This window comes from Natronorubrum halobium (assembly GCF_051351675.1).
Lineage (GTDB): Archaea > Halobacteriota > Halobacteria > Halobacteriales > Natrialbaceae > Natronorubrum.
In genome coordinates this window covers 109,295-163,518 of sequence record NZ_CP195597.1, presented here as the reverse complement: position 1 = coordinate 163,518, position 54,224 = coordinate 109,295, and the positions used below count along the sequence as shown (strand labels likewise).

The 54,224-nt window shown below is 57.0% G+C and carries 65 protein-coding genes and 7 pseudogenes (2 of these 72 running past the window's edge); 40 read left to right on the top strand and 32 right to left on the bottom strand.

Annotated elements, in window-relative coordinates; translation table 11 throughout:
• The 9 genes in view from ACSFC7_RS27855 to ACSFC7_RS27815 are tightly spaced (at most 23 nt apart) and all read left to right on the top strand, a layout consistent with a single transcriptional unit that may run on beyond the window.
• A protein-coding gene (locus ACSFC7_RS27855; RefSeq protein WP_436348816.1) for a hypothetical protein crosses the window boundary here: on the top strand, positions 1-335 show its end. Its footprint begins 550 nt before the window's first position; the window shows 335 of its 885 coding nt (coding positions 551-885); the start codon falls outside the window, past its left edge; it ends in the stop codon at positions 333-335.
• Positions 332-880 carry a DUF1643 domain-containing protein gene (locus ACSFC7_RS27850; protein ID WP_436348815.1) on the top strand — a complete coding sequence of 183 codons (549 nt, stop codon included), beginning with the start codon at positions 332-334 and terminating at the stop codon, positions 878-880. Before ACSFC7_RS27855 ends, ACSFC7_RS27850 begins: the two co-directional genes overlap by 4 nt.
• Positions 880-1,383, top strand: coding sequence for a hypothetical protein (locus tag ACSFC7_RS27845; protein WP_436348813.1), 504 nt, complete (start codon positions 880-882; stop codon positions 1,381-1,383). The genes ACSFC7_RS27850 and ACSFC7_RS27845 overlap by 1 nt, the downstream gene beginning before the upstream one ends.
• On the top strand, positions 1,384-2,037 hold the full coding sequence (locus ACSFC7_RS27840) for a hypothetical protein (protein WP_436348812.1): 654 nt from the start codon (positions 1,384-1,386) through the stop codon (positions 2,035-2,037).
• Positions 2,034-2,390: a hypothetical protein gene (locus ACSFC7_RS27835; protein ID WP_436348811.1), complete on the top strand. Its 357-nt coding sequence runs from the start codon at positions 2,034-2,036 to the stop codon at positions 2,388-2,390. The genes ACSFC7_RS27840 and ACSFC7_RS27835 overlap by 4 nt, the downstream gene beginning before the upstream one ends.
• Positions 2,387-2,683, top strand: coding sequence for a hypothetical protein (locus ACSFC7_RS27830; RefSeq protein WP_436348810.1), 297 nt, complete (start codon positions 2,387-2,389; stop codon positions 2,681-2,683). The genes ACSFC7_RS27835 and ACSFC7_RS27830 overlap by 4 nt, the downstream gene beginning before the upstream one ends.
• Positions 2,683-2,970 carry a hypothetical protein gene (locus ACSFC7_RS27825; protein ID WP_436348809.1) on the top strand — a complete coding sequence of 96 codons (288 nt, stop codon included), beginning with the start codon at positions 2,683-2,685 and terminating at the stop codon, positions 2,968-2,970. Before ACSFC7_RS27830 ends, ACSFC7_RS27825 begins: the two co-directional genes overlap by 1 nt.
• Entirely contained in the window at positions 2,967-3,704 is a 738-nt protein-coding gene (locus ACSFC7_RS27820; protein WP_436348808.1) for a hypothetical protein, read from the top strand. Before ACSFC7_RS27825 ends, ACSFC7_RS27820 begins: the two co-directional genes overlap by 4 nt.
• Before the next feature lie 23 nt (positions 3,705-3,727).
• Positions 3,728-4,057, top strand: a complete 330-nt coding sequence (locus tag ACSFC7_RS27815) for a hypothetical protein (protein ID WP_436348807.1) — start codon at positions 3,728-3,730, stop codon at positions 4,055-4,057.
• A gap of 98 nt (positions 4,058-4,155) precedes the next feature.
• On the opposite strand, the gene ACSFC7_RS27810 is transcribed toward ACSFC7_RS27815, so the two are convergent.
• Positions 4,156-4,506, bottom strand: coding sequence for a hypothetical protein (locus ACSFC7_RS27810; protein ID WP_436348805.1), 351 nt, complete (start codon positions 4,504-4,506; stop codon positions 4,156-4,158).
• Between the two features lie 113 nt (positions 4,507-4,619).
• Between ACSFC7_RS27810 and ACSFC7_RS27805 the strand changes: the two genes are divergently transcribed.
• The 5 genes from ACSFC7_RS27805 (at position 4,620) to ACSFC7_RS27785 (ending at position 7,879) form a co-directional block, all read left to right on the top strand.
• Positions 4,620-4,805 (top strand): hypothetical protein, encoded by a 186-nt coding sequence (locus ACSFC7_RS27805; protein ID WP_436348804.1) that lies wholly within the window; start codon positions 4,620-4,622, stop codon positions 4,803-4,805.
• Positions 4,806-5,089: 284 nt separating this feature from the next.
• Positions 5,090-5,359 carry a hypothetical protein gene (locus ACSFC7_RS27800; protein WP_436348803.1) on the top strand — a complete coding sequence of 90 codons (270 nt, stop codon included), beginning with the start codon at positions 5,090-5,092 and terminating at the stop codon, positions 5,357-5,359.
• Between the two features lie 539 nt (positions 5,360-5,898).
• A complete protein-coding gene (locus ACSFC7_RS27795) occupies positions 5,899-6,111 on the top strand; it encodes a hypothetical protein (protein ID WP_436348802.1) in 213 nt (70 codons plus the stop codon).
• Positions 6,112-6,305: 194 nt separating this feature from the next.
• Entirely contained in the window at positions 6,306-6,794 is a 489-nt protein-coding gene (locus ACSFC7_RS27790) for a hypothetical protein (protein WP_436348801.1), read from the top strand.
• Positions 6,795-6,832: 38 nt separating this feature from the next.
• A complete protein-coding gene (locus ACSFC7_RS27785; RefSeq protein ID WP_436348980.1) occupies positions 6,833-7,879 on the top strand; it encodes a tyrosine-type recombinase/integrase in 1,047 nt (348 codons plus the stop codon).
• Between the two features lie 147 nt (positions 7,880-8,026).
• Here the strand turns inward: ACSFC7_RS27785 and ACSFC7_RS27780 are convergent, their stop codons facing one another.
• Positions 8,027-8,347 (bottom strand): HalOD1 output domain-containing protein, encoded by a 321-nt coding sequence (locus tag ACSFC7_RS27780; protein WP_436348800.1) that lies wholly within the window; start codon positions 8,345-8,347, stop codon positions 8,027-8,029.
• 348 nt (positions 8,348-8,695) lie between these two features.
• Here ACSFC7_RS27780 and ACSFC7_RS27775 point away from each other — a divergent pair.
• A pseudogene (locus ACSFC7_RS27775) lies at positions 8,696-8,911 on the top strand (hypothetical protein); the annotation flags it as partial.
• Positions 8,912-8,995: 84 nt separating this feature from the next.
• On the opposite strand, the gene ACSFC7_RS27770 reads toward ACSFC7_RS27775, so the two are convergent.
• The gene (locus ACSFC7_RS27770; protein WP_436348798.1) at positions 8,996-9,940 is read right to left on the bottom strand and encodes an NAD-dependent epimerase/dehydratase family protein; all 945 of its coding nucleotides are present in this window, start codon (positions 9,938-9,940) and stop codon (positions 8,996-8,998) included.
• A gap of 285 nt (positions 9,941-10,225) precedes the next feature.
• Between ACSFC7_RS27770 and ACSFC7_RS27765 the strand changes: the two genes are divergently transcribed.
• Complete coding sequence (locus ACSFC7_RS27765; RefSeq protein WP_436348796.1) at positions 10,226-11,638, top strand: aryl-sulfate sulfotransferase; 1,413 nt, start codon at positions 10,226-10,228, stop codon at positions 11,636-11,638.
• Positions 11,639-11,654: 16 nt separating this feature from the next.
• Here the strand turns inward: ACSFC7_RS27765 and ACSFC7_RS27760 are convergent, their stop codons facing one another.
• Complete coding sequence (locus tag ACSFC7_RS27760; protein ID WP_436348795.1) at positions 11,655-12,182, bottom strand: DedA family protein; 528 nt, start codon at positions 12,180-12,182, stop codon at positions 11,655-11,657.
• A 164-nt stretch (positions 12,183-12,346) separates the two neighbouring features.
• Between ACSFC7_RS27760 and ACSFC7_RS27755 the strand changes: the two genes are divergently transcribed.
• On the top strand, positions 12,347-12,820 hold the full coding sequence (locus ACSFC7_RS27755; protein ID WP_436348794.1) for a metal-dependent hydrolase: 474 nt from the start codon (positions 12,347-12,349) through the stop codon (positions 12,818-12,820).
• A 115-nt stretch (positions 12,821-12,935) separates the two neighbouring features.
• Here the strand turns inward: ACSFC7_RS27755 and ACSFC7_RS27750 are convergent, their stop codons facing one another.
• The gene (locus ACSFC7_RS27750; RefSeq protein WP_436348793.1) at positions 12,936-13,955 is read right to left on the bottom strand and encodes a lysylphosphatidylglycerol synthase transmembrane domain-containing protein; all 1,020 of its coding nucleotides are present in this window, start codon (positions 13,953-13,955) and stop codon (positions 12,936-12,938) included.
• Between the two features lie 129 nt (positions 13,956-14,084).
• On the opposite strand from ACSFC7_RS27750, the gene ACSFC7_RS27745 reads away from it, so the two are divergent.
• Positions 14,085-15,656: a sulfatase-like hydrolase/transferase gene (locus tag ACSFC7_RS27745; RefSeq protein WP_436348792.1), complete on the top strand. Its 1,572-nt coding sequence runs from the start codon at positions 14,085-14,087 to the stop codon at positions 15,654-15,656.
• A 15-nt stretch (positions 15,657-15,671) separates the two neighbouring features.
• Here ACSFC7_RS27745 and ACSFC7_RS27740 read toward each other — a convergent pair whose 3' ends face one another.
• On the bottom strand, positions 15,672-16,274 hold the full coding sequence (locus ACSFC7_RS27740; RefSeq protein ID WP_436348791.1) for a hypothetical protein: 603 nt from the start codon (positions 16,272-16,274) through the stop codon (positions 15,672-15,674).
• 195 nt (positions 16,275-16,469) lie between these two features.
• Between ACSFC7_RS27740 and ACSFC7_RS27735 the strand changes: the two genes are divergently transcribed.
• Positions 16,470-17,330 (top strand): universal stress protein, encoded by an 861-nt coding sequence (locus ACSFC7_RS27735; RefSeq protein WP_436348790.1) that lies wholly within the window; start codon positions 16,470-16,472, stop codon positions 17,328-17,330.
• 29 nt (positions 17,331-17,359) lie between these two features.
• Here the strand turns inward: ACSFC7_RS27735 and ACSFC7_RS27730 are convergent, their stop codons facing one another.
• From ACSFC7_RS27730 to ACSFC7_RS27710, 5 genes and pseudogenes are all read right to left on the bottom strand, one after another.
• The gene (locus ACSFC7_RS27730) at positions 17,360-18,463 is read right to left on the bottom strand and encodes a glycosyltransferase (protein WP_436348788.1); all 1,104 of its coding nucleotides are present in this window, start codon (positions 18,461-18,463) and stop codon (positions 17,360-17,362) included.
• Positions 18,464-19,462 carry a glycosyltransferase family 4 protein gene (locus ACSFC7_RS27725; protein ID WP_436348787.1) on the bottom strand — a complete coding sequence of 333 codons (999 nt, stop codon included), beginning with the start codon at positions 19,460-19,462 and terminating at the stop codon, positions 18,464-18,466.
• Positions 19,463-19,532: 70 nt separating this feature from the next.
• On the bottom strand, positions 19,533-20,393 hold the full coding sequence (locus ACSFC7_RS27720) for a hypothetical protein (RefSeq protein ID WP_436348786.1): 861 nt from the start codon (positions 20,391-20,393) through the stop codon (positions 19,533-19,535).
• Between the two features lie 1,283 nt (positions 20,394-21,676).
• Positions 21,677-22,960, bottom strand: coding sequence for a cation:proton antiporter domain-containing protein (locus tag ACSFC7_RS27715; RefSeq protein ID WP_436348785.1), 1,284 nt, complete (start codon positions 22,958-22,960; stop codon positions 21,677-21,679).
• 182 nt (positions 22,961-23,142) lie between these two features.
• A pseudogene (locus tag ACSFC7_RS27710) lies at positions 23,143-23,268 on the bottom strand (IS5/IS1182 family transposase); the annotation flags it as partial.
• Between the two features lie 55 nt (positions 23,269-23,323).
• On the opposite strand from ACSFC7_RS27710, the gene ACSFC7_RS27705 reads away from it, so the two are divergent.
• A complete protein-coding gene (locus ACSFC7_RS27705; protein WP_436348784.1) occupies positions 23,324-24,394 on the top strand; it encodes a CNNM domain-containing protein in 1,071 nt (356 codons plus the stop codon).
• Between the two features lie 73 nt (positions 24,395-24,467).
• A complete protein-coding gene (locus tag ACSFC7_RS27700) occupies positions 24,468-24,893 on the top strand; it encodes a universal stress protein (RefSeq protein WP_436348783.1) in 426 nt (141 codons plus the stop codon).
• 165 nt (positions 24,894-25,058) lie between these two features.
• On the opposite strand, the pseudogene ACSFC7_RS27695 reads toward ACSFC7_RS27700, so the two are convergent.
• From ACSFC7_RS27695 to ACSFC7_RS27675, 5 genes and pseudogenes are all read right to left on the bottom strand, one after another.
• Positions 25,059-25,154 (bottom strand): annotated as a pseudogene (locus ACSFC7_RS27695) (IS5/IS1182 family transposase); the annotation flags it as partial.
• A gap of 164 nt (positions 25,155-25,318) precedes the next feature.
• Positions 25,319-25,600 (bottom strand): hypothetical protein, encoded by a 282-nt coding sequence (locus ACSFC7_RS27690; RefSeq protein ID WP_436348782.1) that lies wholly within the window; start codon positions 25,598-25,600, stop codon positions 25,319-25,321.
• Entirely contained in the window at positions 25,597-25,929 is a 333-nt protein-coding gene (locus ACSFC7_RS27685; RefSeq protein WP_436348781.1) for a hypothetical protein, read from the bottom strand. Before ACSFC7_RS27685 ends, ACSFC7_RS27690 begins: the two co-directional genes overlap by 4 nt.
• 15 nt (positions 25,930-25,944) lie before the next feature.
• Positions 25,945-27,459 (bottom strand): hypothetical protein, encoded by a 1,515-nt coding sequence (locus ACSFC7_RS27680; protein WP_436348780.1) that lies wholly within the window; start codon positions 27,457-27,459, stop codon positions 25,945-25,947.
• Positions 27,460-27,465: 6 nt separating this feature from the next.
• Positions 27,466-27,933, bottom strand: a complete 468-nt coding sequence (locus tag ACSFC7_RS27675) for a hypothetical protein (RefSeq protein WP_436348779.1) — start codon at positions 27,931-27,933, stop codon at positions 27,466-27,468.
• Positions 27,934-28,139: 206 nt separating this feature from the next.
• Between ACSFC7_RS27675 and ACSFC7_RS27670 the strand changes: the two genes are divergently transcribed.
• The 4 genes from ACSFC7_RS27670 (at position 28,140) to ACSFC7_RS27655 (ending at position 29,541) form a co-directional block, all read left to right on the top strand.
• Positions 28,140-28,373, top strand: a complete 234-nt coding sequence (locus tag ACSFC7_RS27670; RefSeq protein ID WP_436348778.1) for a hypothetical protein — start codon at positions 28,140-28,142, stop codon at positions 28,371-28,373.
• A gap of 52 nt (positions 28,374-28,425) precedes the next feature.
• On the top strand, positions 28,426-28,599 hold the full coding sequence (locus ACSFC7_RS27665; protein WP_436348777.1) for a hypothetical protein: 174 nt from the start codon (positions 28,426-28,428) through the stop codon (positions 28,597-28,599).
• Between the two features lie 57 nt (positions 28,600-28,656).
• Positions 28,657-29,241, top strand: a complete 585-nt coding sequence (locus ACSFC7_RS27660; RefSeq protein WP_436348776.1) for a hypothetical protein — start codon at positions 28,657-28,659, stop codon at positions 29,239-29,241.
• Between the two features lie 96 nt (positions 29,242-29,337).
• Positions 29,338-29,541: a hypothetical protein gene (locus tag ACSFC7_RS27655; protein WP_436348774.1), complete on the top strand. Its 204-nt coding sequence runs from the start codon at positions 29,338-29,340 to the stop codon at positions 29,539-29,541.
• Positions 29,542-29,626: 85 nt separating this feature from the next.
• On the opposite strand, the gene ACSFC7_RS27650 is transcribed toward ACSFC7_RS27655, so the two are convergent.
• Genes ACSFC7_RS27650 through ACSFC7_RS27635 form a run of 4 tightly spaced genes read right to left on the bottom strand, consistent with a single transcriptional unit; the run spans position 29,627 to position 31,202 of the window.
• Positions 29,627-29,950: a hypothetical protein gene (locus tag ACSFC7_RS27650; RefSeq protein ID WP_436348773.1), complete on the bottom strand. Its 324-nt coding sequence runs from the start codon at positions 29,948-29,950 to the stop codon at positions 29,627-29,629.
• A 4-nt stretch (positions 29,951-29,954) separates the two neighbouring features.
• A complete protein-coding gene (locus ACSFC7_RS27645; protein WP_436348772.1) occupies positions 29,955-30,284 on the bottom strand; it encodes a hypothetical protein in 330 nt (109 codons plus the stop codon).
• The gene (locus tag ACSFC7_RS27640; protein ID WP_436348771.1) at positions 30,277-30,942 is read right to left on the bottom strand and encodes a hypothetical protein; all 666 of its coding nucleotides are present in this window, start codon (positions 30,940-30,942) and stop codon (positions 30,277-30,279) included. The genes ACSFC7_RS27645 and ACSFC7_RS27640 overlap by 8 nt, the downstream gene beginning before the upstream one ends.
• Entirely contained in the window at positions 30,939-31,202 is a 264-nt protein-coding gene (locus ACSFC7_RS27635) for a hypothetical protein (protein ID WP_436348770.1), read from the bottom strand. The genes ACSFC7_RS27640 and ACSFC7_RS27635 overlap by 4 nt, the downstream gene beginning before the upstream one ends.
• A 158-nt stretch (positions 31,203-31,360) precedes the next feature.
• On the opposite strand from ACSFC7_RS27635, the gene ACSFC7_RS27630 reads away from it, so the two are divergent.
• The 7 genes from ACSFC7_RS27630 (at position 31,361) to ACSFC7_RS27600 (ending at position 35,333) form a co-directional block, all read left to right on the top strand.
• On the top strand, positions 31,361-31,888 hold the full coding sequence (locus tag ACSFC7_RS27630) for a hypothetical protein (protein WP_436348769.1): 528 nt from the start codon (positions 31,361-31,363) through the stop codon (positions 31,886-31,888).
• Positions 31,889-31,894: 6 nt separating this feature from the next.
• Complete coding sequence (locus tag ACSFC7_RS27625; protein ID WP_436348768.1) at positions 31,895-32,284, top strand: hypothetical protein; 390 nt, start codon at positions 31,895-31,897, stop codon at positions 32,282-32,284.
• 72 nt (positions 32,285-32,356) lie between these two features.
• Complete coding sequence (locus ACSFC7_RS27620; RefSeq protein WP_436348767.1) at positions 32,357-32,659, top strand: hypothetical protein; 303 nt, start codon at positions 32,357-32,359, stop codon at positions 32,657-32,659.
• On the top strand, positions 32,656-33,945 hold the full coding sequence (locus ACSFC7_RS27615) for a phosphoadenosine phosphosulfate reductase domain-containing protein (protein WP_436348766.1): 1,290 nt from the start codon (positions 32,656-32,658) through the stop codon (positions 33,943-33,945). Before ACSFC7_RS27620 ends, ACSFC7_RS27615 begins: the two co-directional genes overlap by 4 nt.
• Positions 33,942-34,460, top strand: a complete 519-nt coding sequence (locus ACSFC7_RS27610) for a DUF6884 domain-containing protein (protein ID WP_436348765.1) — start codon at positions 33,942-33,944, stop codon at positions 34,458-34,460. Before ACSFC7_RS27615 ends, ACSFC7_RS27610 begins: the two co-directional genes overlap by 4 nt.
• A 4-nt stretch (positions 34,461-34,464) precedes the next feature.
• The gene (locus ACSFC7_RS27605; protein ID WP_436348764.1) at positions 34,465-35,184 is read left to right on the top strand and encodes a hypothetical protein; all 720 of its coding nucleotides are present in this window, start codon (positions 34,465-34,467) and stop codon (positions 35,182-35,184) included.
• Positions 35,181-35,333 carry a hypothetical protein gene (locus ACSFC7_RS27600; RefSeq protein WP_436348763.1) on the top strand — a complete coding sequence of 51 codons (153 nt, stop codon included), beginning with the start codon at positions 35,181-35,183 and terminating at the stop codon, positions 35,331-35,333. The genes ACSFC7_RS27605 and ACSFC7_RS27600 overlap by 4 nt, the downstream gene beginning before the upstream one ends.
• Before the next feature lie 217 nt (positions 35,334-35,550).
• On the opposite strand, the gene ACSFC7_RS27595 is transcribed toward ACSFC7_RS27600, so the two are convergent.
• Positions 35,551-36,150, bottom strand: a complete 600-nt coding sequence (locus tag ACSFC7_RS27595; protein WP_436348761.1) for a hypothetical protein — start codon at positions 36,148-36,150, stop codon at positions 35,551-35,553.
• A 229-nt stretch (positions 36,151-36,379) separates the two neighbouring features.
• Entirely contained in the window at positions 36,380-36,790 is a 411-nt protein-coding gene (locus ACSFC7_RS27590) for a hypothetical protein (protein ID WP_436348760.1), read from the bottom strand.
• Positions 36,791-37,112: 322 nt separating this feature from the next.
• Here ACSFC7_RS27590 and ACSFC7_RS27585 point away from each other — a divergent pair, with 322 nt between their 5' ends.
• Genes ACSFC7_RS27585 through ACSFC7_RS27575 form a run of 3 tightly spaced genes read left to right on the top strand, consistent with a single transcriptional unit; the run spans position 37,113 to position 38,876 of the window.
• Positions 37,113-37,595, top strand: a complete 483-nt coding sequence (locus ACSFC7_RS27585) for a hypothetical protein (RefSeq protein WP_436348759.1) — start codon at positions 37,113-37,115, stop codon at positions 37,593-37,595.
• The gene (locus ACSFC7_RS27580; protein WP_436348758.1) at positions 37,588-38,709 is read left to right on the top strand and encodes a tyrosine-type recombinase/integrase; all 1,122 of its coding nucleotides are present in this window, start codon (positions 37,588-37,590) and stop codon (positions 38,707-38,709) included. The genes ACSFC7_RS27585 and ACSFC7_RS27580 overlap by 8 nt, the downstream gene beginning before the upstream one ends.
• 8 nt (positions 38,710-38,717) lie before the next feature.
• Positions 38,718-38,876, top strand: a complete 159-nt coding sequence (locus ACSFC7_RS27575; protein ID WP_436348756.1) for a hypothetical protein — start codon at positions 38,718-38,720, stop codon at positions 38,874-38,876.
• Positions 38,877-38,936: 60 nt separating this feature from the next.
• Here the strand turns inward: ACSFC7_RS27575 and ACSFC7_RS27570 are convergent, their stop codons facing one another.
• The 3 genes and pseudogenes from ACSFC7_RS27570 to ACSFC7_RS27560 form a co-directional block, all read right to left on the bottom strand.
• Positions 38,937-39,569, bottom strand: a complete 633-nt coding sequence (locus tag ACSFC7_RS27570; RefSeq protein ID WP_436348754.1) for a M48 family metalloprotease — start codon at positions 39,567-39,569, stop codon at positions 38,937-38,939.
• A 160-nt stretch (positions 39,570-39,729) separates the two neighbouring features.
• A complete protein-coding gene (locus ACSFC7_RS27565) occupies positions 39,730-40,266 on the bottom strand; it encodes an IS6 family transposase (RefSeq protein ID WP_436348979.1) in 537 nt (178 codons plus the stop codon).
• A 110-nt stretch (positions 40,267-40,376) separates the two neighbouring features.
• Positions 40,377-41,008 (bottom strand): annotated as a pseudogene (locus ACSFC7_RS27560) (IS6 family transposase).
• Between the two features lie 470 nt (positions 41,009-41,478).
• Here ACSFC7_RS27560 and ACSFC7_RS27555 point away from each other — a divergent pair.
• Positions 41,479-41,663, top strand: a pseudogene (locus ACSFC7_RS27555) (transposase); the annotation flags it as partial.
• Positions 41,664-42,127: 464 nt separating this feature from the next.
• On the opposite strand, the pseudogene ACSFC7_RS27550 reads toward ACSFC7_RS27555, so the two are convergent.
• From ACSFC7_RS27550 to ACSFC7_RS27540, 3 genes and pseudogenes are all read right to left on the bottom strand, one after another.
• Positions 42,128-42,271: pseudogene (locus tag ACSFC7_RS27550) on the bottom strand (IS5/IS1182 family transposase); the annotation flags it as partial.
• Positions 42,272-42,895: 624 nt separating this feature from the next.
• Positions 42,896-44,932, bottom strand: a complete 2,037-nt coding sequence (locus tag ACSFC7_RS27545; RefSeq protein WP_436348753.1) for a hydantoinase/oxoprolinase family protein — start codon at positions 44,930-44,932, stop codon at positions 42,896-42,898.
• A complete protein-coding gene (locus tag ACSFC7_RS27540; protein ID WP_436348752.1) occupies positions 44,932-46,659 on the bottom strand; it encodes a hydantoinase B/oxoprolinase family protein in 1,728 nt (575 codons plus the stop codon). The genes ACSFC7_RS27545 and ACSFC7_RS27540 overlap by 1 nt, the downstream gene beginning before the upstream one ends.
• A gap of 271 nt (positions 46,660-46,930) precedes the next feature.
• Here ACSFC7_RS27540 and ACSFC7_RS27535 point away from each other — a divergent pair, with 271 nt between their 5' ends.
• The 4 genes from ACSFC7_RS27535 to ACSFC7_RS27520 all read left to right on the top strand — a co-directional run bounded on the left by ACSFC7_RS27535 (position 46,931) and on the right by ACSFC7_RS27520 (position 51,270).
• Complete coding sequence (locus tag ACSFC7_RS27535) at positions 46,931-47,278, top strand: cupin domain-containing protein (RefSeq protein WP_436348751.1); 348 nt, start codon at positions 46,931-46,933, stop codon at positions 47,276-47,278.
• 165 nt (positions 47,279-47,443) lie between these two features.
• Positions 47,444-48,598, top strand: a complete 1,155-nt coding sequence (locus tag ACSFC7_RS27530; RefSeq protein WP_436348750.1) for a pyridoxal phosphate-dependent aminotransferase — start codon at positions 47,444-47,446, stop codon at positions 48,596-48,598.
• 252 nt (positions 48,599-48,850) lie between these two features.
• Positions 48,851-49,870, top strand: coding sequence for a D-2-hydroxyacid dehydrogenase (locus tag ACSFC7_RS27525; protein ID WP_436348749.1), 1,020 nt, complete (start codon positions 48,851-48,853; stop codon positions 49,868-49,870).
• A gap of 317 nt (positions 49,871-50,187) precedes the next feature.
• Complete coding sequence (locus tag ACSFC7_RS27520) at positions 50,188-51,270, top strand: M20/M25/M40 family metallo-hydrolase (protein ID WP_436348748.1); 1,083 nt, start codon at positions 50,188-50,190, stop codon at positions 51,268-51,270.
• Between the two features lie 105 nt (positions 51,271-51,375).
• On the opposite strand, the gene ACSFC7_RS27515 is transcribed toward ACSFC7_RS27520, so the two are convergent.
• From ACSFC7_RS27515 to ACSFC7_RS27500, 4 genes and pseudogenes are all read right to left on the bottom strand, one after another.
• Positions 51,376-52,149 carry a maleate cis-trans isomerase family protein gene (locus ACSFC7_RS27515; RefSeq protein WP_436348746.1) on the bottom strand — a complete coding sequence of 258 codons (774 nt, stop codon included), beginning with the start codon at positions 52,147-52,149 and terminating at the stop codon, positions 51,376-51,378.
• Positions 52,150-52,287: 138 nt separating this feature from the next.
• The gene (locus tag ACSFC7_RS27510) at positions 52,288-53,082 is read right to left on the bottom strand and encodes an SDR family oxidoreductase (protein WP_436348744.1); all 795 of its coding nucleotides are present in this window, start codon (positions 53,080-53,082) and stop codon (positions 52,288-52,290) included.
• Between the two features lie 89 nt (positions 53,083-53,171).
• A pseudogene (locus ACSFC7_RS27505) lies at positions 53,172-53,663 on the bottom strand (transposase); the annotation flags it as partial.
• 343 nt (positions 53,664-54,006) lie between these two features.
• Positions 54,007-54,224 carry the 3' portion of an IclR family transcriptional regulator gene (locus tag ACSFC7_RS27500; RefSeq protein WP_436348743.1) on the bottom strand. Its footprint extends 547 nt past the window's final position, so only the last 218 of its 765 coding nucleotides appear in the window; the start codon falls outside the window, past its right edge — the gene reads right to left on this strand; its stop codon occupies positions 54,007-54,009.

Genomic DNA, 54,224 nt, shown 5'->3' with positions numbered 1-54,224 from the left:
CGATCGACGACCAGCTCGCCACGGACGGCGGCGTGGACTCGAGCGGGACTGTGCACGCGGTGGTAGACGTTCCGGCAGGCGGTCGAGACGTTGCGAAAGAGGTGATTGAGTATCGAGTCGGACCGCCGGTCAACTACGCATTCTTCCGAACACTGCGAGGAGAGAAACTGGTCCTCTGGGGCGACCATATGCAAGAGCGTTGGTTGAAGGAACTCTCGACGGCGTGTCACGGACTCGAGCAAGAGTACTCGGAGATGGCGATGTACGACGCCGCTCGTGAAGCCGATCGGATGGAGGGGGAGTTCCTCCGCGGTGACGGGGTGATCGAGGCATGAACGGGACTGGTCGCTCGCCTCCGCTCCAAGACAATCGGAACGACGCCGTACTCAGCGACTGCGGCGAGTACCGCTACCGACTCTCGAGAACGTGGAACGTCGAGAAGCCGACCGTGGCGTTCCTCATGCTCAACCCGAGCACCGCTGACGCATCCGAGGACGACCCGACGATCCGGCGCTGTCTCGGTTTCGCGAAGGACTGGGGCTATGGCTCACTCGTCGTCGCAAATCTGTTCGCGCTCCGCACACCCAATCCGTCGAATCTTCGCGACCATCCGGACCCGATCGGACCGGAGAACGACGAGCATCTTCGAGACGTCTGCGAACAGGCCGAAAAGGTCGTCGCGGCGTGGGGCGCGAACGGATCATTCGACGATCGCGCTCGAGAGATTGCACAGACACTCGAGTCGGATCTGTTCGCTCTTGACACGACGAAGGCGGGTCACCCGAACCATCCACTGTACCAGCCGTCCGACGCCGAACCAGAACCGTGGAGTGACCGGCAATTACCGGCAGAACTGGTGCAACTAGGAGGCGATTCGTGATGTCCTCGCAGGAAACGATATTCGAGCGTGCTGAGCAGAAACGACGGGAAACGCTCGAGACCATCCGAACGCTGACCGAGCGTGGCGAGACGGATGCCATGAACGGCGGCGTTCCGGTCTCGCGGCTTCTCAAGGAGATGACCGTCACTCGCGGAGCGCTCAAGGGCTACCTCACGACGCTCCGCGAAGAGGGCAAGATCCGGAAAGTCAAGGGGCTAGGGCCGGACGCTGTCCGTCCGTCCTACCTTCTTGTCGAGACCGTTGACGACGACGGCGACGATAGGGAGATCCGGGCCGACGGCGGCACCGTCTCTGGCGATACCTACCGCTGCATCCACGAGGACTGTAGGGAAACGTTCTCGCACAAAGTTAGGGCGAGAGATCACGCTCGAAAGCATATGCCGTCTGTCGGAAACTATGGAATGTACGATTTCATCGAGATTATTCCAGAACGGGAACGCTACGACAAGACGGCTACCGAATCTACCGGAGGTGACGAGTAGATGTCGCGCACGTGCATCGATCACCGCGACGAGATCCAGGTCGGCAGCCCGCTCCCTCGAGAACTCGTCCGGAACACCGAGATGGGCTATCTCACGAGTTGTCACGACTGCCAGTGGATGGGCCTGTTTCCCGACGGCACGCTCGCCGACGGAGCCGTCCAGACCCACTACGACCGCTGTCACTACGGGCCGACGTCCTACACGGTCACCTTCCTCGTCGACGGCACTCGAGCGCAGTGTCTCGAGTCTAACCGGGAGCGACTGACGCCGATCCAGTCCGAGCGGCCGACGTTCCCGCGGACGACCGGCGATGTGTCCGAACTCGTCGAGCGCGGCGACCGGATCCGGCTGCCGGGTGATCGCGAACAGATGGTCCATAGCGTGGATGCAACGCGGATGTTCGGACTCGCTACGTGGACGGTCAGCTTCTGTGATCCAGACGTCGACCTCGTCGACGACGATCCCGATTGGCGTGGGATGAACGAACTGATCGCTCACGACGGCGACGTCTACTGTCGGTACGGAGAGGACTATCTCGGAGTGCCGGCCTTCGAAATTGACGGCCGGGCGGCACACCAGACCGATCTCTCGAGTTTCGATCACGACCGGGCGGTCACGGACGGTGGGACCGGCCAGCGGAGGGCCGACCGATGACCCAGGAACTCCTCTCTGCGTTCGGCGGTGGCGACACCGACTGCCTGCGGCTCTCGCTCGAGAGCCTGGGCGAGCGCAAGCGCGTCGAGGACTACATCGAGTCGCTCGACTGTGGCGGCTGGGATCTCGCCCTCGTCAGCGAAGGCATGATCTGGTGGCACGACGCCTCCGGTTCGTCCGCGAAAACGTTCAAGATCGAACCCAGCGAGCACGGGTGGAACGGCTCTCGGCGGAACCGCTCGGTTCCACCGCACAATACTCGAGACCTGCAGACGGCGCTTGACCGGGCTGCCGAGTGGCTTCGCGAGCATCCACTCGAGTCGGCCAACGGTACTGGAGGTGACGATCGGTGAGCTCTCGTGCCAACGATACGGACCGACCGCTCGTCGAGTGTCGCGACTGCGAGGGCACCGGGACGGTCCAACGACTCGTCGGCGATCCCGACATCGACGAACCGACTGGCACCTACGACGACCTGAAAGCCGTCGACGTCGACTGTGACCGCTGCGACGGGCGTGGCGAAACGTACGACGCGCCGGGTTGTCCGTGCTGTGGGGCCAGCGAGTCGCTCACGTCGATGCTGTTGCCCTCTGGAAGCTACAAGCAATCCTGCTCGAAGTGTCCGTGGTCGGAGGTGGTCGGGTGATGGACGATCGTCGTGACCAGCCACACCAACACCAGCAGTTCGCGACCGACCGCGTCGGACTCACGAAACCGATGACAGCCGACGGGATCGTCGACCAGGACGACCGATTCTGCGAGCTGTGTCACTTCGCACAGAGCGCTTCCTACTATGTCCCGGCGTATCAGGACGGTACGGTGGTCTGTCGGACGCACGCGAACGCACTCGAGGACGGCCGCTGGGACGGCCCGAAGGACGGCGACGGGTATGCTGTCGAACCGCTTTCGGAATCCGAGGAGGCGGGTCGATGATCAGCCCACGAACGGCGGGTGAGACGACACGACCGGAGCCTCGAGTCTGGAACATTCGGCAGGCCGATGGACGCAAAGACGCGTTCTACCTCGTTCGATTGTGGCACCACTATTTCGGCGTCGAGTACGAAGCGAATTGGCTGCCCTACGGTCCCTATCAGGTGGCCGGGTGGGACAACGAAAACGAAGATGAAGACGGGGACGAAGAGGTCCGGAAGGTCTGTGGAGTGATCGCCACCCACGAACTCGAGGACGGCCAGACGGTCGACGTTGGCGGCGGACTCGCCGAACTATTCGATCACGACGCAATGGTCGAGCAACTCCCCGACGGTCGCTTCGATCGGGACACACTCGCTGGACAGTGCAACGCCATGCTCTGGTTCGGCATCGTCGATCAGGCGTGGCGGGGCTACGGGATTGGTCACCGACTCTTCCGAACGCGTCTCGAGTGGGCGCAGGCCCACGGCGCGGATATGGTGTTCGCGATAGGATGGGAGCGGCTCGCAGGACGGACCAGCCGGCCGCTGTTCGAACAATACGATTTCGTCCCGATCCAGTGGTTCGACGATCACTACGGGGAGTCTCGAGACGCCTGTCCTGATTGCGGTGTGTGGCCGAACAATGATCGAGAGTGTACGTGTGCGGCGACGCTGTGGGCTCGAGATCTGCCGATCGATCAGCTGTCTCCATCTACGTTCGCGGACGGCGACGATCCGTCGGCAGAAACACCTTAGCACCGTCCCCTCGAGACTGTTCTATGACCGAATCAGAGTCCCCGTCCCGGACAATTCGATTCAAAGGTGAGCGACCGCCGTGGAAGGTCGACGATAGTAACGAGCACACCAGTGAGAGTTCTCAATGGGAAATCCGAACTGTGACCCGTCGGACGACGAACGCCGACGAGACAGCGGCCTGTGTTGTTACAGGCGAGACGGTCCCGTTGAACGAGGCTCACTATTTCGTGACGTCGACGCGGTCGACTCCTGGTCGGTTCCAATCCGAGGAGTACGATCACGCGATCGTCGCCTTCGAAGGTGGGCTCGAGGAACTCGAGCGGCACCTCGAAGATGATGAAGAGTCAGCCTGATCTCTCAGGCAGGTCACCGTCAAGGGGTTTCATATCACCAATTAGAACTCGACCATTATCGACTTCTACAAGAGGTTTGAGCTGGAACAGGTCCGGGGCTATCCACCGAAAATTGCGGCTCCGACTACCAGAGCGGCAAGTGTGTAGCTAGGTGCGTCTTGGACCGCATGTGCAACCATCTTCCCGGTTTCAGGATTGTGTTGATCCATCTCGATTGTCCAGTGATCGTCGTACTCTCGGATCTGAAAGCTATCTGTAGGATTTTGGTCTCGATAGACCTCGTTTGCGGATCCGGGGATCGATAGTGACGATGGTTCAAACTCAGAGGGAAGGAATGGTGCGTTCTGCTTCGACAATTTGATTTTGGTCTTGTACTTCTGCTCGCGGGCGAGACGTTTCGCATCACCCCACGAATGGGCTGTCTGACTTCTTCCGGTGAAATTCACCATATTCATACAATCGTTTAAGACAATATAAGACTAGGGTGACCAGAGTGAAAGTAACGTCATACACACGTTTTTATTCCGACTGTTTATATCGGAAGCCGCAGCCAACATCGTCGATGCACGATCGAACTCCACAGGAGGACCTGCTCGCCATCGAAGCACTCGTAGAGTTTAGCTACAGGGAACGCGATGTCCGACCGAAGCGGTCAGCGTGGGTCATAGCGGAAGAACTCGCAACGATCCACGGACTCGAGATCGAAGACGCGATCCGGCAGTGTGATCGGTGTGGTTCCGGGGTATGAAAAGGTGCCGAGTGGCTGGCTCGGCCGTCTCGAAGTGGGGCAGTTGGTGATGAGATCCCAACCACGGGATCGGTTACCGCGACGACCGATCAGGCCGTCACTGGTCGCGACCAGTATTTGGTGTGTCAGCGGCTATCGCAATATATCTTGTGCGGATTTTAGACTTCGGATATAAACGCCTTTCTGAAGTACTGGTGACTGTCTATCATCCATATGCTTTCCGTGGGTGTTTCACTTTCGCTGCGGCCCCGAAACCCAAAATACAGTCGGGGCTGAAGTCATCGGTGATGGAGACAATCACTGAGAACGAGATTCGTGGAAAGCTGTCGGACCACTATGGCGGTGACAACTCGACTCGAGACTTCCTCAAAAACGAACGGGACGACGCGTACGGATCGCCCGGAAGTATCGTCTATTCCCTCTCAGGCTCGCCACCAAAGGGATATGCGATCGTAATACCAGCACTTCGAATGGTAAATTTCTACGATAACCACGGCAAGCGGTTTCGGATCCTCCGCGACACGGTTGTGGCCGAACTCGAGGATGGCGAGTAGGTAACTCGGGATCGAGGTTGTGCAGATGACATAATCGATGTGCAAATGGGCGCTATCTATACAGTACAGGTCGGTGAATCCTCACGAAATGCGCTGTGAGTACCAGAACCGGACCTGTACCAAATCTCCGACTCACCAACTGAACATTGCTCACCGAGATCACGGCGGCCAGCACGTTCACTACTACTGCGAACCGCACGCCTTGATGAAGATATCCGAGGCGGAAGACGACGATTCAATCGAAATCCTCTCGGCCGACGAGTGGTCGAACGCGAAGACTCGAGGCGACGACTGAACCCCCTTGTTTCGTGTAGCCGATCGTGAACGCGTAAGACGCTTGTTTCCGATAGAATAGTGAATAGCGATAGACCTAACCCTTTGGTATAGCTATATATAGTTTATCAAATACGATAAGCAACTTTCAAACACTCGAGCGTACCGAAAACAGGGAAATTAGGGCCTATTTGAATTACTTGTCTAAATACCAGTTTGACCAAGTAACTTTACTAGGGTGGAAGCTATACCTCACAGTGAGGATCATGCAAAACGGAAACTCCGGGGGTTGGACCGGCTGCGAGGAGGTAGAACGCACACCTGAGGAAATTCAACAACGGATTGAATTGCTACGCGCTGAGCGCGACCAGCAGCGTGAACTCGGCAACGATGATATTGCTGACCAACGGGAAGTGGCGATCATATCTCTGAAATGGGTGTTGGGGAAAGATATCTCGCTTGAGGAACGGGGACAGTAATGACTCGAGACCGCAACCCCAAGGCTTCGACCGACGATAACAGCCACTCACGAATCGCCAGTGCCGTATTGCTTATCGGTTCGGCTGCCGTCCTCTTTGGACTGCTGTACTGGTCCGCAGAGAGTTCGCACCTAACCTTCTCACTCTGGGATCCGGCGTCGGATACGGCAGCGCCATTCGGAACTGGGGTATCAGTGTCACCACTTGCATACGCCGTTTTCGGGACGTTCCTGATTGTCGTCGTCGGACTCGTCATTTGGCGATCGTCGCCCGATAATGAGGAGACGAACATTCGAACGAACGTGTACGCCGACACACTCGGTGAGAAGATCGTACACTCGTTCGATTCGATCATTAGAGAGCAGTACGCCGAGCCGGCGACGGTCCACATTCAGTGGGCCGACTCGAGTACGAGACACGAGAAACACACGGAGACAGACGTTGATGGTATAATTCTCGATGTCGAAAATTGGCTCCGGCTCGACATAGCCGACGGGGAGGGAAGTGAGAGTACGTTCCAGGAGGTCGATCTCGACGACGTCTGGCTGGTCTGGATCGACGACTACGACGGAAAGCGAGCCCTCCACTTTGCGTCGGACGAGGCCCACGACGAATGGCGACGTGAGCACCCAGAGTCGGCGTATCAAGACCTATTCGACACAAATAGGGGTCAAAACGTATGACTCGAGACTCTAACCCTGAGAGTAAGACCGTCCAAAGCATGGTCGAACGCTACCTCGAGAAGAAACTCGAGTCGGGCGGCAGTCGAACGACGATGGAGCCCGTACTCGAGGACTTCGCGACGTTCTGCAACCAGGAGGGCGTCGATCACGTTGCCGACCTGGAGTCCGGCGACCTTCGCGAGTACGGACTTCGGCTCAAAACGAAACACACGAACGATGAGATCGCCGGCTCAACGGCGGACACCTATTTCGCGTACGTCCGCGCGTTCCTCTCCTTTTGTGTTCGCGACGAAGAGCTCGACACGAATCCAGCGGCGACCGAGCGGGCCGAAGAGTTCCTGCCCGAAGACACGCCGACGCGAGAGACACAGTTTTGGGAGCCTGAGCAACGCGAACAGCTACTCGCGTACGTCGACGAGCGCGTAGGCATGGCTCGAGAGGAGACGATCAGCGTGCCGATCGAACGCGCCTACCGCGACCGGACGATCGTCATCCTGCTCGCGGAACTCGGTCTCCGTGGAGCCGAACTCTTTCGCGACGCGAACGACGAGAAACGCGACGGACTCCTCTGGGGCGACATCAACCTCGAGCGCGGCCGTCTCGAGGTCTATGGGAAGTCCCGTACGCGTGAGGCCGTCGGACTCACGAAAGCCGCTCACGACGCGCTCTCGCGCCTCAAGCGTGTCCAGAAGCCGCCGATCGATGAGTGGCCGTTGTTCCCGACCGATCACGCTGCGAGTAAGTACAAAGCCGTCGAGAACGCTACGGGCGACCGTCCAGAAACCGGCACGGATATCGACACGCTACTGCGCGATGAGGAGATCGCCCCGCCGTCGATCACGAAAGAGGCCGGTCGACAGCTCATGAAACAGTTGACCGGCGAGGCCGGAATCGAAGTTGAAAACGGCGAGTACCTGCAGCCCCACGGCGCGAGACGGGCACTCGGGGCCGAGTTATACGAAAAGGGCCACTCCGAACTCGCTCAGAAAGCGTTACGACACAACTCGATCGAGACGACGCACGACGCTTACAGCGATATCCAGGCGGAGGACGTTGCGAAGAGTATCGACGAGATTCGGGATTAGTATGCCCGGCTCAACAACTACGTATCGGTGTGCTTGTAGGACGTGTGGGTCTCGTAGGAGTTCCTCGAGAAATCGAAGGCAAGGCGGACAGAAACTATCGTAGTCTGCTCTCCGACGCTGTGTACGACTTACTACCCGGTTAGAAAATCACTCTGAGTCGGAAGAATTAGCGTTTGACTCACAATCACGGATAGAAATCGTTCCGTTGCTATCGACGGATACTTCATATTCTTCGACCGTTATCTGGACAGTCACATCCTGGTCTCTATCGTCGGCATGTTCTAGCAGACGATTCAGCGACTCTGGTTCAACATAATTATGAAGTGTTGGTATATTCTCGATTGCACACCCTTCGATTGCGGAAATGGCGCGTGCAATCGCCTCTACCGGCGACTCATTCTGATACTCTGTATTGAAAGCGTCTCCGCCATCCGCTAGGGCTGTTAGACATCGATTCCACCAATCCATGGTAGTACCAGTGAATAGCCGTTGCAAATAGTATTCCCCTTGTTATTGCCGCTCATCATCACGCTTGAGCAGTCGGAAGCGAATAGCAACCGGTTCTATGTCATTCCCTTGCAACTCGTCCATAATATCGGAGGTGACATCTCGAATTACGCCATCGATCGAAAACTCAAATGGTAGATTCTCTGAGTCGATTTCGATCGATTTGAGCTCCAACTCTGCCTTATCGTCGAGCGATATTTCTATTTCAGTTGGACCGCCATCTGATGAAGCATTGTTAGTTATGGTAATAATCGAACATGTAGAGTAGATGTGCTGATGTAGTAAAAACTTTCTTGTTCAGTCAAGGATATTGTTTCTATCCCACACCATTCTTCGTCAATCGTGAAGAACGCATTTTTCGTTGCCACTGAATTCGGACTTATCCGCGCTCGTCAGTATCCCAAGTCGGAATTCGACACTCCCTCACTTGAACTAGCCTGGGAGATGACCGAGGACCTTGAGTTTTATCTCACATCATGTCAGATCTGGATCTCCGGAACAAGTATCGCACTCGGGATTGTCGCTAATATAAATTACTATCCAAATGGTGCTGTGAATTGATTTTCTGTGGTATAATCTGAACAGCACGAGCGAAGTGAACGGTTTTTCTCAATTCGTAGTTGTTACCTGCGTTGTATCCAAGATATACGGCCGGCAAACGCGTTCAACCCCCTCTTCGAAGTCAATCTGGGCCTCCCAGCCGGTTTCCTCTCGGATCTTCGTCGTATCGGCACATGTATCGAAGACGTAGTTCTCGAGCGGGACCGCTTCGTATGTCGGTTCGATATCGGTCCCCAATACGTCGTTGATCAGATCGATCGTTTCGTTAAACGAATAGGTGTTTCCGGTCCCGAGATTATACACGCCTGCAAGTTCATGGTCGGCTGCCAGTTCGAGTCCGCGAACGATATCGTCGATGTGGGTGAAGTCTCGCGTTTGTGTTCCGTCACCCCACAGCACTGGGGGATTTCCGTTTGCGATATCGTCAGCGAACTGCGAAACCGTATTCGCGTACGTACCTTTGTGACCCTCAGTTCCCCCGTATCCCTGATAAACCGAGAAAAATCGCATCCCGGCGAGCGTCAACTTGTCGTAGAAGTCGTTGTAATACTCCCCGTACCGCTCCCTACCGAGCATCGACGCGTCGTACCCCGTCGCTGCCGCTATATTGACGTCTTCGGCCGTCGGTGTCGTCCGACTGCCGTACGCTGACGACGTCGATGCGTACACAATCGTCTCACAACCGGCTGCCATTGCCTGTTCGACGACGTTGACGAAGCCCTCGATATTGACACGAGCACCCTGTTGCGGATTTTTTTCGACCATCTGCCGACTTGAGAGTGCTGCGAGATGATATACGATGTCCACGTCGGTCGGCAGGTCCTTGTCAAGAACGTTGGCCTCAACGTACGTTACCGATTCAGTAAGATTATCGACCGTTCCAAGGTACCCGTTATCTACCGCAATAACCTCGTTGTGTTCGGCGAGCTTATTAGCGAGATTCGACCCGATGAACCCTGTACCGCCGGTGATGAGTATGCGGGCATTCTGCATATACACTAGTTCGAAAGTCATACATAAAGAAACACTGAATAGAAATCGACCTGCAACGAGTGGGCGACAGGACTGATAGGGATGAGAATTCCTCTAAGTGCCAACGGATGCCTCTCAGTTTTCTACCGTAATGATGCAATGAACTAGACGATCGACATCGAATCCACGGGCGACAAATCACATCCGTCATCGCAAAAGCGTTAGTAAAAGCACTAATATCTCCCCTGAAAAATGGATAGTAATGGGTCTCCAGCTACCGTTTCGACACCTGCAGGTGACCGAACCGTGATCGATCGCACGCGTCGAGCGCTCACACACGTTCGCGAGGTTCTCTCGCGAAATCGACTCAGAATCGCGTTTATCGCGATAATACTCCTCTCGACTGCGTTCGTCGTTAGTGCGTCGTCAAGCAACGACCTCTCGACCGCGACCGAGGCGGACGTTCCGGAGGCACCGGAGACGGACAACCATACGGTCATCACCGAGTCGGGACGTGCGGGGACGATCACCGCCTACAACCCCGCGGGGGAGGTGATGTACTACAATAACACGCGCACGAAGTACTTCGACGTCGACCCAGTCGAAGACGACCCGCTGACCGTCGAGTACACGGCGACAGACACGATTCACTCCGCGGGACCGTCGTGTAGCGACCCGCCGTGTGCGAGGAACGTTCTCGAGCGGGCTGACCTCGAGACCGGCGAGGTTGAGGTGCTCTACGAGCGCTACGATTACAAGGAGACTGCGGGCGAGTGGCACGACTCGACGCGAATCAACGAAACGCACGTGGCTATCGCCGACATCGTCGCGGATCAAGTGTTCGTTGTGAACACCGAAACGGAGGTCGTCAACTGGCTCTGGGACGCCCAGAGCGACTTTCCGGTCGAAGAAGCCGGTCCGTACCCTGAAGATTGGGCACACATCAACGACGTCTCGTACATCGAGGCCGACGACGATCCAAACGACGGACGGCTCATGGCCAGCCTTCGTAACCAGGATCAGGTCATCTTCCTCGACCAGGAGGAGGGGCTGGTCGAGGACTGGACGCTCGGAAGCGAGAACGACTACGATATCCAGTACGAACAGCACAACCCAGACTACATCCCCGAATCGCAGGGCGGCCCGGCTGTCGTCGTTGCCGATTCCGAGAACGGGCGTGTCCAGGAGTTCCAGCGAGAGGACGGCGAGTGGAACCGGACGTGGCAGTGGGAAGACGATCAGATCCAGTGGCCTCGAGACGTCGACAGACTCCCGAACGGGAACACGCTCATCTCTGATTCACACGGCAACCGTGTGATAGAAGTCGACGAATCGGGCGAGATCGTGTGGGAAGTCGGATCGACACTGCCCTACGAAGCTGAACGCCTCGAGACCGGCGAGGAGAGCGAAGACGGCCAGAGCGCGCAGGAACTGGGCCTCGAGTCACGCACGGACGACGATGGTGCCGGCGGTGCCAGTAGCGGCGGGTTCGGACTCAATCCGCTCGAGTATCTCGGTAATCTTCTCGAAGAGCTTCTTCCCCACCGTGTTCACAACGGACTTCTCTTTGCAACACCGATCTGGATGGGTGCACCTGAGTTCACTGCCATCACCGTCGCGCTCCTAGTCGGGTTGACATGGATCAGTCTGGAGACCAGATGGAAACTCAGCGACGCCGGCATTCGATTCCGGCGCCCAGTCTACCGACGAGATGACTAACCCAGTTGGGGAGCGTTCAGCTGAAGACGAGGAGATGTCCACCGAGGACGTAGAGGCCAGCGAGGATCGATTGGAAGGATAGCGAACCGGTCGCCGAGAGGACAATGAACGATCGTCCGTTCATCTCGGACAGTCCGGCGGGGACGGTGAGTAGCCCGCGCACGACCAGCATCGTATTGCTCGCGGCGACGGCGATGGCCCCCCAACGATCGAACCAGCCGTCGAACCGCTCGAGCCGCGATTCCGTCAACGGGAACCATCGTTTCTGGATGACGTACTCTCGTCCAGCACGGCGGACGAGATAGAACAGCACGGTCTGCCCGATCGTCGTCCCGATGACCGCGATAGCGACGATCGCGAGCGCCTCGGGGATCGACGATCCGATCAGCGCGAGCGCACTCGGCACGACGAGTTCACTCGGCATGAACCGCAACATCATTGCCCCCTCAAGGATACAGATCCCGAACAATACGGCGAACGCGAACTCCGACGTAAACAGGGACTCAAGCCAAGTCGGCATTTCTTCGAGTTGTAGCAGCCCCATTATCGATCCTTATTCCGTCCAGAATGTAAGCATTGTTGGTTCGACCACGTATTTCCATTGCCAGTATCGGCATCTCTCCGATTCGAACGGCGATCCTGTTGTCAGCTGTCGATCGGACGCGACGAACACAAGCTATGTGGTAACGTAGATCGTAGGTGTGTTCAATGGAAGTAGAACGTATCCTGTTTCTCGCCGGAGCGTTCATCACACATGCGTTTGTCGGCTACTCCCTCGCGAAGGGATTCACGGATGCCGATCCGCGACTTGGGATCGGTTTCGGACTCCTTCCGGACGGGGACTTCTATTTCCCCGCGGCATGGGAGTGGCCGTTCGTCCACCGCGGACTCACCCACACGCCGCTGTTCGCGCTGACGATCGTCGTTGCTACCTACGCGGTCTGTCGGGATCGAACGATCACGCTCGCCGTCGGGATGGCGATCGGTTCGCACCTCGTTATCGACTCGCTCTCACCTGCGGGGATCGACTGGCTATTTCCGCTCGAGACGACGTGGAGCCCCGGGATCGCGGTTCACGGATTGGTTGCGACAGTCGTGCTCTGGACGGTGTCGATCGGAATCCTCGTGTTCGATGCGGACGGTCTGCCCTCGGTTCCGTACTGGACTCTTCGCACCGAGTGACGAAAAGGTCGGTTCGGCTGTTCTTCGGTTTGAACCAGTCGTCATTGACGTGAAACCACGAGGCAGGGGATGACGGGGCTGGTTCCTGTTCGGTGTCACGGCGACAGTCTCACGGTCACTCGAGCGCTCGAACGCCGAACACCGAGACCGATACACCGCCGATCAGGACCGGCATCCAGTATATCGCCCCGCGGAAGATGAGCACGGCCGCGGTGACGACGGACGCCGCGATTCCCGTCGTCGGGACGAGCAGCGTGACGAACGCGACCTCGATACCGCCGAGTCCGCCGGGAAGCGGCGCCGCACCGGCGAGGTTGGCCAGCGGAATCGCAAACAGTAAGACGTACGGTGGGACGCTGTATCCGACGGCGGCGAATGCGGCCGTGAGCGCGGCCACCTGGAAGAGCCAGCCGGCCAGCGAGAGACCGATCACGGCCGAGAGCCGCCAGCGGTCCGTCGCGACGCGCTCGATGTTCTCGAAGAACCGCTCCAGTCGGTCCGTCAGGTCCGCCTCGAACGTGTCGGGATCGAACCGGGTGAACCCGAACCGTCCGATTCGGAGGGCGAGGAGGGCGGGAAGCCGGTCGACGATGGCCTCCCGATACCGCCAGACGACTGCCATCGCGAGGACGATTGTCGCGATCAGCGCGACAGCGGAGCCGACGGCCGTCTCGAGTCGCTCGCCGACGGCAGCGGTGGTCGCGTAGTAGCCGACCCCGACGAGGATCAGCGAGATCGAGGGGACGACGTTGAGGACGTCGACGCTCGCGATCCCGGCGAGCCCGGTCTCGTAGCGCGCGTCGGAGACTTTCGAGATGAGCAGCGCCGCAACCGGTTCGCCGCCGGCCTGCCCGAACGGGGTGACGTTGTTGGCGAAGACGGCGCCGGCGTAGACGAAAAACGTTTTTTTGGCCGGCACGTCGACGCCGAGCGCGCCGAGGACGGTCCGGAGCATCAGACTCCACGCGCCCAGCCAGCACAGCGCGAGGGCGAACGTCGCGACGACCAGTGAGGGCATCGCCGACCGAAGCGAGTCGACGACATCGCGCGCCCCGACGGCGAAAAACAGAACGGCGAAGACGGCGATCGCCCCGAAGGCGCCGACGAGGAAGGCGCGCTTGTTTCGCTCGTCCATAGGGAACGTGGAGCGTCAGTAAACTTGAACCGTCTGATTGCGGCCGCCGGTGACGGGACGAGAGGGGAATCCGCGTCAGCGCGGGAGCAGCGACGCGTTTTATTGGGGTGGACCAACTCGTCTCTCGTAATGGAGGAGATGCAGCAGTCGAACGTGCTCTTCGTCGTGCTGGACACGGTCCGGAAAGATCGCCTTGGCCCCTACGGGTACGATCGAGCGACCACGCCCGAGCTCTCGCGATTCGCCGCGGAAGCGACCATCTTCGAATCGGCGGTCGCGCCGGCGCCGTGGACGCTACCGGTCCACGCCTCGCTGTTCACCGGTCGGTACCCGAGCCAGCACGGGGCCGACCAGGGGAGTCCGTACCTCGAGGGCGGCACGACCCTCGCGTCAGTCCTGTCGGCTGCGGGCTACGACACGGCGTGTTACTCGTCGAACGCCTGGATCACCCCCTACACTGGTCTTACCGAGGGATTCGACGAGCAGGAATCGTTCTTCGAGGTGTTGCCCGGCGACGTCCTCTCGGGGCCGCTGGCCAGCGCCTGGCAGACCGTCAACGACAACGACTACCTCCGCGATCTGGCGTCGAAGCTCGTCCACCTCGGCGCGATGGCCCACTCCAAGCTCGCGAGCGGTGAGGGCGCCGACTCGAAAACACCGTCGGTCATCAACCGCACGAAGTCGTTCATCGACGACAGCGATGAGGGCTGGTTCGCGTTCGTCAACCTGATGGACGCCCACCTGCCGTACTACCCGCCCGAGGAGCATCGCGAGACGTTCGCCCCCGGCGTCGATCCCGACGATGTCTGCCAGAACTCCAAGGAGTACAACTCCGCCGCGCGGAAGATCAACGACGACGAGTGGGAGGCGATCCGCGGGCTCTACGACGCCGAGATCGCCCATATGGACGCCGAACTCGGTCGGTTGTTCGACTGGCTACGCGAGACCGACCGGTGGGAGGAGACAACCGTCGTCGTTTGCGCCGACCACGGCGAACTCCACGGCGAACACGACCTCTACGGCCACGAGTTCGCTCTCTACGACCAGCTGATCAACGTCCCGCTGCTCGTGAAACACCCTGAACTCGAGGCCGACCGGCGCGATGATCTCGTCGAGTTGCTCGACTGCTATCACACAGTCCTCGAGACGCTGGACGTCGACCCCGAGACGGTCGTCGATCCCGACAGCGATGACGTCGCCGGCTTCGATTCGACGCGATCGCTGCTCTCGAGTAAGTATCGAGCCTTCGACGGACTCGCGGAGCCGGACCCCGGCCAGCGGGCGGTCCTCGAGTGCGAGGATGACGACAGCGAAGACTACGCGTTCGTGGAGTACGCCCAGCCGGTGATCGAACTCCATCATCTCGAGGAGAAGGCAAGCGAGGCCGGTATCGTCCTTCCCGACGATCACCGGGCCTACTCGCGACTGCGCGCGGCCCGCAGCACGGACGCGAAGTACGTCCGTGCGGACCGAATTCCTGACGAGGCTTATCGACTCGACGAAGATCCGGACGAAGAGGTACCGGTAGATCCGGCCGATGACGATGCCGTCGTCGCGTCCGAATGCGCACTCACCCGCTTCGAAGAAGCTGCCGGCGGTGCGTGGGACGATCCGGCTGAAGCGGCCGACGGCGCCGACGCGCTGGCTGACGCCGACGAAGAAACGCGCGATCGATTGCGAGAACTCGGCTACCTCGAGTGAGCCGCGGCCGGCCGGTCACCCATTCTCGGCGTCGGGGTCAATGATATTCGACAACCGTTCCCGACCGAACCGAACGACGAGCGCCGCGCCGAGCAGGTCGAAGACGAGATCGCCCGCGGCGTCGAGCCGCCCGTAGTGAACGAGCAAGGGTTCGAATCCGACTCGGTCCCCGAATGCGTGGACGACGTACTCGAGCACCTCCCAGACGAAGCCGAATCCGAGCGTGATTATCGTGATGAACGTAGGTCGGGATCGACCTGAAAACCTGCTCTCCGCTTCGTCGTCAGAGCGGTACATCACGTCGGCGACGACGACCCCAGAGAGCGTGTGCGCGAGGTGATCCCACCACCAGACGCGATCGTATGGGCCGAGCATACCGAGCGTGTGGACCAACGCCGCTGTCGAGATCCATCCCCGCTGCCACGGGCGAAAGTGGACGTCGTACCGCCGTTCGAAGTACTGCGGAAGCGAGGCGAACGTCAGCGAGAGGACGCCGTTGACGATCACGCTCGGATCGCGACGGCGGAGCCCCGCTACGAGTCCTGCAACGATCCCGATCTGCAGAAGGCGATTCGCGACCGTCCAGATGCCGGCGTCGATCGTCCGGCGCACTCGCACTGAGAGCGGCATCATCACGGTGAATCAGAACTGTTTCACGGCAGCACCGCAGGCGGTATAACCGTTTTCCGTGTTCCTGCAGCCCATCGAACGCGGGGCGTTCAGAACTGACCGGTACCGCGCTCTCACGGGACAGTCGATTCCTGCTCGGGAGGTCAAGTCGTATCCCTGCTTGGAACGTAGTCGACGGTAGCCATGTACGACCGTATTCTCGTTCCCGTCGACGGGAGCGATTCGGCGACTGCGGCGCTGGATCACGCGCTCGAGATCGCCGGCGATCACGACGCGACCGTCACCCTCCTCTACGTCGCGGACACGAACGAGCCGAGTCAGACCCGCATCGGGACCGACGTCGTGGACGTCCTCGAAAGCGAGGGCGAGGAGGTCGTCTCGGACGCCCGCAAACGGGCGGTGGACCGCGATGTTCCCGCGACTACGGACGTCGTCCAGGGCGCGTCCCACGACGCAATCGTCGACTACGCCGAGCGGAAGGACGTCGATCTTGTGGTGGTGGGAACCCACGGGCGGGACGGCCTCGAGCGATACGTCATCGGGAGCGTCGCGGAACGCGTCGTCAACACGGCGCCGATGCCGGTACTGACGGTCCGCGCGACCGACGACGCCTTGACCTATCCGTACGAGTCCGTCCTAGTCCCGACCGACGGAAGCGATCACGCGGCGGTCGCACTGCAGTTGGGCGCAGAGGTAGCGACTCGAAACGACGCTACGCTCAACCTCCTCTCGGTTCTCGAGGATCAACTGCTCGGCTCGCTCACCGACGGGACCGACCGCGAGAGTCGGGCAGTGGACCTCCTCGCAGACGCCGAATCGATGGCGGCGGATATGGATGTGGTCGACATCGTAACCAACGTCGAGACGGGATCGATTCCGCGGGAGATCACCTCTTACGCCGACAGAGAAGGGATCGATCTGATCGTAATGGGGACCCACGGCCGGACCGGACTTGATGAACGTCTTCTTGGGAGTATCACCGAGCGGGTGCTTCGCACCGCGTCAGTTCCCGTTCTGACGACGAACCAGCAACCGGAGGCCTAGAGGAGAGGGACTCGACCGATACCGCGCGGTCAGTCGAGGGTTTCCTGCGAGTCGTCGGAGAACCAGGCGTCGTCGGCCGTCGTCGGTGTTTCGTCCACCGACGGTTGCACGCTCCGATACAGGTGCTCGAGGTGGTCCAGCGTGCGGTTGACGTCGTACCGTTCGACGGCCGCCCGCGTGTCGCGCTCGGTCTCGAGACAGGTTTCGACGGCGTCGACCATCGCCTCGAGATCGCCGTACTCGAACCGTTCACCGTTCTCTGTGTTGATCGTTCGATCGAACGGCGGTGCGTCGGTCGCGGCGACGGGCGTCCCACAGGCATTAGCCTCGAGTGTAGACAGTCCCAGCGTGTCCGCCGTCGAGGCGGTAACGAACGCATCGATCGACGAGTAGAAAATCGGCAACTCCTCACGGGGGAGAAACCCTCGAATCGCGACGTTGTCAGGCGCGTCGCGCTTGAGGCGGTTGCGGTACGGTCCGTCGCCGACGATGACGAAGTCGTACTCGGGGAGCCTCTCGGCGACGCGGAGGATCTCGCCGACGTTTTTCTCCATGCTGAGCCGTCCGCTGTAGCCGATCACCGTTCGGTCCGGATACCAACCCTTTCCGGTCGGCTGGAAGAACTCCATGTTGATCCCAACCGGGAGCGGGACGTGCTCGACGTCGCGATCGATGCGCTCGGTCGAGGCGGTCACCGTGTCGAAACTCCGGAGAAAGGCGTTCTCCAGCGGCATGTACAGCTTTCCGAGCGCATGGGCGATCGATTCGAACTTGACGTTCTGGTGGAAGTACTCCTCGAGGGGTGTGTGGTGGGTGTACACCGCGGGCAGATTGTGCGTTCGGGCGTAGTACCGACCGAGAATGCCGACCGGCGCTGGGCCATGACAGTGGACGACATCCAGCTCGGGGAGCGTCGATGGCCGTCTGAAGAGCGGGATCCGATAGCCGGGATAGAACGGGTTCGAGACCGACTTGACCGGGATCTCGCGGTCACCGGGATCGTAATCGCCGTCCGGGTAGACGACGTACACTTCGTGTCCGTCCCGTTCAAGCTCCTCGCGCCAGAGCTTGATCGTGTACGTGACGCCGTCTATTTCGGGGAAGTAACTGTCCGTGAAGAAGCCGATTTTCATTCAGACCACCTCCTTGTACAGCGTCCGGTACTGGTTCGCGACAGACTCGAGCGAGAACTGCTCGCTGTGCTGGGCCGCGTTCGATCCGAGCCGACGCCGTACGTTGGAATTCCTGAGCCGCTCGAGGGCGGTGACGAACGCGTCGACATCCGATCCCAACCCGCCCGACGTGCCGATCTTGAGACAGTCCTCGCCGTCCTCGAGCCATGAGAACGTCTCGATGTCACGGACGAGAGGGGGTTTTCCGGCCGTCATCGCTTCCAATAGCGCGATCCCTTCGTTTTCCTCATGAGTGGGGAAACAGAAGATATCCCCCGCTGCATACGCACCCCGGATATCGTCGACATACCCGGTGAACGTGCAGTTCTCGGGGGAATCTTCGATCAATCTCGTCGTCTCCCTCCCCTTTAGCGAGAGGTCCAGCGGGCCGAACCACGCGAAGTCCAGGTCGGGCAGCCGACGCGCCAGTTCGACGAATGTCTCGAGTCCCTTGCGCTTGATGACGTGGCCGACGAGAAAGACCGTTGGTGGTTCGAGGTCGTAGCGCTCTCGGTACGCTGCCTCGAGTGACTCGAATCCCTCGAGTTTCTCTCGGTCGACACCGTTCGAGATGACGGCCGTTGGCATCTCGGTGTAGCCCTCGATCAGACGCCGATTGTACTCAGAGGGACAGACCAGCCGGTCGGCCCGTCCGTAGGCCCACTCGAGGTACGGTTTCAGCGGTTTCGCGAGCGCGTTAGTGAAGCGAAAACTGTCCCCGAAGTCTTCGGCGGTGATGTGCGTGTGTGCGACGATGGGGATGCCGCGAGAGCGAGCGCGCTTCGCGTACCAGATCGAGCGCGGTCCCAGGAGGTTGCAGTGGAAGACGTCAGCATCCAGCGTCGGCTCAGTCGTGTACCGCAGGTCCAGGTGATCCAGTATCTTCCGCTGGTGGGCGACCGATTCACGGATACCGCCGGTGACCCGCTTCTCGAACTCAAAGTAGTGACTGATTTTCATCCTAAACAGTTTGTGGCTGTGATGGCCGTGATCGGCTCGGACGCGTCGGTTCTATCCCCACGGTCCCGCTCTACTCGACTTCGAGCCATGGCACCTCCATGAGCGGCGGGATGTGCGTCTCGATGTGATGTTCCCAAACGCCCTCCTCGCCGAAGGCCTCACCATGATCGGCAGTCACGACGACCCGACCGTCCAGTTCCGGAATCAGATCGACAACGGCCTCGAGAGCGATCCGCAGGTTCTCCTCGTACAACTCGAGAGCCGTCTCCCTAGTTCCGTTCCTAACGAGGTCGGTGGGATCGAGTTCGAGCCACAGGCCTGCTTTCTGGGCAAGTTCGCTTCCCTCGAGCCGGCTCTCGACTTCCGGACGAATCGTGTCGCCGAGCGCCGAAAGTGCACCGCCTCCACCATCCGTTGCCGCTTCGGCTTCCTCCTGCCGCCGGATTCCCTTCTGAATTTGCTCGAGTTTCTGTCCCTTTCCGCGAGATATATAAGGGGCGTGGGGCTGCATATAGTGGAGTATCGTCCGATCAGCCCGCTCAACGGCCTCAGAACGATTGTGGAACGCTTCTGCCAGATTCTCCGGTGGAACCGTCCCGAGATCGTCGTCCCAACCAGTCTTCCAGACGTCGAAAACGTCACTGATGTGGGCCGACGCCGTCCACTCATAATCGCAACTGGCACCCCATTTGAGTTCGTTCAGTGGGATCTCGAGGTCGTTGATGAACGGATTACCGGAGAAGTACGCGATGTCGTGATCACCGGTGAAGGTTCGATACGCCCATTCCGGTGTCGAAGACCCGGTACTCCAGCGCTTTTCCAACGTTCCGTCGAGGTAGTCGTCGTACACCTCGTCGAACACGTCATATCGACAGGCATCCAGTACCAGACAGTAGTCCCACTCCGATTCGAGAAGTCGCTGATCGTCCATCAGTCAGATGACCTTTCGAGTCGACCTATGTATTCTTACTGGTACCAGACAGTCATTCCCACTGGTCTATCACGAAAAGGGTCTTGCAACAATACGCTCGAGTAATTCCTGCACCCGTCTCAATTTGACTGGATCGATCACACTATTTGCCAGTCGTTTCCCGACTCGGGATCGTTTCGTGACTAACGGTCGGTTTGTTGTTCTGCATTCCGATAGTGTTGGACTGCATATCAGTTGCCGAAATCCGTCTCTGAGGTGACGTCATCTTGGCTCTCACTGGACGAAAAGGCGGAATCTCTATTTTTCTCTGTGCGGCCGACGAGTCACTCGGCGGTTGACACGCTCCAGATTGCGAGAAGGACGCGGACGATGACGTCGACTGCTCAATGGATCCCGAGACACATCGTCAAGAAGACGACGCTGGATACGACGATTGATGCGACCGGGAACCACGGGCGATTATCTCTGTGGGACCGCTAAGCGAATAGCAGTACAACCACTGTCAGTGAAGTGTGTAACGAGGGAAATGCATTTGTGTTCGCCGAGACCGCTGCCGTGAGTTCTTGCGTCTCCAGATCGAACTCCTACATCAGTCCTTTGACGGACGCTAGGTGATTGCGCGGTCCATGGGCCATAAACAACGTATAACAGGCCGAATGGAGGCTATGATGGATCGCCAAGATAAAGACATGGAAAAATATTCGGCGATGACATTTTATAGGGTTTGCCGTCTGGTGGCGGCTTGGACGGCCCAAGTCTGGCCGAGACGTACACACAACAACCAGACTACCACCTCGAATATCTTGTTCAAGCTGCGATCATCTTGCTTGTACTCTATATTTTCTACGAAGTCGCGATGACCTTGGCCTTTTGAACGAGAGGGATATCACTCACTGAACTCGCTTGAGCCTTGTTTCCGTGCACAAAAATCCGATTGGCGAACAATTACGACCTCACAGCGACTGAAACGACGAACTCCCGCACGGGCATTGACGCATCCCCATTGGCCGTATTTCACCGTCATCTAACAGCCAGGCAGCAACTGCTCTTCCGCAGTCAGTACAGATCGCAGCTGTCTTTGATCGGGTGCCTGAGTGCATCGGCATAGTCCTCTCTTCCCGTTCCTTATTTATGAGACTGAATCCGATTCCCATCAGGCGGGTATCGGCCGGTACCATGAATAGACCGATTGCTGGCCAGTAGAATCTGTGACTATCACTTGTTTCGCTGGTTGTTTATCGCAAGGGCTAGTCAGAGGGCATGATCCACCTGATTAGCTTACCTTAATCCTCGGTGAATTCGGACCGTGAATCTTCACCTCTTTCGGTCTGCGTTCGTTCTGAGGAGATAGTCTGTCCATATAATTTCGTAAATGGAGTGGCCATAATGCCGTGGATCAGTACCGAACTCGCGATGACGAGACTCGCTGCGCCCCAGATGATCTCGTTTCCAAGAATTCGGTGGACGACCGTCGCATAGAACAACGCCGCGATGCCTATGGGGCCAAACCAGCCCGCGAAGAGGGCGTCTCGTTTACTGTCGATCAGACCAACGAACCGATGGAATACAATCATCATCGGTAGCCGGCGCAGGAGCAACACGCCCACTGCGAGGGCAATCCCCATCCATCCCAGTGTGAGCCACAGGTCCAATGGGAGCGCCATCCCGAAGAAGACGAATATTGGGAACGTGAACAGTCGGAGGACTGTCTCCTGAACCTTCTGTTCGTCGGCCTCGTCGGTCGCATTGGCGAACTGGTTGAACAGCAATCCGGCCACGAACGCCGCAAGAATTCCGTCGCTGCCGAGCAACTTGACACCGCCCAGTACGGCGACGGTTAGTGCGACGGTCACGCTCAACAGGGACGTCTCCTCAAGGAACTCGTGCTCGCGCGATTCGCGTTCGATCCAGCCAGCGGTTGACCCAACGATGGCGCCGATTACGACTGCCGCGCCGACCTCCCAAAGCAGCGTCTCGAGTAGCCAATCGGTGATCGCCCGACTAGGCGGGTGCTGGAGCACTAGAATTGGGAGGAAGACGAGGGGGTAAGCGAGGCCATCGTTCGCACCTGATTCGCCGGTGAGGAGGTTCCGGATCGACATCGGAATGTCCTGCTCCGCCGCAGATCCGGTCACGATCGTTCCAGCGAGTACCGGGTCCGTGGGCGTAACGATCGCCCCAACGAGCATCGCAATCCAGAGAGGGACGCCCAGCAACGCGTAGACTAATGCGCTGCTGACAAGCCACATTCCAACCATCCCCGGAACGAGGACCATCGCCATCGACCTCGCGTACTTCCGAAAGTACCGCTGTGGGAGTCGGAGCGCGGCAGCCATGACGGCCAGCCCTACTGTAATCCGGGAAAATTGTTCTAGAATTGTGAAGGGATCGCCCCAATGTGCGAGCTCGAGAAGATCCAATCCGAGGGGCCCGATCACGATCCCCAGTATCACTGCCGCCATTGGCTCCGAAAGGAAATACACTCTGTTCCGCATCAGTCCGGAGATAAGGCTCAATGCCAGTGTCAGCCCGCCGATCGTAACGAGCGCGATGTTTAGCTCTTGCATACGTATCGCATTCCGTACGTCACGTGTCGGTCTCGCGACTGGCCCGTCCGGAAATGAGCGCGTATATTGGTCAGTCTTCAAGACCCGGAATAGTGGTTCACCCTGCACTCGTCACAAGGCTACAGATTGACATTGATAGATCTTGGAATGGATTGCCGTGTTGAATAGTTACTGAATTGCTGTTAGAGTGGCTTACAGAGCAGTTCTATATTGGTGATAGCGAACATGAGAATGATCTCACAAACCTGTCGATACCAACCCAGCGCTCACATGGCGTCGCCAAGCAAGCGCTCCGTCGTCGAGTATGAGATATTTATCTTGCCTGCCCTATCCATTTATATCTCCTAAAACTACGGAATGCTAATGGAGCTTCTCGAAATCAGCGGACGAATATTAGCCGGGATCCTTCTCATCGGATTGAACGCGTTTTTCGTTGCCACTGAATTTGGACTTACCCGCGCTCGTCAGTATCCCAAGTCGGAATTCGACACTCCCTCACTTGAACTAGCCTGGGAGATGACCGAGGACCTTGAGTTTTATCTCACATCATGTCAGATTTGGATCTCCGGAACAAGTATCGCACTCGGGATTGTCGCTGAGCCAGGCTTAGCAGCGTTATTCGAGCCGCTGTTCGAAAATACGGCACTTGCATCAGTCGGTGCTGGCTCAATGCTTGGATTCCTTCTTATTAATCTAATCCATCTTACCCATGGTGAACAGACACCGACATACCTTGGTGTCGAGCGGTCAAAGCAAGTCTGTAAGTATGGCGCACGGCCACTGTACTGGTTTGCCAAGGTGCTCGCCCCGGCGATTTGGTTCGGCGATTGGGTTGCAAAAAAGACGCTCGGTTTGTTCGGTATCAAGATGACTGGTGCCTGGCGCGAGACTGAACAGGATGTTATCGAATCTCGAGCCGACCTCCGAAATCAACTCGGCTCAGTCCTTAACCAGGGGAATCTTTCAGATGAGCGCCGCGAGGAAGTGATGAACGCTTTTCAGATCGGCGAGCAGTCAGTTAGTGAGTTAATGGTTCCGCCAGAGGAGTTCGTCGTACTGTCTACCGAAGACGATCCTGAACGGAACTTTCAAAAGATGGAGGACCGTCCGCAGACCCGATATCCACTGGTTGGCGAGGAGTTGACCGACTTCCAGGGAATTATCTATACGCCAATTCTCGTTAGGCATCGTGAAGAGTTGGCTGACGGTGATATTGACTTTGCTGAACTAGCAGCGCCGCCGATGACACTCTCTCCCGATGTGGATGTCAGTGATGCGATTGATCAGTTCCAGACGGAAAACCAAGAACTTGCACTCGTAATCAAAGACGGCGATGTTGTTGGACTCGTGACCGTAACAGATCTACTAGAAGCGATTATGGGTGATATCGAAGATCCGCTTGATCAGGAGAACCTCACCTCATTCGATGAATAAACGTGGACCAAGAGACAGTCTGCTTTCGATTTCAAACCATCTTTTTTATTGCTGGCGGTGAAACCAATTAAGCATGTACAGTGACATTTTAGTACCAACTGACGGGAGCGAATCGAGTGCAGCTGCAGTAAACCAAGGTATCAATATTGCAGAGCCTCACGGGGCAACGATCCATTTTCTGCATGTGATAGATGTCGGAACGGAAATGGCCGCTTCCGGAAATATTGCGCCTGAGATCACAAAGACACTTGAACAAGAAGCGAACGATGTACTCGATGCAGCTGAAGCGCAGGCCGAAGAAGCTGGCGTCACATGCGAACGAACCGTTCTTGAAGGGACCCCTCATGAAGCGATTACTGAGTACAGTGTCGATTATACAATTGATCTTATTGTCATGGGGGCGAGTGGCCGCTCCGGGCTTAAAGACTATCTCATAGGAAGTACTACAGATCGCGTTATCCGTTCAGTTAATGTCTCTGTACTTATATCACGTTCGTGAAAAAATATTTTTAAAACATTGACTAAGACTAAATACATTATAGTGAATAACTATGAAGATATGAATGATCGAATTACATTCTGTGTGGTGTGACTTCAGTCAAATCTACGAGAACCGATCATTCTGCCGTGTTGAATAGCTGCTGAATCACGGTTAGAGTGACTTTCAGAGTGGTTCTATATTAGCGATGGCGAACATGAGAACGATCTCACGAAACTGTCGATACCAGCCCAGCGCTCGCATGGCGTCGCCGAGCTCGCGTTCGTACGCTTCGAGACCGATCTCGCCGGTCTCGTATCGTTGGCGAAGTTTTTCGCGTGGGCCTGGATCGGACTGGAAGCGATCGTACAGCACCGAAAACAGACAGAGCCCAATGACGATCAGGAACAGCGCAACATCGAAAATGCTGGGGTCGCGGTACATCGTTATACCTCGTCACTTGACTCAAGACAGTCCTCTTCGAACTCCTGGCGGATCACAGCCAGCGCGTCTCCTAGTTCGACGACGATTCCGAGTGACGTACAGAGTACGACGGCTAGCGCCAGTCCAACGATCCATTCGAGGCCGACCCATGCCGTGATCGGTGTCGCGATGCCCGTCTCGGTGATGAGCACGCCGGCTGCTAGTCCACCGAGAAAGGCGTAGACGGCCGCCAAAAGCGCCGCGAGCAGGACGCATTTCATCGCGAGGGCTGGGTTGTAGCTCATTGGTGCGGGTTTACCTCAGGTGAATCTACAGCGGTGTATACGTTCTCGAGGTGTGTCTCTTCCGTACGGACACTGATCGATTCAGATTCGTCGAACTGGGGGTCGCTGATCAACACCGTCGGTGGCGCTGGAACACGTCCGATGCCGTGCAGACTCATCATCGAACAAAGGATTGGTAGTAACCCATCCGGGCCGCGTTTATCCGCTACGATCACGACGTGCTTGTCGTCTGCAAGCGCGAGAATGGGTTTTCGAATGCCGGTTTTTCGCTGTTGGGGCGGCGAATAGATGCTTGTCACAGGCCCCTCGAGTACAGTTGTATCGTCCATCGATACGACACCCGATTACGAGTCCTCCACGGACGGGCAGAGATCGAACTGGTGGCGGACGACCGCTCCATCCTCGTTGATTGTATCGACCCACACACGCGTCTCGACGCCCATCTCAGTGCTTACCTCGATGGTGGAGCCAAAAACCACCGCAATGGGTTCTGTGGAGTTGGTCTCAGCCGTGGCTTTGACGCCGACGATCTCCTCGTCGAATGGGATCGCATACCCGCGATCGGTGACCGTCTCACCATCTACTTCGTGATCGAATTCGGCGTACTGGACGTCGATCTCGCTTTCCTCGAGTGATTCAGTCCCCGAGACTGCGTAGTCGGTCTCCGGGTCGTCTGGGAGGTCAGCCGTGATCTCACAGGTGAGCTCGTCAAGCGTGGCTTCGTGGACCGCTGGCCGATCTCCGGTATCTGTTTCAGTTCCATCGTCCGGTTCACCGTCGCTCTCGTTTCGATCGCCGTCCTGGTTGTCATCGGCTTCGTCTCCGTCGTCGGTCGGTTCGGTCGTACTCTCGAGATCGTCCGGACCGCCGTCGACGAGTGCGTCTCGATCGAAGCCGTCGTCGGAGACCACGTCGAACGTGACGGTCCGCTCGTTGATCGTCCCCGGATCGTCCGCTGCGGTCTCACTGTCGATCACTTCGACCGTTACGTCGTCACCAGACCAGCTAACCGAACCAGACGGGGCGGTTGCATCGAGAATTCCGTACTCAGAGTCGGGTTCGAACGTCGCCTCGAGATAGGTTCCAGAGAACCGTTCTTCGATAGTCACGTCGACGTCCCATTCTGAGAGGTCGTTCTGGTGATGGTCGGCGGCCGGCCGATCAATGAGCCCCTCAGTGCGTTCGTTCTCGCCCGCACACACGAACGCGTCCGCGTCCTCTATGTCCGTGAGGTGGCCGTACTCGCTTTCGAACTCGGCGTCTGAGAATTGGTCTGGATTCTCCTCCTCGTTCCATTCCAGGCCAGCGCTGTCAGCGACGACGCCTGCAGCGCCCGCGCTTGCAGCCGCGACGACGACCAGTACGAAGAGTGCGAGTACGACCGATCCGTAGCCAGTTGCGAGTTGTCGAGTCGAGAGATCGTTACCGAGTTGACCGGCGAAGATCGACTCGCTCACGGTGATACTCGAGAGGGTTGCGACCGCGTAGCCGGCCGTCGCGATGGTACTGGTCGCGTACTCCAGCAGCGTGCTCGAGGTGCCGGCGGCGACGTATCCGACCGCCACGACCGCCGCGAGCACGGTGAGAGCCTTCCACGCCGTCGTGTGGGGATATCGTCGTTTGAGTATCCAGAGGGCGAGTACAGCGGGCGGGACGAAGATCACTGCGGCGATCGAGATGACGAGTAGTTCGAAAAGCGTCGTCCCGAAGAGTTCGATCGGACTCGTGACACTCGGGAGATCGCCGTCGATCGCTCGGAACGGCACGCTCACGACCATCATCAAGATGCCCGCAAGCGCAGTTGCAGGGGTGATACGTCCGATACGGTTCGCTATCTGCGTTGGGTTGAATCGAGTCATGGCTGATTATTGCGTTTTCGCTGGTGATCGCTGCTCGGTCTCGATCGGTTCGACGTACAGGAAGCCCTGATTCGGCGGGTCTTCGGGCGGCTCGAGGTCAACGTCCCACAGCGGGGTGAACCAGATTCGACCTGTTTCGACGCCCCGAATCTCTCCGGCGGCGACGATCCGGCCGTCAACTTCGAACCAGATCTGCTGGAGGACGCGCGTCTGCTGTGGTGTCCCGTTGACGGTCCAGTGGCACTCGTGGCCGTCAGGGACGTTCCCTTCGCGTTTGTGATCGATCTGTTCTGCAGTTGTGTGGATGAGGACATCTTTGTAGGTCATGTCTGGATCCGGGAGTTTGTCCATCGTCGTCGGGCCGAAATCGAGTTGTTTCTCGTAGTCGTCGCCGTTTCGCGTCCCAATCTTCGTCACGGCGTAGCCGTCGTGCCGTTCGGCGATCGGGAGTTCCATCGATCGGAGAACAGTCACGCCGGCACCAGCGCTGCGATCGACGACGCGCTCGCCGTCGAACTCGATATCCGCGATCGAGCTGTGGTTGACAGAAACGAGAAATCGAAAAATGGTACGCTGAAACTGCAGAAATCACTCATCGAATACAGCAGACGTGGCAACGGAAATATAAACGCCCATCTGAAAAAGGATCATTCAGAGACCATGATAAAGTGAGGAAAGAAATGAGCCTATTAGAGAGCCAGATAACGGGTCACGTAGGTAAGAGTCAGGACCTTAATGTCGACACGGATATCGTGGATGGTTTGAAACAAGCCGCTGATTATTGTCGAGATATTCAGGAAATAAAGATATACATGGGAGGAAAAGGCTTGGACGATTTTAATGAGACGGGCGAGAAGTTAGTAGATAAAGCGAAAAAACTTCAAAAACAACCGTTAGACGCGCTGAACCAGTAACCTTCACTCAGGAAACCGAGACTTTATTCGGGAAGCCGCGGCCAACGAGCGTATGCGAACCCCACAGGAGGATCTGTTGGTAGTCGAGGCGCTTGTTGAGTTCAGTTACAACGAACGCGACGTCCGGTCGGAGCGAGCAACTCGAGCGTGGACGCTCGCCGAGGAGATCGCTGCGAGTCACGGACTCGAGGTCGAGGATGCGCTTGCGCAGCGGGATGCGGTGTAGGATGTTTACCCCGGTCTGGTCCGGAACATTGAACGCCCTCGCGTTCGACGCCGACATATGGTCGGACAACCAACAGAAGACTACCCACGAATCTACACGGCTGGTGCGATGCGCTGGCAGAGCCACGGGGATTCGTGGTGGCGGCGTAGCGTCGAGGAATCTCTTGCAGATATCACGTTCTACCACCCCGAAGACGCGTACTTTGACCACGGTGGCGACTATGTTCAGGGCGCTGTCTCGGAGGATGTACAGGCAATTAATGCTGCGGACGGCGTCGTCGCATATTACTCGGAGACGCCACAGATCGGAACAACCGTTGAGACGCTTCACGCGCTCCACACGGATACGCCGACGCTCGTGCTGTTCGACGCCGATCTCATTAGCCCGCCGACGAACGAGAGGATCGACTACCCGGAACCGCTCGAGAGTGCGCTCTACCGGGGAACTGCTGACGATCACTGGTTCCTCATCAACTACATCAACGGTGACGACGAACACTCCGGCCAGCGGCTGATGCCTAGTTGGATCTCAGCATGGGAGGGGAAACCCCGAGGGTCGGTTTTCGGTGTCGAGACCACAGCTGATATCCGCCAAGCGGTCGCGGATTGGGCGTCGGACGAGTTCGACGTTGAACTCGAGTAAGCGCGAACCGTACTATTGATTCTCGAGACGCTTGTCTTTGACCTCGAGTGAAAACTCCCGGTAGCTATACCGTTCCGAGTGCCAAATAAATCCTTAATGAAATGCGAGTGGCGCCAGTCGAACTGCACCAAGGACGCAACTCGGAGACTGAATATCAAGTTCCGCGATTCCGGCCGCCAGCACGTCTACTATTTCTGTGAGGCGCACGCCCTGATGCGAATCTCTGAATGCGAGGCCGACGAGTCGGTCAAAGTTCTGTCCGCCGACGAGTACGACCACGCGCCGCCCCGAGAGGACTAACAAACCCCTTCATTTCGTGTACGGTATCTAGAAGGCGTCAGACGTCCGTTTCTACCCAATTCACATGAAAACCAGACCAACGCGGTTAGAATTTGCCGTATTTGTCGCTCAAGTCCACGATGGACTTGCTGTTCACCATCAACAGGACCAGTAGAACGGTATTGATAAACATAGAGACCACGCCTAAAATCCCGGTCGCGACACCTGGCAGTGGTTCGACGGCGTCGGCGATCGCCGGGGCCAGCCCGATCCAGTCGAGATAGACGAACGTGGCGATCGATCCGGAGAGAATGAAATAACCCATGATAAACCCGAATAGGGAGAGGAATTTGAAGTCGCCGTAGTCCATACTCTCGCTGTCCATATTACTGGAATTGGCTGGCGACTCGTCAGGTATCTGTTCGGCCACGATATCACGTCTCCTTGAGCGTTACCCGGTACAGGTGTCCGCTGTCCATCGCTCTGTTCAACTCCGCGATCGCGGCCTGCCAGTCGCCGACCGTCGCGAAGCCCGATAGCTCTCGATAGGGCTCGAGCGCCGTGTCGTCGGCCGGGTCGGCAACGTCGATATGTTCGACTCGGCAGTCTCCCTCTTTCTGACCGAGTCGTGACTCGCGCCACCACGTCTCGCCGGTCGTTCGGTCGTCGGTTCGGAAGGTGCCGACCTCGCCGTGCTCGAGTAGCTGGCCGCGTGCGGTCGCGTCAGCGAAGACGATCGGGCCGACGTGGGCGCTGTTACTCATCACCGACCACCTGCACGGCCGCCGACTCACACTCGGGACACTCGCCGCGGGGTCCGAGCAGATCCTCTCCGTGCCCGTCCCACCCACAGGCCGCACACGTACACAACTCGTCGCCCTCGAGCCCGCTGAACCCGTCGCGCCACGCAACCGCGGTACAGTTGTACTCGCCGCGGTGACTCTCGCCGCAAATCTCGCAGTTCTCGACCCAGCCACTCGGTGGGAACCACCCGGTTCCACAGCACGCGTGCATTTCGTCGAGCAGCGGGACGCGGGAGTCTTCGGCCGCGTCGTCGGATTCGAACGTCCGACGACACACCGGACAGTCGACCGTCCAGTAGCTCTCGAGAGTTTCCTGTTGATTCCCGTTGACCATCCGGGCGACGTCTATCCGATCGATTTGGGTGGTTCCGCGGGTCGTCGCGTACGTCTGCCGGTCGCTGTAGTGTTTGTTCCCGAGGTGTTCGGGGTAGCGGTTGAAGCGTACGAGGCACTGTTCGGCGATCGGGACGATACGCTCGGCACTGTCGTACGTGGCGAGTTTCCCGACGGCTTCGTGTCGGGTCTCGCAGTCGAAGGGCATGCCGGTGCCGACGACGACGTATTTGAACTCGGTACCGGTCTCTGGACTGTCAGCCGCGGGGTTCGTGGTTGTGCTCATTCTGAATCACTCGATTCATCGACTTGTTCGCGTAGTCGGTTGACTTCGCGCTCGAGCTGGCCGACGCGCGAAAATTGTTGGTGGAACTCGGCGACAATGTCGTCTTCGCCAGCTTCCTCGAGTAGTTCAAGATCCTGTTCGATCTGTTCGATTCGTTTTCGGGCGCGGTAGCGAGCGTTTCGACGGTAGCCGTCTGGGTCGTCGGGCTCTTTCTCACCGTTGAAGAACTCGCGTTCGCCTTTCGATAGGAGTCCTGTCACGCTTGATTCGGGTTGTTGCGCTGTCCCCATATAGTGATACACTATCCCGGATTCACTTAGTAGTATCTCTGACTATCGAGTTATAATCTCTATCAAATGGGCTATTGTCCCTAATAGTCGGGACAAAGTATTAGGTGATGGAAAATAGAGTGGTGAGTATGGCAGAGAGCCAAGACGACGACTACCCAGAACCGGAACGAACCGTGATTGTCGAGAACGCACACCTGCTGTACGACCAAGCCGAGTTCTCCGACGACGAACACGAGAACGCGAGCAACGATATCGAAGCCGCCTACCACGAGACGCGAGCGGAGTATACGCGCGAGCGAATCGGTGCAATCGAAGGCGACGGACTCGCCGAACAGGACGTCCGTGACGCTCGAGACGAGTTCAAAGCCGAGTTCGACGAATACGACGAGGAATGCATCGACGGTGCCCGCCTCGCGGCGAAGTGGGACACCGAGAAACAGATTCTCCGTGAGTACTTCGGCGAGACGGACAACGTGGTCGAAGTCGGCGAAGCGATGGACATGATAGGCTATGAGGACGGAGCGGTTGCGTTCCACGGCCCGGGCGGCAAGGCGATCGTGGAATTCACCGACGAGATCAACGCTCGAGCTGCTGCTGACTGCATTCTCGACGGCGTCGGCGCTGAAGACGACGCGGCAATGATCGGACAGCGGTGATCCACGATGCCACTACCAGATACAGAGACTACCGACGCCGAGGAAATCACCGTCCCTGACGAGGACGTATTCGATCACATCCCCGAGGACAACGCGTTCCGGCCCGTACTCAAGGAGCTTCGAGACGACGGGAAGGACTGGGGCGAAATCTTCGACGAGCTGCACGACGCGTTCAATCCTGTCGACCATGCGGCCTGTGACGAGTCGTTCGTCAAGGTTCCCGAGTACGAAATCAGGGCCGTCGTGCCGGACTCGAAGGCCACGTCCGGCGAGCGATACGAGACGTTCACTCGCTGCGGCGCGACGGAAGAGAAAGCACTCGAGCAGATCCGCTCGAAACCAGAGGTTCGGCGCATCGAGTCGTCCGAACGGCTCGGGATGGTGAAAGTCGGATAGCGGCTGGTCACTCTTTCTGACACACCACCCGCGCTGGTGCATTTCGGGGTTCGATTCTTCGAGCGGGTATTGATGAACGCAATTCCCAACGACTCACAGACCGTCCGCATTCGGATCGACGACACACAAGCGCCGAACGGTCGCGTCGTGATTCACGTCCACCACGCCGACCACGACGGCGGCGTGCGGGCGTTCTTTCGACACCGGGACGGCGACGTCGGAGCGTCGATTCGCTCACACCTGCGCACGGAGGTCGACGCTGAACTCACGTGTGTCGAACTCGAGGACACGGCCGGGCTCGGGCTGACCGACGCCGAGGTTCTCCCGCGCGCCCTTCGATTCGGACGAGAGTCACCGGAGGCCGTTGCGGTATGAGTTGCAGTCCGCCCGACTGCTTCAAGTGCCCGTGCGGTCGCGACGCGCCGTGCTCGACGGCCGGCGGTAGCGGCCCGGCCACATCGAAGCCGACGCCCGGGGCAGGACCGACCGAACCGGGATTCACCGACCACGTCGCCGACGATACCACGGAATCGTGGGGCGACCTCGAGGGCCAGACGTCCGAAACCAACGATCCGGACGAAATCCTTCACGACGCCAAATCACACGACTGGGACCACGCGTTCGCGTTGATGAGTGGCGGCTATGATTCGATGGCAGCCACCCATTACACCTACCACAACGCGCCGTTCGCACTGGACGGCGTGATCCACATCGACACGTCGATCGGGCTGCGTGAAACGACCGAGTACGTTCAGTCTCGAGCTGACGATCTCGACCTGCCGGTCCACATCGCGAACGTCCGTCGCGACGCCGACGAGTATGCCACCCGAATCGAGACCTACGGCTTCCCCGGCGCGAACAAAACCTCTCACAAGTGGGAGTGGGTCAACAACAAGGACAAGCCGCTTCAGACGCTCCTGCAACAGTTCGACGGCACTACACTGTTGATCTCCGGGGCGACGCGGGAGGAAAGCGATGCACGGTACGAGAAGGTCGATGCGTCGGGGCTCGAGCTTAAGGACGGACACCTGTATGCCTCTCCGCTCGCTGCGTGGACGCCCGCCGACGTCCGGGCGTACATCGACGACCAGGGTATCCCGCGCTCGGACGTCGTCGACGAGCTCACCCACAGCGGTGATTGTCTCTGTGGGGCCTACGCCGATCGCTGGTTCGAACTCGAGATGATCCACGAGGAGTGGCCGTACATGTGGGCCTATATCCAGTCGCTCGAGGCCCGCGTGATCGATTCGGCGCGAAACAGGAACATGAAAAAGGAGTCTTACGAGGACTACGTGCTCTGGGGTCACGGCTCGACGACTGAACGCGAGTTAGACCAGCGACTCGGCAAGCGAGAGATGACGCTCTGTCAGGCCTGCGAACCTGCAGCGCCGGGACTCGGCTCTGGCGATGCGTTCCAGACGCTCACCGAAGCCGCGTTGCAACTCGATGAGTCGGACGTCCCTGATACCGAGACGGCGTTCCGTGACGCATTTGATCTGACACAGGCGATTCCCGACGACAGTGACGAGCACCCGCTCGAGGTTCTTCGTCGTGGGTACGACGCGCTGGATGACGTCGCCGACCGACTCGGCTACGAGGATCACACGGAACTCGTCGAGGATCGTGCGCTCGAAGGCGTTGTACTGGAGGCCGACCGATGAATCCTCGCGTTTGCACCGTCGTCTCGTGCGGCGAGACCAAGATCGACATCGCACCCGGCGAAGCCGTGCCCGCCCGCGAACTCTACGACTCGAGCGTGCATACCTGCAAGGACCGCTACGGGCGTCATTCGCACGGGTACTACATCATGAGTGCGGAGTACGGACTCGTCAAACACGACGCCGAAATAGCCCACTACGATCGGACGCTTGACAAGATGAGCGATATACAGGTTCGTGCGTGGGGGCGGAAGGTCGCACTCTCACTCGAGCAGGTACTCGGCTACGGCGAGTTCGACGCCGTCGTGTTGATCGGGAGCGAGACCTACGTCGGGGCGCTCGAGCGCCATTTCGACCGGCTTCCGGCGGCCGTCCTCACTCCGTGGCAGACTGACGACTACGTGACCGGTGTCGGCCGCGGAATGGCGTGGTGCAACGACGAGAGTCATTGGCCCGATCGCGTCTCGAGCATCGGGGAGATCGGCGAAATCGTCTCGCCGGCTCCGCGGGAGGTGTAGTTCCGTGCCGAAACCCGACCTTCCCGACGACTACGAGCTGCCCTGTGCGATCAACGGGTGGCTGTACGACACCGAAGACACGTCGAACGGCCACGTCTGGCGCTCGAGCGACGACAAGTGCTCGGTCGGCGTCTTCGACACCCTCGGTTCGGTCTCGGTCCGCGTGACTGACGACCGTGTCTCCGGGTTCGCGTCGAACGTGGAACTCGAGCGCGTCGAGTACGATCGTGCCGGCCGAGACGACGCGCTGGCCGGGGCGCTCGGCGCTGCGCGGGCGTGGATGGAACAGCCCGATCCGGCGGCGTGGTCCCATCCCGACGTCTGCGAGGCCGTCTTCGACGCGCCCACGGGCTACTCACTCGAGACGTACTACCTCGAGAATCGGGAGACTATCGTGTACTACCGGCGCGACGACGCCGAGACGGGCGTTGAGATCGATGTACGTGGCAAGGGTCCCGAAGCGTTGACCCGCGAGACCGCGGCGTATCTGTACGTCCACCAGTGGAACGGAAGCGGGAACGCGACCGTTGCACTCGCGCCCTGGACCGAAGCCCACGGCCCGAAGTCGAAACATCCCGATATCAAGCCCGTCCTCGAGACGCCCGATGAGTGCGGGCTCACGCTCGCGCTGACGATGGCCCGCGAGTGGGTTCGGGAGCACGACGGCCGGGCGATCGACGCCGACGCCGCGGGACAGGCGGCGCTTTCGAGGTGGAGCGCATGAACGACGAGCACGATCCCGGCGCGTGCCCTCGGTGTGGCGCTTCGCTCGAGATTCACGGCACCGAACCCGGAATTCGACGCTACTGGGTGTGCGACGAGCACGGCCGTCCGGTCGTGATTCTCCCGCCAGAGAATATGGGTGGTCACTGACCGACGCCCGGACGCCGCTGTCGGACCCGTTCGGCTACCACGGACCCGTGGCGTTCGACGAGAGCGTGACGTTCACCGATCGGTTCTGTGACCGGCTCGAAGCGGTGTACCAGAGCGTGCGTGAGCACAACCGGGAGCGCCACCTCTCACGTTCCGATCGGGACGGCGACGGGAAACAGGCCGGACTCGAGAACTTCAGTGAACCCGATCGATTAAGTCAGTTTTCGGCATCCTCATAGTCGGGGGATTCCCCAAAACAACCGTAGTACATCGCCCGTCTCAATGCTGTCTCATTTGTATACTCTTCGACCTCTCGTATCGACTCGCGCGTCCATTCTTTATAATTTTCAGAATCTCCTTCTAACCCTTCTGGGACACTATCGTATCCACCATCGGCGACTGGCTCTCTCGAAAACGAAATCGATTCTGCCAACATCACCCAGAATGAGAATTTCTTATAGTTCTCAAGTCGGACTATTGTGGCATATGATTTAAACAAATTTTCAGAAAATGCGTCAATTGATGCATAGAGCACGGGATCGTTCGTTTGCAAACTCTCATAAGCTGATGTTCGAACTTGTACATTTGCAAATGCGCCAAAATAATCCGAATCTCTTTCCTTTATATCCTCAGATGTAGCGAACGCTTCTCTATAATTATCTATCAACTCGGCATGTAGTGCCCCGATAAGGGCTCTTCGTTCGCGAATCGATCTACCAACTAAGATGAACAGAGATCCAAAGAACGAAGATGCCAGAATAATCAGGAGATTCCCCGCGATCAAGGGGATCAGTGCTTGAAGCTGATTTAACACCATGTGATTCTCTCAGTCGGTTGGAACGTCATAATGATACCGGGGAAGTACCCCACTAAAACATCGAAACTCCGACTACTTGCTGATCGCCGCCGAACGTGAGTACAGATCGGACGTGCTCGCTATCGATGTCGAAGCCGATGCACGGGCCGCGTATGAGCGACGACAAACTGACGAACTCGAGTACCAGTCGGGACTTGGGACGTTCGCCAGCAGCGAGACGGCGTAGTTCCTATACGGCGTCCTGATACTCGTCACAAAGATCGTAGAACCGTTCCGCTTCGTCCTCTGGCTCAGTCCCGATCTCCAATTCGGGCGACGTTTCCCACACAGCGCACGCCTCGGCGAACTCCTGGTACAGTTCCGTGACTGAATCGTCGAGCCCACGGTTCTCGCCGATAATCGCTAGCTCTCGGAAGACGTGCCCGCCCTGTTGGAGTTGTCGCTGTACCCGGTCCTCTTTCGGGAGTTGTCCTGCTTGGTGTTGTTTATACGCTGCCTGAATCTGCCGTACAACCGGCTGGCCTGCCTGTTTCCAATCGGATTCCGAAAGGTCAGGTCCACGGTCCTTGAGCCATTGGGTGAACTCTTTTGAGACGACATTCACAGCCGCGGTCGCAAGCGCCGTTTCAATTCCGCTCATTACACCTTTTCTGAAGGACGGTTCGCGAATAAATGGTAGTGTACCGGGGCGAAATCGGTCCTCCGTGTGTGCGAATCCTCCCGTTGGTTCTCGAGACCGACGATTTCGACTGACTCACTTCTCGAGTCGAGTGTTGAGTTTTGGCTGTAGATCGATATAGCGACATTCGATTTATGAGACTATCGAAATACCCTGTATTTCCCGATATCTGCACGATCATAGCCTGTAACCCGACCCCAAACTATCTGAACTACCACAGTACATTAGGCCAATAATGTGCGGTGGATTTACTAGGGTCCATTCCCTCTACGAAGCTACGCCAATGGTAGATAGCAATCCTAGCGGTTTGGACGGCGATATCCCGATTTCAGGTAGCGAGAACGATGTCGTACTGATTCAGGTTCATCGGGCAGAGGACGTCCTTCCAGAGGAGAAGATCCCCGATCTCGGTGAGGGAGAACCGATGATCCTCACATCTGATCTGGACAAACCGTTCCGAATCCTCTCCCGGAAAGAGGACTGGGTGACGATGATGGCATATACTTCTGGTGAATACGACCAGGATGAAGAGACAGACGCAATTAAGCATCTTCGCGACTCCCCCGGTGTCTCCGTTGTTGAACAAGATCGACCGCATGACCCTAGAGAAATCTACGATATCTACGTGGATTTGCCTGTGTTCCCCGGGCACGAAGTGACGAGACTCTACGACGCTGGATTCGAGGTCAGCGTCGACTTCGAAGAGTCGAAATTGATCGCAGCAACCTCGTTTGACGATGTCGAGAAGAGTGATCCTGATGAATGAGGGCTCGGAGGTCCAGGCCAACCAGGAAAAGTACCTCGAGAACGCCCTCGAAGAGTTCCTCGAATCCAAGTCCGGCAACTACGCCATGAATCTCGAGCGCGTTGTCGGCCAGTGGATCTCCTACTGTGACGATCGCGATGTCCACACGCTCGAGGATGTGACGAAACGAACGATGGGGAGATACGCCGCACACCTCTCGCGACGAGCTGACGCCGGCCAGTCCGACGACGTCGACGGCGGGATTGCAGCGTCGACCGCGTGGACGTACTACAATCAGGTCTCGGCGTTCCTCTCGTGGGCGGTCAAATGGGATTATCTCGCCGAGAACCCGGCGGAAAAGGCCATTGCGAAAGACGAACTCCCGAAGCGGTCCTCGAGCAACAGCGGTGAGCAACAGTTCTGGACGCCCGAACAGCGCCGAACGATCATGCGCTACGTCGACGAACGCGCTCGCGAGGCGATCGACGAGCACGGTACCGACGCGTTCGAAGAGGTTCGTAACCGGGCGCTGGTCGCACTGCTCGCGTACTCCGGCGTTCGTGGCGCGGAAGTGCTAGCCGACTCGAGAGACAATCGGCGCAACGGCCTACGCTGGCAGAGTGTTGATCTCGAGAACGGTGTGATAACCGTCCTCGGAAAGAGCCAACAGAAAGAGGAAACCGCACTTCCCGAACAGGCGGTCGAACCACTCCAGCGACTCGAGACCCTACTCAAGCCACCGACCGACGGCTGGCCGGTCTTTCCGTCTCGCCACCCGCCGTCGCTGTACGCGGCGATCGGCGACGTGGGACACGACAAACCGGACGGCAACCCCTGGGGTTACGTCCTCGAGACCGGCATCGAACCGCCGTCGGTGAGCACCTCCGGCGCTCGTACTCTGTTGAAGCGACTAAGCGAGGAGGCCGACGTCCCACTCGAGGATTCTCCGAAAGACTACCTCACGCTACACGGAGCCCGACGCGGCGTCGGCGAGAAACTCTATCGTGAGCGTGGGGCCGCCGCGGCACAACGGACGTTGCGCCACGCTGACCCACAGACGACCTCGGAAATGTACTCGCATATCGAAGCGAGTGAGTTGGCTGAGGATAATACGGAAGTATTCGACGGAGAATGATTAAACCGTTGAAACAGATCGAGGACTGGATGAAAGTGGGCGCACCGATATTGGGAGCATTCATCGGCAGCGTGGTTATAACAGGCCTCCTCGACGGCAAGATCGGCGAATTCACGATCGTGTTTGTAGGCCTTCTGGTAGGCTATCTGTTGGTCACACGAAACTGACCTACTCCGTTACTGATACTGATCAATCCGGCCTATGAATACCAACAGACCGTCGTACTATTATCCGTTAGAAAACTGTTTGAGAAATCGGTAGATCCGAACCGTGTCATTAGGATGAGTGTAGAGTATCTTCCGAATGGTACGGGCACGGAGCGAATCATCGCCCGCAGTAGAGATTTCATCATAGCCTTTTAAAAAGTGTTCTTCTCCTAAATCACGAATTGTATAGTAATCTGCTATAGTCTCTTCTAGACGGAGTAAGATAACGAACGAGACCATCATACACGTAGCGACGCCGAATAGAACCATCTCATCAAGTGGATTTGCACCAAAAAGCAAGAGCAATAATGACGTCACAAGGGCAAAGAGGCCACCAGCAAACGTCAATGACATTCCGTATAAGGCTCCCTTGTAAATCGGATTTCGGTCTCGGTGGCTGCATTCATGCCGGAGCACAAACTGCCTACCCTTTTCCGAGAGCTGTTCTGTACGATTTTCGTTCCAAATTATGGTGCTGAACGGAGTGACTTGTGCGAAGAGTGCCCCATCACTCCGAAATGTATAGATCGTGGTTGACTCATCAAGATAAGTTGCCTCTTTTATATCCTTGACAGTCGATCGTTTTAAAACACGTACAAACGCCCTTGTAAGGGCTGTCTGAATTCGGACGATCCATTTGTCTAAATCCACCATACATCATATTTGATACCATATCTAAAAAGAATACCCCTTGTGTGAATAGATATTTCATCTCATCACGCTACTCCGATGGGGAAGGCTCGAATGGTCGTGTTTAGTTTGTCGCATTGTGCCAGACAGCGAAGGCTTGGAGCCACGATTCTGCTGTTGATGGTTATGCGTGACTAAAACAGTTTGAGAACGAAGAGGTACGACGTTTTATCTCACGGAAAATACGTTCAACATTGTTCCGATTCCCCTGTTTTTCGTATCGAAATCGGAGCCCAGATCGGCGAAGTGCAGTCTGGAAATGTTTTGCTCCATCGACGAGAAACATGGCATCATCGAGGTCATGTTTCTCAGTGAGTTCCCGCAGGAACCGTTCTATCAACGCGGTCGTAGTCGTCGAATACAGCCGTCTATGGGGTCTTTTATTCGTTTCTGGATCGACAGCAGTGTACAGCCAATAGCGATGTTCGTCAAGTTGAATCACCGTCTCGTCAAGCACGACATGATTCGGTTCCTCGTCAACTGCCGGCTGTAGATCGCATTTGTGAACCCAATCGTGGACTGCCTTGCGACTGCGCTCGACACCGAACTTCTCTAATTCTCGAACGGTATTCGAAAGCGAGAGATCAGCGAGATGGAGTCGAATACCCAGCTCCATTAGCTGACGCGGTGCCCGCTCTCGCTCCACAAAACTCAAATCGATCCAGTCGCTACACCCGCTGAGGCGGTGATTTTTGGCATGGACACCACAAAATCGTACAGCCTCACTTTTTACACTTACCGAAACAGCGCCGCAGTTGCGGTCGTGTTAACTTAGGCATGATTCCACCAGGCGGCGTGAGTTTGTAGCCACGTTTCTGCGGTGGCTGGATCGACGTGGCTAAAACTGTTTGAAAACGGAGAAGTTCGTCGCTTTACCTCACAAAAGATACGTTCGACCTGGTTTCTATAGCCGTGTGGTTGAATACGGTAGCTGAGCCCTTTTCGGCGGAATCCACCGATGAGATCGTCGGCGTCAGCGATGAGAAACACGGCGTCTCTGACATTGTGTTTCTCGGCCAACTCAGTGAGAAATTCCCGCGCAATCGCGATCGTATACGTCGGAAACAGCCGTGAATGCAGAATTCTATTGATTTCTGGATCGACTGCAGCGTACAGCCAATACTGCTCGTTATTGATCCGTATCGATTTCTGATCGACCGCTACTCGATTCAGGCTCTCACTGCCTCTCGGCTGTAGGCTAGCCTTCTGCACCCAACTATGAACTGCTGTTCGACTGCGTTCGACACCAAAATTATCGAGAAGAATAACTGTATTCAAAAGTGATAAATCACCAGATGGTGGCGAATACCCTTTTCAATGATCGCGCGGGGTGTCCGTTCTCGCTGCACAAACTCCAAGTCAATCCAGTCAGTAGATTCGTTGAGGCGGTCGGTTTCGGACATGAACATCCGAATCTTTGACCGCCTTGTTCCTAACTTACCACCACCATTTAATACGGATAAAAACTTAAGTAGAAACGTACAATGACTTGCCTAGAGGGCGGTATCATCCCTGAAGCCTTTCGTTTGATCCGTGTGAATGGGTGCCAGCAATGAGCAAGATCAAACGATTCTCAAGTGCTGCGACCGCCGCTGATGCGGCAGTTCACGTCGTAAACCGCGCAAAGGCAACCGCACAACTTGCGAATCTACTCGAGCATCCCGCCGTCGGAGTACCCTTGTCGATTGACGGTATTTTGCTCCCGGACAAAGTCGACACTGCGCCCGACGAAGCGGCGCCGAAGACAGCGAAGACGGGGATCACCGACGTGCTATTGGGAATCGAACCGTTAGGAAGCATCGTCGTCCCCGCGGACGAATGGGGAACGGGGTCGCTAAGCCTGTTCGCGGAACGTCAGGTGGTAGTCGTCGAGCGTGACGACCTCTCCTTCGTCATGTTACCAGCGTATTCGCCGGCACTAAATTTAATCGAAGAGCGCTGGAGACAGCTGCAATCAGCTCTTAGCAACCGATTTTTGACTCGCTTTCTGAGCTTACAACAGCGATTGATACCGCTCTTAATCTACCCTCTATTCCTAAAGTGAGCAATTATTTCTAACTCTTGCTATACCAAAGGTGGGATGTTAGATTGATCCTCTCTAATATGGGACCGGTGTTATTACAAACATACGTTTGTAATGAGATTCCACTTCATCAGAGAGCCTCCTGGGACGACCCCTACGTAGACTGTCTAGCGCTTAGTCGAAGAGAGATGATATCAACTAACAATTACTTTCTGACCAGTGGTCCCGAATTCTGGAATTGGCCTTACGCCCCTGCGCTGTCTAGTTGTCAGTCTTTGCACCCAGTCTTTCATCCATGCGTGGGGGCTTAGCAGGCTTTCATCTCATCAGCTCCCAGGCCCGTGTAATTTCCTCCGGATTAATTCTTGCTAGCTTCTTGTGACCATCTATCCATTTACACCGGTACTGATGTAATAGTATGCGCGTGGGACAACGAAGTATGGCGAACGAGACTAGATTACCGGCGAAAGTGCCGTGTTGAATAGATGCTGAGTCACAGTTAGAGTGGCTCACAGAGCAGTTCTATGTTTGAGATGGCGAACATGAGGACGATCTCACGGAACTGTTGATACCAGCCCAGCGCTCGCACGGCATCGCTGAGCGAGCGCTTCGTTGGTGAATACGATGTTACGGCCATCCAGCGCTAAAAGTAGCTGTTTGCCTGAATCGGTTTCATGGGATACACTCACACCGGACAGCGGTTAACATCGTGAAACTAGCCCCCAAAGATCGGCACAAAATACTGATAGAGTCCTGTACGAATCATTGACTAGTCTGGCCATTATATTAGATCCGTTCGCCGAAACCGCTAAAAAGTAAAAATATGTTCAATATCCCGAGTATCGGGTTTTCGCCGGTTCAACAGTTCGGTTAGCATTATCAAACATAGTGCAGAAACATTACGGTGCTTTACTTGTGTAATAATGTTCATAAACCGTATAGCTTCTTTGGAGCAAATCCGTGATACAGGGATTGAGAATCGTAGTATGTGGGTTCTATAGTCCGCTGCACGGTGATCTGGAACCATACCGCTATCGGTTAATAATACCAAACGAACGCTCATAGACGTCCAGAAATTCGTTCGAAGATTCCGCAGGACGTCTGCGTTCCATCGTTCTTCCCGGTTGCAATCTCACACGGGATTTCAGCGATACGATCGCCGTCGTATACCGTGAGTTCTACGATACCCTCGAAACCGTCGGCAGAGATTTGTGATCTCAATGGACGACAAACAAAACGGGTTCTATACGCTCGTATTATCCCTGGATTACTCTTGCGGAAGTGAAATCACGATATTGCCGTGTTGCGAGACCTCACCAGTAGCTCCCGGGGGAATGATCGAGGTCGATCCGTTCTCCTCCAGAATCGCCGGCCCGTCAATGAGCTGTCCCGACTTAAGTCGGGCCCGCTCATAGATATCGGTCTGGACGAATCCTTCGTTGGCGAAGTACACGTCGCGCTGCTCAACCCGTGCGTCAGCCGTTTTCCGGGTAAGTGTGTCTTCAAGCGGTGTCGTTTCGATCACCCCGCTGGCCCGAACGGTCATTGCCTCTATCGGCTCGTCTTCCTTGGCGTGCCCGTACAATCGCTCGTGCTTTTCGTGGAACGACCGTTTACAGTCGACAATCGTCTCGTCGGTAACCTCGGTCCCGGACACAGGGACGGTCAGTTCGTAGGATTGACCGGTGTATCGGAGATCGATAGACAGCTTGAGCGTAGCTTCTTCCGGGTTGAACCCTTGTTCTCTGAACCTGTCGTGGAGCGAGGCTCTGAGTTCGTCGAACTGCGTTGCGAGAATTTCGGATTCCAGTTCGCTCCCACGGAATGAGTACGATTCGTCGATTCGAACGTCAGCGATGAGGATTCCTCGAGCGGAGAAGACACCAGGATTCCGTGGAATGACGATCGACTCGATATCCATTGAGGCCGCAACAGCGGGCACCTGCAGCGGGCCCGCACCACCGAAACCGACGAGCGTGAACGAGCTCGGGTCGTCTCCGCGTTCGACGGTGACGGTGTGGATCTTGCGCGCGATACTTGCATTAGCAACCTCCACAACACTCAATGCTGCCTCTTCGACGGACATGTCGAGCGGATCCGCGATTTGTTCCTTGAAGATCTTGTGAGTGCGCTCCACTTCGAGCGTCATCTCGTCTAAGAACCGATCGGGGTTGAGCCGTCCGAGCAAGAGGTTAGCGTCGGTAATCGTTGGCTCTGTTCCGCCCCGTCCGTAACAAATCGGTCCTGGATCGGCACCGGAGCTCTCTGGCCCGACACGAAGTGCTCCGCCGTCATCGATCCACGCGATGCTTCCACCGCCGGCGCCGACGGTTTCGATGTCGATCATTGGGGTGTTGATCGGTAAATTGTTAATCTCACCCTCCGTCGTGCGGACGATTTCGCCGTCTCGGATAATACTGACGTCTGCGCTGGTACCGCCCATGTCCATGCCGATGGCGTTGTCGAATCCTTCCCGTTGGCTTGTTTTGTGAGCGGCGACCGCCCCAGCGGCAGGTCCCGAGGTGACGGTTCGAACAGCGCGTTTCGCGGCCTGCGTCGCGGTGAATATGCCTCCCCCCGAGTGGATAATATTTAGTGGTGCATCGATTTCCCGTTCCGTGATTCCATCTTCCAGTCGACTAAAGTAGTCTTCGACCTTTGTTTTGATAGCCTCGTTCAGGATCGTCGTGATAGTGCGATTGTACTCCCTGATTTCCGGGTGTATTTCTGAGGCGAGTGCGTAGTCAAGGTTGGATTCGTGCGCCTCGATCAGTTCCCCGACTCGCCGTTCGTGCTCGTCGTTGAGATACGAGAACAGGAACGAGACGACTATTGACTCGATATCTTCCGACGCGAACTCCTCAATCGCCGAGCGAGCGCTTTCAACGTTGAGTGGATCGACGACGTTTCCCGCTGCGTCGATCCGTCCCGCGACGCCTTTCCGAAGGTACCGTGGGACTAACGACGGTGGTTTTTCCGTCTGTAGATCGTACAGATTTGGTCTTGTTTGATCACCGATTTCGAGTACGTCTCGCAGCCCTTCATTGGTGATGAGTCCGAGATTCGGAATCTCTTCTTCGAGGACGGCGTTTGTTCCCACGGTCGTCCCGTGGCTCAGGAACGTCACGTCCGCCGGATCGGTATCGGTCATCTCCAAGATCTTGTCGATACCATTGAGAACCCCGCGATCGAAATTCGGCGGCGTCGATGGGGTTTTCGTCATATACACGTTGCCGGTTTCACGCTCGTACAGTACTACGTCGGTGAACGTCCCACCAGTGTCGACGCCGATCCGAACGTCCATTAGTGATCACCTCCGTCGCTCCGTTCGGATCGAAGTTGTTCGGTTGCGTCCCATTCTATCGTTCGGTTTTCCGTATCGATCATGACTCCGTACTCGTTGTGCGCTTTCTCTTTCGACACTTTCTCGTTGATAACGTCGGATAGTACACTTTCGGCGTTGCGTTCGTAGGGATCTCCGTAACCGCCTCCACCGGGCGTCTGAACGCTGACCACGTCGCCCGGGTCGAGCGTGACGGTTGTTTTCGAGTCGAGTTCTTCGGTATCGCCGTCGGGATCAACGAGGTACCTCGCCGGTCGGGCACTCTTCCCACCAAATAGTCCCCACGGTTCGTGTTTCGTCCGGTCGGATAGTACGGTAAACGTACCCTCGTGATCGTAAAATTCTACGTCTCGGCGGATACCGAGTCCACCTCGGTTTCGGCCGGCACCTTCGGAATCACGGATGAACTCGTATTGACGGACGTACAGCGGCACTTCAGTTTCGAGTTCCTCGATCGGACTATTAGCTGTATTCTGGTAATGGGCTTGTACGCCGTCCATGCCGTCCTTCGTGGCGCGAGCCCCGTAGCCGCCCCCAACCGTCTCGTAATAGACGTACTGTTCGTCGTTTCGCGGATCCGTGCCGTCGTAGGCGATGTTGCAAATAATCCCTTTGGTTGCTGCGATCGTCTCTTCGGGAACGGCATCTGCCATCGCCTTCGTGACGAGATCACCCGATCTGACGGCGATTTCCCAGCCGGCAGCAACTGGCCGGTTGTAGGATGGATTCACCATCGTTCCTTCCGGCGTGACGATCTCGAACGGGCGATAGAAGCCGTCGTTTTTCGGGATCTCTTCGGCCAGGAGCGCCATTACAACGGCCATCGTGCCGGCGAAGACCATCGCCGGCGTACAGTTGAGGGGGCCCTTGTTTTCCGACGCCGTACCGGTAAAGTCGAGGGTCATCTCATCGTCTTCGATGCGAATCGTCAATGTCAGCTTCAGCGGTTCGTCGGAGATTCCGTCTCCGTCCATGTAGTCGGTGGCTTCGTAGGTTCCGTCTGGCAGGTCCACGATCGCCGATCGCACGAGCTGTTCGGTATAGTCGTAGAGTTCGTCAAGGAGGGATCCGACGCTGCCTCCGTCGTACTCGTCGTAGAGTTCTCGCATCCGCTGCTCTCCGATCCGGTTCGCACCGAGCTGTGCCTGATAATCACCGGTTCGCATCTCCGGGTTCCGGACGTTTCGCGTGATGAGTGAGAGCATCTCGTCGTCGTACTCCCAGTCTTCGACCGCCTTCACTCCTGGCATAATAACCCCCTCTCCATACAGGGACGTGCTATCCGTCGGTATTCCGCCGGGAGTTGGACCGCCGATGTCGACGTGGTGGGCCGAGTTTGCTGCGTAGCCGACGATCTCGTCGTCCACAAACAGTGGTGAGATGAGCATAACGTCGGGCAGATGAACGGCACCCTTGTACGGGTCGTTGATCAAGATCCCATCTCCTGGTTCCAGATCGTCTCGGTCCTTCATTACACGCGGGATCACCTCGACTAACGAGCCGATGTGTTGGGGTGCGATGTCGTGTTGTGCGGCGTGACGAAGGTCTGCATCGAAGACCGCACACGTGTGATCCCGCCTGATCTTGATATTCGTAGAGTATGCCGTTCGTTGGAGCGTAACCCCCATCTCTTCGACGATTCGCTTGAGGGAGTGTCTGAATATCTCTATCTCGCCTGCTGATACCATACTGCAAGATATCTGCTTTGGCGCATAAATGTTTGGGTCACAGAAAAGAACGGAGTAAACAGGTGTATTTCCGAACGTGTACATCTACGTCAATATCTTTTCAGCTACTCTTGGTGCGATTTGTCTAAACGAAGCGGCTGCTTTGATTCCCGAATTACGAGCCTAACCCGTCGGCGGGTTCTGCGGATCATGCCATCCGATTTCGCCTCCGAACCCGAACGCACCCCGTAGAATGAAAACTCTTAAATAATAGAGCCTCAACTGGAGCCGTATGGAAGTCGTCCAATTCGACAATGCTGAATCGTACGAACCGGAGAAAGGATGGCGACGCGTTTCGCTGGCCGGCAGCGACGAGTTCTCCTTCGAATGGTTTGAGAAACCGCCGGGACACGCTTCACCGATGCACAACCACGAGAACGAACAGGTTTGCATCGTGTTGCAGGGGGAACTCACCCTTCACTCTGAGGACGGTGAATCGGTGACGCTCGAACAGTACGATTCGGCATGGCTGGGACCCTGGGAGGAACACGCGGTCGAGAACGAAGGGGACGAGCTTGCGGTCGGCCTCGACGTGTTCGCACCCGGCCGCTCGTTCGACTACTGGACTGATCGAGAGTAACCGAACCGATCGAGCCACCGTGGACCGATCAAGACAACCCCTCTCGCGGTCCAGTTCGTCGACAACAATTCGCTTTTAGTAGGATAGACGGAGTATTCCGTTTGTTTACCGGTTGAATTTCTGCTTCACGAAAGTTTTAATTGATTTGCCCGGTAGATTGTAGTCGTGCAAGCGAAACGAATGACAGATATCCCGTTTTCAGGGATACGAGAGATCTTTGAAGAGTGCAACCGACTCGAAGCCAAGGGCCAGGATGTCGTCCACTTCGAGATCGGGCGTCCAGACTTCGATACGCCGGCCCCGATTAAAGCGGCGGGGAAGCAGGCGATCGACGACGGTCACGTGTACTACACGTCGAATTACGGACTTCTCGAACTCCGGAACGGTATCGCTCGGAAGTTCGCAGACGAGAACGGTCTCGAATATGATCAGACCGACGAGATCGTCGTCACCTCGGGAGCGACGGAGGCCATCTTCGTCACGATATTAGCACTGGTCGACCCGGGCGATGAGGTCCTCGTTCCCGACCCCCACTGGACGTACGAACCGGCGATCAACGCCGCCGGTGGCTCGGTCGTTCCTTACCGGTTGAATCCCGAGGACGGATTCCAACCAGACGAGGCGTCGCTTCGCGAGGCGGTAAGCGACGACACGAAATTGCTGATCGTCAACACGCCGCAGAACCCGACGGGAGGCGTGTTGAACGAAGCGGGGGCGGAGGTCGTTCGCGACGTCGCCGTCGAACATGACTTGCTCGTTCTCTCCGACGAAATCTACGAAAAGATCATCTATGGATCCCCTCACCGGAGCATCGCCGCGATGGACGGGATGTTCGAACGCACGGTGACAGTAAACGGATTCTCGAAGGCCTACTCGATGACAGGGTGGCGACTCGGCTACCTGGCTGCACCCACCGAACTAATCGATCCGATCATCCGGCTTCGCCAGTACACATCGACGTGTGCGTCGTCAATCTCACAATACGCAGGCCTCCGTGCGCTGAAGGGTGATCTACACAAACCGCTCGTCGACGCCTTCGCCGAGCGGCGTGAGATCCTCCTCAATCGGATCGACGGCGTTCCGGGGATGTCATGTCCGGAACCGCAGGGAGCGTTTTACGCCATGCCGACGATCCCGGACGGTGCGATAGACGCGGAATCGTTCGTCTGGGAGCTCCTCCGCGATAAAGGAGTCGCCACCGTTCCTGGAACGGTCTTTGGTTCGACTGGCGAGGGACGGGTCCGGCTGGCGTATTCCATCTCAACCGAACGGATCGAGGAAGCGTTCGACCGGATCGAAGAGTGGGTCAAGGAGCAATAAGTACGCGATCGGTGGTTCATAATGAGACGATCGTTTCGGTGGAACCACCGCGATCTCGCTCGTCCGTTCTCGTCGAGACGAATCACCGTCAATTTTCGTATGATCACCAATTCGTATCAAAAACCCATCTATAACGTCTATAAATATAACTGAAGTTATACTATAATTATATTATTAAACCAATTATATTTTTGCTGGGAAATCCCATAGACGATAGATTTAAATCGGCGCCACGATGAATAACACTGTATAATGACTACTAACAACACTGGCGTAGATATCGCTGTCCTTCGTCGAGGAACGGAGGGCCTTTCGACGGACGACTACGCCACGCAGATTAGCAACCGTCTGCCGGATTCCACTGTACGGTTGGCACGAACGCCAAAAGAGGAGCGGGAAATCGTTACGAACGCTCAAGTCGTGACCGGCGTCTCGTTAGACAAACAACAGGTGATGAGCGCCGAACGTCTCGAACTGTTCGCCTGTATTTTTTCGGGGATTGACCATCTCCCGATAGAGAGTCTACAGGAACAAGGTGTGACCGTGACGAATGCATCGGGAATCCATTCTACCGGAATCGCCGAACAAGTCCTCGGGAAAATCCTCGTGTTTGCGCGAAATCTCCACGAAGGCTGGAAGAGAACGCAAAACCACGAGTGGCGCCACTACCAGGCTTCCGAACTCTGTGGGAGTACAGTTACGATCGTCGGTCTCGGCTCTGTCGGACAGGAAATCGCAAAGCGACTTCGAGGGTTCGACGTGCACACGATCGGTGCGAGATACACGCCCGAAAAAGGCGGACCGACCGACGAGGTAATCAGCCTCGAACGCGACGAACTTCACGACGCCCTCGCGCGGACGGAATACCTCGTTCTTGCCTGTCCTCTGACAGACGAGACGCGACATTTGATCAGTCGCGAGGAGTTGATCACGCTCCCCCCAAATGCGGTGCTGATCAACGTCGCTCGTGGCGGGGTCGTTGATACTGACGCGTTGATTTGGGCGCTTCGTGATGAAAGCATCCGCGGTGCGGCGATGGACGTCACGGAACCGGAACCCTTGTCGCCGGATCATCCGCTCTGGTACCTCGAAAACGTACTTATCACACCACACATGGCCGGACACACGCCGAAACACTGGGATCGGCTCGTCGACATTCTCGAACACAACGTTCGCGCACTCGATGGGAACAACCGCGGGTCCATGCGGAACATCGTGCTGTCGAAAGACGACGGCGTAACACAATATGTCAACGATAAAACTGACCGCTAGTAGCGGTGTCGGTCAAGAACGCTGAGCCTCGATCGGGCATCGTACTATGGGGCCGTGCGACGTTGTTCTTCGACGAAGTAGCGTTCGGACGCATCGGGCAACGATCCTTCCGTTCACGATCTTTCCGTACCGGAACTCGAACGCTCGATCACTGCGATGATTCCGTTTTGGAGAGACGCTCACCGGAACGTACCAACGTCCGACTATTCGACGGATACCGCTCCGATGCGGAACGTATCGAGGGACATCGTTGAATTCGCCTCGGAGGTCCGACTGGAATCAAAAGAGTAAATATGATCGATCTTCTGTATTAGTACATGGATCCGAGAGAGCCGTTACCACTTCTCGAAGAGTTAGTACAAATCCCGAGCCATGAATCGGTCCACAAAATTCGCGAATACCTGACCGACGTCGTCGATGAAGCACACGTCCATCCCGAATCCGGATGTGTCATTGCCAGCAAGGGCTCGGAGAACGGCGGGACAAATGTGCTTCTCAATTCGCACATGGACGTCGTGCCCCCACATATGCCGTACGAGCGCGACGACGACGAAATTCGCGGACGAGGATCGTGCGACGCGAAGGGCTGTCTCGTTTCTTTGATCAGCGGCTTTTCCCGGGTGATGCCCAAATCCGGGCAGGTGACGCTCGTCATCTCGCCCGACGAGGAAACGTACTCCGAGGGCCTGTACGACTATCTGGCCCTCGAAGGAGATCGCTTCGACATGGCGATAAATGGGGAACCGACCGGATTAGACGTGTGTAACGCTGCGCGCGGCAGCCTGAAATATATCGTCGATTTCGAAGGCGTCGCGGCCCACGCCGGGACGAGTGAAAGTGGCCGTAGCGCCGTTTCCTGTGCCGCCGAGGCGGTCCGACGCCTCGAGAACATGGAGCAGATGGAACACGATTATCTCGGCACGTCGAATCAGACCGTCTCTTGGATTCAGGGTGGTCCGGTGGGCGAACTGACGAGCCAAGTCCCCCGAGAAGTCTCGATGTTTATCAACCGCTGGAACGTCCCCCCAGAGAGTCCGAGGGATTTTAAGCAAACGCTCGAGGAGATGCTAGCCGATCTCGCCTGCGACGTCACAGTCCGGTATCCGTATCAACCGAATCGGTTCTTGGAAGCGCATCAGGTCAATTCGGACGAAACAGTCATTCAGGACATGGTCGACGCCGTCGAGGGGACTACCGGGTCTCGGCCGGAAGTACGGCCGTTCATCGTCGCCGCCGAGTCGTCGTTCCTGTCCCGGTACATGCCGACGGCGATATTCGGACCGGGTCTTTGTGCCGATGACGAGGGACCGATCGCGCATTCGGATCGAGAGTACGTTCCAGTTGACGAAGTCGACACAGCCGCCGATATCGTGACGTCCTTCCTCGAGAACACCGTCTAAACCAACGTTGATCCCCAAGTACGAGTTATCGATCGACGGCCGACCGTGGCGGGACCCTCCAATCGAGTCGGTATTTTCCCGATCGGAACGTCCTGATCGAGTACATTACACCGAAAATAGTTCTCCGAGCGTGAGTTGGTCGTCGATATCGACCGTCCGCAACGCTTTCCAGAGCGTCGCTTGATTACTCGTGACGACCGGTTTGTTTAGGTCGCGCTCCAGGGTTTCTATCACGTCGAACGTCCGGTAGTTCGTACAGCTTACGAACACTGCATCCGCATTGGCGGTGTCGATCCGGCGCGCCCACCGGTACGTTTCCTGTGGCCAACGTTTGCCTATCTCCTGGTTTTCGTCCAACTCGAGCCCGGCGATATCGCACACGCTATACCCGCTATCTTCGAGGAAGTCTCGCTCCCGCTCGTTCAGTTCGGAAATGTAGGGGGTGGCGATCGCGAGCGTGGAGACGCCCAGGGCGTCGAACGCGTCTTTTATCGCGGACGCCGTCGCAACCGACGGAACGCCGGTGATATCAGATACCGTCGACGTGACCTCGTCATCAAAGCCGGGACCGCCGATCAAACTTCCAGTTGTACATCCGTAGATGGCCACGTCGACGTCCGCTGCGGCTAACACCTCGCTACTGCGTTCGACATCTTCGTTCATGTACTCAAGCCCCTCTTTGTCGGTTTTTCCCGTTTTCATTCGGGTAGTGTGAATGGAAACGCCGTCCGGCAGGGACGAATAGAACTCCGGTTCGTTGGTCGTATTACTCGCTGGTACTAACAGCCCGAGCCTCGCTCTCCATCCGTGCATACTACATGGTGAACTGCTTTCTACTAATACTTTTGTGAGGTATCTCTCCTCGGATCGCTTCTGCACAGTCGAAAAGGGGTTGTTGCTGTGGCGTTCCCACGGATCGTACGGCCCTATCGAACCGGCGGTGGACGGCTACCGATGTCATTGGATAGCAGGCCCGAAAAAATACTCAGGTTCGCGTGTCTCGAAATGGTCGTCCGATTAGACGTTCGACGCCATCGAGCCGCCGTCAATCGGAATGGCGGCCCCATTGATGTAACTCGCACACGGCGAAGAGAGGAACACAACGAACTCCCCGAATTCCTGGGGGTCACCAACTCTCTCAAGCGGGATTCCTTCAGCTTTCGCTTCGCGACCCTCCTGATAACTGTCGTATTCCCCTCGTTCGATCCCACTTTCGATCAGGTCGACCATTCGCTGGGTTTCGGTGGGGCCTGGCATGACGATGTTCGTCCGGACATCGGGTGCGAACTCCATCGAAAGCGTCTTGGACAGGCCAGCAACACCGGAACGGACCGCATTCGAAAGGACGAGTCCGTCTATCGCCTCTTTTACGCTTCGGGAGGTCGAATTGATAATGGTCCCGCCGTCCCCTTCCTGGAGGTGTGGATACGCTTCCCTGCAGAGTCGGACGACGCTCATAAGGAGGAGTTCGTGTGCGAAGTCCCAATCGTCGTCTTTCATCTCCATGAATGGACCAGCCGAGGGGCCGCCTGAACTCGTTACGAGGTGGTCGATCCCACCGAACTCGTCAACCGCCGTGTCCACGAGTTCCGTGATATCGTCCGCCTCTGTGAGATCTCCCTGGACCGGAACGACTGCTCCATTGGCCGCAATATCTTCGATCTCGTTCGTTGCCTCGTTGAGGTTCTCCTCGTTCAAATCGTTGAGGACTAAATTGACCCCTTCCCGTGCGAAGGCTTCCGCAGTGGCTTTTCCGAGGCCGCTTCCAGCAGCTGTAACGATCGCCGTATTGCTCTCTATACCGAGATCCATGTGCAGTCGTAAGAAGCAGTCCACGCAATTATAATTGTCGGTTTAATGAACCGGAGAGCAACATAAAAACGGTTGCGGCAGCCGGGATTTTAACGTCTCGATTGTGTCTTCCAACGGCTCATCATCCGTTCTAAGAGGGTGTCATAGAATATTCCTTGTATCATGATTATCATGTTTTTAGGATTGTCTCCGGGTTCGTAGTTGATGATTGCGACAACGAGCCGCAGGCACAGTACCAGGAACATCTGTTCTCGTGTGTGAACGCGACCTCGGGCGCACCTACGCCCCGAGGCCGCAGTCCTTGACCGCGTCGTTGGTTCGTTCGACCCCCGTCCAGCGGTTGTACATCTTGTCTAGCGTCGATTGCTTGAGCTGTACGTCTTCACCGTGCTACTCGATGCGGTCTTCGACCCTATACTCGATGTCTTTTGGTCGTCAGCGTTTTGTACGTTGAACGGATCGATTGGCACGATCACCTGCTGGCCACAGGGGCCGTACTAGTCGAGTGTGTCATAGGCGCTGTCACCGACCATCCAGATCGGTTTCTCGACGGCGAGCATGTCATGGGTGATGTGCATTGATCTCGTCGGATATTGTCTGCGAATAACCACGTTGTCTCGTCGAAGGAGTGGGGGTTGGACCGGCTCGTCTCTGTCACAATGGGATTAGCCTAGAACGGATGGATGGCTCATTCAACGGATTCCCGCAGGTGAACGCGGTGATCTCCCCGTGCTCTTAGGATCGTACAATGGGTTCCGTGACTTCGCAAGCGGGCGTACTGCGTTTCGCGGATAGCCTCGCTGACTCAAGGGTGCGATCCAGCCGCGTCAAGGATACGGACCGTCCATCCAGATTGGAGGGGATGTTTTGATTAGTGACTGTTCGAGTGCGCTCGAAAGAGCAAGTCTGCGCGGCTATCGGCGTTTAATCATAGGAAACATTGATGCCGATAACCGTCGCCGTGTTGTGAACCTGTTCGGGGATTTCTTCCTTAAATACGTCTCCTTTGATTCGGCTTGCCGGTCCCGAGACGCTTACTGCACCGAGAATTTTGTTGTTCTTATTATAGATCGGCGCGGCGACGCACCTGACGCCTTCGGCCCGTTCTTCGCCGTCGAACGCGATGTCTTCCTCTCGGATTC

Bases quoted from the DNA above. Each gene is read 5' to 3' on its own strand.
- ACSFC7_RS27850 (WP_436348815.1), top strand. From the start codon at position 332: ATGAACGGGACTGGTCGCTCGCCTCCGCTCCAAGACAATCGGAACGAC.
- ACSFC7_RS27845 (WP_436348813.1), top strand. From the start codon at position 880: ATGTCCTCGCAGGAAACGATATTCGAGCGTGCTGAGCAGAAACGACGG.
- ACSFC7_RS27840 (WP_436348812.1), top strand. From the start codon at position 1,384: ATGTCGCGCACGTGCATCGATCACCGCGACGAGATCCAGGTCGGCAGC.
- ACSFC7_RS27835 (WP_436348811.1), top strand. From the start codon at position 2,034: ATGACCCAGGAACTCCTCTCTGCGTTCGGCGGTGGCGACACCGACTGC.
- ACSFC7_RS27825 (WP_436348809.1), top strand. From the start codon at position 2,683: ATGGACGATCGTCGTGACCAGCCACACCAACACCAGCAGTTCGCGACC.
- ACSFC7_RS27820 (WP_436348808.1), top strand. From the start codon at position 2,967: ATGATCAGCCCACGAACGGCGGGTGAGACGACACGACCGGAGCCTCGA.
- ACSFC7_RS27815 (WP_436348807.1), top strand. From the start codon at position 3,728: ATGACCGAATCAGAGTCCCCGTCCCGGACAATTCGATTCAAAGGTGAG.
- ACSFC7_RS27810 (WP_436348805.1), bottom strand. From the start codon at position 4,506: ATGGTGAATTTCACCGGAAGAAGTCAGACAGCCCATTCGTGGGGTGAT.
- ACSFC7_RS27805 (WP_436348804.1), top strand. From the start codon at position 4,620: ATGCACGATCGAACTCCACAGGAGGACCTGCTCGCCATCGAAGCACTC.
- ACSFC7_RS27795 (WP_436348802.1), top strand. From the start codon at position 5,899: ATGCAAAACGGAAACTCCGGGGGTTGGACCGGCTGCGAGGAGGTAGAA.
- ACSFC7_RS27785 (WP_436348980.1), top strand. From the start codon at position 6,833: ATGGTCGAACGCTACCTCGAGAAGAAACTCGAGTCGGGCGGCAGTCGA.
- ACSFC7_RS27780 (WP_436348800.1), bottom strand. From the start codon at position 8,347: ATGGATTGGTGGAATCGATGTCTAACAGCCCTAGCGGATGGCGGAGAC.
- ACSFC7_RS27770 (WP_436348798.1), bottom strand. From the start codon at position 9,940: ATGCAGAATGCCCGCATACTCATCACCGGCGGTACAGGGTTCATCGGG.
- ACSFC7_RS27760 (WP_436348795.1), bottom strand. From the start codon at position 12,182: ATGGGGCTGCTACAACTCGAAGAAATGCCGACTTGGCTTGAGTCCCTG.
- ACSFC7_RS27755 (WP_436348794.1), top strand. From the start codon at position 12,347: ATGGAAGTAGAACGTATCCTGTTTCTCGCCGGAGCGTTCATCACACAT.
- ACSFC7_RS27750 (WP_436348793.1), bottom strand. From the start codon at position 13,955: ATGGACGAGCGAAACAAGCGCGCCTTCCTCGTCGGCGCCTTCGGGGCG.
- ACSFC7_RS27745 (WP_436348792.1), top strand. From the start codon at position 14,085: ATGGAGGAGATGCAGCAGTCGAACGTGCTCTTCGTCGTGCTGGACACG.
- ACSFC7_RS27735 (WP_436348790.1), top strand. From the start codon at position 16,470: ATGTACGACCGTATTCTCGTTCCCGTCGACGGGAGCGATTCGGCGACT.
- ACSFC7_RS27730 (WP_436348788.1), bottom strand. From the start codon at position 18,463: ATGAAAATCGGCTTCTTCACGGACAGTTACTTCCCCGAAATAGACGGC.
- ACSFC7_RS27725 (WP_436348787.1), bottom strand. From the start codon at position 19,462: ATGAAAATCAGTCACTACTTTGAGTTCGAGAAGCGGGTCACCGGCGGT.
- ACSFC7_RS27720 (WP_436348786.1), bottom strand. From the start codon at position 20,393: ATGGACGATCAGCGACTTCTCGAATCGGAGTGGGACTACTGTCTGGTA.
- ACSFC7_RS27715 (WP_436348785.1), bottom strand. From the start codon at position 22,960: ATGCAAGAGCTAAACATCGCGCTCGTTACGATCGGCGGGCTGACACTG.
- ACSFC7_RS27705 (WP_436348784.1), top strand. From the start codon at position 23,324: ATGGAGCTTCTCGAAATCAGCGGACGAATATTAGCCGGGATCCTTCTC.
- ACSFC7_RS27700 (WP_436348783.1), top strand. From the start codon at position 24,468: ATGTACAGTGACATTTTAGTACCAACTGACGGGAGCGAATCGAGTGCA.
- ACSFC7_RS27690 (WP_436348782.1), bottom strand. From the start codon at position 25,600: ATGAGCTACAACCCAGCCCTCGCGATGAAATGCGTCCTGCTCGCGGCG.
- ACSFC7_RS27685 (WP_436348781.1), bottom strand. From the start codon at position 25,929: ATGGACGATACAACTGTACTCGAGGGGCCTGTGACAAGCATCTATTCG.
- ACSFC7_RS27680 (WP_436348780.1), bottom strand. From the start codon at position 27,459: ATGACTCGATTCAACCCAACGCAGATAGCGAACCGTATCGGACGTATC.
- ACSFC7_RS27670 (WP_436348778.1), top strand. From the start codon at position 28,140: ATGAGCCTATTAGAGAGCCAGATAACGGGTCACGTAGGTAAGAGTCAG.
- ACSFC7_RS27665 (WP_436348777.1), top strand. From the start codon at position 28,426: ATGCGAACCCCACAGGAGGATCTGTTGGTAGTCGAGGCGCTTGTTGAG.
- ACSFC7_RS27660 (WP_436348776.1), top strand. From the start codon at position 28,657: ATGGTCGGACAACCAACAGAAGACTACCCACGAATCTACACGGCTGGT.
- ACSFC7_RS27655 (WP_436348774.1), top strand. From the start codon at position 29,338: ATGAAATGCGAGTGGCGCCAGTCGAACTGCACCAAGGACGCAACTCGG.
- ACSFC7_RS27645 (WP_436348772.1), bottom strand. From the start codon at position 30,284: ATGAGTAACAGCGCCCACGTCGGCCCGATCGTCTTCGCTGACGCGACC.
- ACSFC7_RS27640 (WP_436348771.1), bottom strand. From the start codon at position 30,942: ATGAGCACAACCACGAACCCCGCGGCTGACAGTCCAGAGACCGGTACC.
- ACSFC7_RS27630 (WP_436348769.1), top strand. From the start codon at position 31,361: ATGGCAGAGAGCCAAGACGACGACTACCCAGAACCGGAACGAACCGTG.
- ACSFC7_RS27625 (WP_436348768.1), top strand. From the start codon at position 31,895: ATGCCACTACCAGATACAGAGACTACCGACGCCGAGGAAATCACCGTC.
- ACSFC7_RS27620 (WP_436348767.1), top strand. From the start codon at position 32,357: ATGAACGCAATTCCCAACGACTCACAGACCGTCCGCATTCGGATCGAC.
- ACSFC7_RS27615 (WP_436348766.1), top strand. From the start codon at position 32,656: ATGAGTTGCAGTCCGCCCGACTGCTTCAAGTGCCCGTGCGGTCGCGAC.
- ACSFC7_RS27610 (WP_436348765.1), top strand. From the start codon at position 33,942: ATGAATCCTCGCGTTTGCACCGTCGTCTCGTGCGGCGAGACCAAGATC.
- ACSFC7_RS27600 (WP_436348763.1), top strand. From the start codon at position 35,181: ATGAACGACGAGCACGATCCCGGCGCGTGCCCTCGGTGTGGCGCTTCG.
- ACSFC7_RS27595 (WP_436348761.1), bottom strand. From the start codon at position 36,150: ATGGTGTTAAATCAGCTTCAAGCACTGATCCCCTTGATCGCGGGGAAT.
- ACSFC7_RS27590 (WP_436348760.1), bottom strand. From the start codon at position 36,790: ATGAGCGGAATTGAAACGGCGCTTGCGACCGCGGCTGTGAATGTCGTC.
- ACSFC7_RS27585 (WP_436348759.1), top strand. From the start codon at position 37,113: ATGGTAGATAGCAATCCTAGCGGTTTGGACGGCGATATCCCGATTTCA.
- ACSFC7_RS27580 (WP_436348758.1), top strand. From the start codon at position 37,588: ATGAATGAGGGCTCGGAGGTCCAGGCCAACCAGGAAAAGTACCTCGAG.
- ACSFC7_RS27570 (WP_436348754.1), bottom strand. From the start codon at position 39,569: ATGGTGGATTTAGACAAATGGATCGTCCGAATTCAGACAGCCCTTACA.
- ACSFC7_RS27545 (WP_436348753.1), bottom strand. From the start codon at position 44,932: ATGGACGTTCGGATCGGCGTCGACACTGGTGGGACGTTCACCGACGTA.
- ACSFC7_RS27540 (WP_436348752.1), bottom strand. From the start codon at position 46,659: ATGGTATCAGCAGGCGAGATAGAGATATTCAGACACTCCCTCAAGCGA.
- ACSFC7_RS27535 (WP_436348751.1), top strand. From the start codon at position 46,931: ATGGAAGTCGTCCAATTCGACAATGCTGAATCGTACGAACCGGAGAAA.
- ACSFC7_RS27525 (WP_436348749.1), top strand. From the start codon at position 48,851: ATGACTACTAACAACACTGGCGTAGATATCGCTGTCCTTCGTCGAGGA.
- ACSFC7_RS27520 (WP_436348748.1), top strand. From the start codon at position 50,188: ATGGATCCGAGAGAGCCGTTACCACTTCTCGAAGAGTTAGTACAAATC.
- ACSFC7_RS27510 (WP_436348744.1), bottom strand. From the start codon at position 53,082: ATGGATCTCGGTATAGAGAGCAATACGGCGATCGTTACAGCTGCTGGA.